This is a genomic window from Streptomyces sp. NPDC000878 (assembly GCF_053599695.1).
In genome coordinates, this window is the sequence record NZ_JBSFMT010000060.1 from 1 (window position 1) to 57,671 (window position 57,671).

41 protein-coding genes (1 of these 41 running past the window's edge) are annotated in these 57,671 nt (G+C 70.8%); 23 read left to right on the forward strand and 18 right to left on the reverse strand.

Translation table 11 applies throughout. The features are described 5' to 3' along the window. Positions 1 to 171: 171 nt before the first annotated feature. Positions 172 to 837, reverse strand: coding sequence for a potassium channel family protein (locus ACWDR4_RS36760; RefSeq protein WP_450414925.1), 666 nt, complete (start codon positions 835 to 837; stop codon positions 172 to 174). Then, entirely contained in the window at positions 837 to 1,508 is a 672-nt protein-coding gene (locus ACWDR4_RS36765; protein ID WP_366874654.1) for a potassium channel family protein, read from the reverse strand. The genes ACWDR4_RS36760 and ACWDR4_RS36765 overlap by 1 nt, the downstream gene beginning before the upstream one ends. A 468-nt stretch (positions 1,509 to 1,976) precedes the next feature. On the opposite strand from ACWDR4_RS36765, the gene ACWDR4_RS36770 reads away from it, so the two are divergent. Both ACWDR4_RS36770 and ACWDR4_RS36775 read left to right on the forward strand, forming a co-directional pair. Then, entirely contained in the window at positions 1,977 to 4,025 is a 2,049-nt protein-coding gene (locus ACWDR4_RS36770; protein WP_450414927.1) for an APC family permease, read from the forward strand. A 159-nt stretch (positions 4,026 to 4,184) separates the two neighbouring features. Then, positions 4,185 to 5,513, forward strand: coding sequence for a class I SAM-dependent RNA methyltransferase (locus ACWDR4_RS36775; protein ID WP_450414929.1), 1,329 nt, complete (start codon positions 4,185 to 4,187; stop codon positions 5,511 to 5,513). A gap of 287 nt (positions 5,514 to 5,800) precedes the next feature. On the opposite strand, the gene ACWDR4_RS36780 is transcribed toward ACWDR4_RS36775, so the two are convergent. The 3 genes from ACWDR4_RS36780 to ACWDR4_RS36790 form a co-directional block, all read right to left on the reverse strand. Beyond that, complete coding sequence (locus tag ACWDR4_RS36780) at positions 5,801 to 6,076, reverse strand: helix-turn-helix domain-containing protein (protein ID WP_450414931.1); 276 nt, start codon at positions 6,074 to 6,076, stop codon at positions 5,801 to 5,803. Next, positions 6,073 to 6,816 (reverse strand): hypothetical protein, encoded by a 744-nt coding sequence (locus ACWDR4_RS36785; protein ID WP_450414933.1) that lies wholly within the window; start codon positions 6,814 to 6,816, stop codon positions 6,073 to 6,075. Before ACWDR4_RS36785 ends, ACWDR4_RS36780 begins: the two co-directional genes overlap by 4 nt. Before the next feature lie 266 nt (positions 6,817 to 7,082). Further along, entirely contained in the window at positions 7,083 to 7,241 is a 159-nt protein-coding gene (locus ACWDR4_RS36790) for a hypothetical protein (protein WP_319180141.1), read from the reverse strand. A gap of 245 nt (positions 7,242 to 7,486) precedes the next feature. Between ACWDR4_RS36790 and ACWDR4_RS36795 the strand changes: the two genes are divergently transcribed. Next, positions 7,487 to 10,243, forward strand: coding sequence for a tetratricopeptide repeat protein (locus ACWDR4_RS36795; RefSeq protein ID WP_450414935.1), 2,757 nt, complete (start codon positions 7,487 to 7,489; stop codon positions 10,241 to 10,243). Between the two features lie 30 nt (positions 10,244 to 10,273). On the opposite strand, the gene ACWDR4_RS36800 is transcribed toward ACWDR4_RS36795, so the two are convergent. Next, complete coding sequence (locus tag ACWDR4_RS36800) at positions 10,274 to 11,176, reverse strand: serine/threonine protein kinase (RefSeq protein WP_450414998.1); 903 nt, start codon at positions 11,174 to 11,176, stop codon at positions 10,274 to 10,276. A gap of 49 nt (positions 11,177 to 11,225) precedes the next feature. On the opposite strand from ACWDR4_RS36800, the gene ACWDR4_RS36805 reads away from it, so the two are divergent. Genes ACWDR4_RS36805 through ACWDR4_RS36820 form a run of 4 tightly spaced genes read left to right on the forward strand, consistent with a single transcriptional unit; the run spans position 11,226 to position 20,242 of the window. Continuing rightward, entirely contained in the window at positions 11,226 to 12,791 is a 1,566-nt protein-coding gene (locus ACWDR4_RS36805; protein WP_450414936.1) for a PD-(D/E)XK nuclease family protein, read from the forward strand. Beyond that, on the forward strand, positions 12,788 to 13,933 hold the full coding sequence (locus tag ACWDR4_RS36810; protein ID WP_450414938.1) for a pPIWI_RE_Y domain-containing protein: 1,146 nt from the start codon (positions 12,788 to 12,790) through the stop codon (positions 13,931 to 13,933). Before ACWDR4_RS36805 ends, ACWDR4_RS36810 begins: the two co-directional genes overlap by 4 nt. Continuing rightward, on the forward strand, positions 13,926 to 17,438 hold the full coding sequence (locus ACWDR4_RS36815) for a pPIWI_RE_Z domain-containing protein (RefSeq protein WP_450414939.1): 3,513 nt from the start codon (positions 13,926 to 13,928) through the stop codon (positions 17,436 to 17,438). The genes ACWDR4_RS36810 and ACWDR4_RS36815 overlap by 8 nt, the downstream gene beginning before the upstream one ends. Before the next feature lie 32 nt (positions 17,439 to 17,470). Beyond that, positions 17,471 to 20,242, forward strand: coding sequence for a pPIWI_RE module domain-containing protein (locus tag ACWDR4_RS36820; protein ID WP_450414941.1), 2,772 nt, complete (start codon positions 17,471 to 17,473; stop codon positions 20,240 to 20,242). Positions 20,243 to 20,579: 337 nt separating this feature from the next. Here ACWDR4_RS36820 and ACWDR4_RS36825 read toward each other — a convergent pair whose 3' ends face one another. Together ACWDR4_RS36825 and ACWDR4_RS36830 are read right to left on the reverse strand one after the other, a co-directional pair. Then, positions 20,580 to 21,635 (reverse strand): LacI family DNA-binding transcriptional regulator, encoded by a 1,056-nt coding sequence (locus ACWDR4_RS36825; protein ID WP_450414943.1) that lies wholly within the window; start codon positions 21,633 to 21,635, stop codon positions 20,580 to 20,582. Between the two features lie 117 nt (positions 21,636 to 21,752). Continuing rightward, complete coding sequence (locus tag ACWDR4_RS36830) at positions 21,753 to 24,257, reverse strand: glycoside hydrolase family 2 TIM barrel-domain containing protein (RefSeq protein WP_450414945.1); 2,505 nt, start codon at positions 24,255 to 24,257, stop codon at positions 21,753 to 21,755. A 328-nt stretch (positions 24,258 to 24,585) separates the two neighbouring features. Between ACWDR4_RS36830 and ACWDR4_RS36835 the strand changes: the two genes are divergently transcribed. The 3 genes from ACWDR4_RS36835 to ACWDR4_RS36845 all read left to right on the forward strand — a co-directional run bounded on the left by ACWDR4_RS36835 (position 24,586) and on the right by ACWDR4_RS36845 (position 32,767). Then, positions 24,586 to 30,108: a glutamate synthase-related protein gene (locus tag ACWDR4_RS36835; protein ID WP_450414946.1), complete on the forward strand. Its 5,523-nt coding sequence runs from the start codon at positions 24,586 to 24,588 to the stop codon at positions 30,106 to 30,108. A gap of 5 nt (positions 30,109 to 30,113) precedes the next feature. Further along, the gene (locus ACWDR4_RS36840) at positions 30,114 to 31,853 is read left to right on the forward strand and encodes a diflavin oxidoreductase (protein ID WP_450414999.1); all 1,740 of its coding nucleotides are present in this window, start codon (positions 30,114 to 30,116) and stop codon (positions 31,851 to 31,853) included. Positions 31,854 to 31,921: 68 nt separating this feature from the next. Next, positions 31,922 to 32,767 (forward strand): hypothetical protein, encoded by an 846-nt coding sequence (locus ACWDR4_RS36845; protein WP_450414948.1) that lies wholly within the window; start codon positions 31,922 to 31,924, stop codon positions 32,765 to 32,767. A gap of 126 nt (positions 32,768 to 32,893) precedes the next feature. Here ACWDR4_RS36845 and ACWDR4_RS36850 read toward each other — a convergent pair whose 3' ends face one another. Further along, positions 32,894 to 34,300 (reverse strand): alpha/beta hydrolase, encoded by a 1,407-nt coding sequence (locus ACWDR4_RS36850; protein WP_450414949.1) that lies wholly within the window; start codon positions 34,298 to 34,300, stop codon positions 32,894 to 32,896. Positions 34,301 to 34,396: 96 nt separating this feature from the next. Next, the gene (locus tag ACWDR4_RS36855; protein WP_450414951.1) at positions 34,397 to 35,158 is read right to left on the reverse strand and encodes an SDR family NAD(P)-dependent oxidoreductase; all 762 of its coding nucleotides are present in this window, start codon (positions 35,156 to 35,158) and stop codon (positions 34,397 to 34,399) included. Between the two features lie 163 nt (positions 35,159 to 35,321). Between ACWDR4_RS36855 and ACWDR4_RS36860 the strand changes: the two genes are divergently transcribed. Next, positions 35,322 to 35,972, forward strand: a complete 651-nt coding sequence (locus tag ACWDR4_RS36860) for a TetR/AcrR family transcriptional regulator (protein WP_450414953.1) — start codon at positions 35,322 to 35,324, stop codon at positions 35,970 to 35,972. 187 nt (positions 35,973 to 36,159) lie between these two features. Here ACWDR4_RS36860 and ACWDR4_RS36865 read toward each other — a convergent pair whose 3' ends face one another. Both ACWDR4_RS36865 and ACWDR4_RS36870 read right to left on the reverse strand, forming a co-directional pair. Next, a complete protein-coding gene (locus ACWDR4_RS36865; protein WP_450414955.1) occupies positions 36,160 to 37,107 on the reverse strand; it encodes a TIGR01777 family oxidoreductase in 948 nt (315 codons plus the stop codon). 125 nt (positions 37,108 to 37,232) lie between these two features. Beyond that, positions 37,233 to 38,483 (reverse strand): DUF418 domain-containing protein, encoded by a 1,251-nt coding sequence (locus ACWDR4_RS36870; protein ID WP_450414957.1) that lies wholly within the window; start codon positions 38,481 to 38,483, stop codon positions 37,233 to 37,235. Between the two features lie 155 nt (positions 38,484 to 38,638). Between ACWDR4_RS36870 and ACWDR4_RS36875 the strand changes: the two genes are divergently transcribed. Further along, the gene (locus ACWDR4_RS36875) at positions 38,639 to 39,289 is read left to right on the forward strand and encodes a hypothetical protein (protein ID WP_450414959.1); all 651 of its coding nucleotides are present in this window, start codon (positions 38,639 to 38,641) and stop codon (positions 39,287 to 39,289) included. Positions 39,290 to 39,727: 438 nt separating this feature from the next. Further along, entirely contained in the window at positions 39,728 to 40,459 is a 732-nt protein-coding gene (locus ACWDR4_RS36880) for a sigma-70 family RNA polymerase sigma factor (protein WP_450414961.1), read from the forward strand. Between the two features lie 23 nt (positions 40,460 to 40,482). On the opposite strand, the gene ACWDR4_RS36885 is transcribed toward ACWDR4_RS36880, so the two are convergent. After that, entirely contained in the window at positions 40,483 to 40,980 is a 498-nt protein-coding gene (locus ACWDR4_RS36885; protein ID WP_450414963.1) for a MarR family winged helix-turn-helix transcriptional regulator, read from the reverse strand. Positions 40,981 to 41,133: 153 nt separating this feature from the next. On the opposite strand from ACWDR4_RS36885, the gene ACWDR4_RS36890 reads away from it, so the two are divergent. Beyond that, positions 41,134 to 41,652 carry a YceI family protein gene (locus ACWDR4_RS36890; RefSeq protein WP_450414964.1) on the forward strand — a complete coding sequence of 173 codons (519 nt, stop codon included), beginning with the start codon at positions 41,134 to 41,136 and terminating at the stop codon, positions 41,650 to 41,652. Positions 41,653 to 41,674: 22 nt separating this feature from the next. Here ACWDR4_RS36890 and ACWDR4_RS36895 read toward each other — a convergent pair whose 3' ends face one another. The 3 genes from ACWDR4_RS36895 to ACWDR4_RS36905 form a co-directional block, all read right to left on the reverse strand. Then, positions 41,675 to 41,974, reverse strand: a complete 300-nt coding sequence (locus ACWDR4_RS36895) for a hypothetical protein (RefSeq protein WP_450414966.1) — start codon at positions 41,972 to 41,974, stop codon at positions 41,675 to 41,677. 5 nt (positions 41,975 to 41,979) lie between these two features. Beyond that, positions 41,980 to 43,323, reverse strand: a complete 1,344-nt coding sequence (locus ACWDR4_RS36900; protein ID WP_450415001.1) for a hypothetical protein — start codon at positions 43,321 to 43,323, stop codon at positions 41,980 to 41,982. A gap of 158 nt (positions 43,324 to 43,481) precedes the next feature. After that, a complete protein-coding gene (locus ACWDR4_RS36905; protein ID WP_450414967.1) occupies positions 43,482 to 47,648 on the reverse strand; it encodes a molybdopterin-dependent oxidoreductase in 4,167 nt (1,388 codons plus the stop codon). Positions 47,649 to 47,932: 284 nt separating this feature from the next. Here ACWDR4_RS36905 and ACWDR4_RS36910 point away from each other — a divergent pair, with 284 nt between their 5' ends. The 4 genes from ACWDR4_RS36910 to ACWDR4_RS36925 all read left to right on the forward strand — a co-directional run bounded on the left by ACWDR4_RS36910 (position 47,933) and on the right by ACWDR4_RS36925 (position 50,597). Beyond that, positions 47,933 to 48,322: a cell division protein SepF gene (locus ACWDR4_RS36910; protein WP_235474323.1), complete on the forward strand. Its 390-nt coding sequence runs from the start codon at positions 47,933 to 47,935 to the stop codon at positions 48,320 to 48,322. Between the two features lie 96 nt (positions 48,323 to 48,418). Continuing rightward, positions 48,419 to 49,618 carry an ATP-binding protein gene (locus tag ACWDR4_RS36915; protein WP_450414969.1) on the forward strand — a complete coding sequence of 400 codons (1,200 nt, stop codon included), beginning with the start codon at positions 48,419 to 48,421 and terminating at the stop codon, positions 49,616 to 49,618. After that, positions 49,615 to 49,965 carry a nucleotide pyrophosphohydrolase gene (locus ACWDR4_RS36920; protein ID WP_450414971.1) on the forward strand — a complete coding sequence of 117 codons (351 nt, stop codon included), beginning with the start codon at positions 49,615 to 49,617 and terminating at the stop codon, positions 49,963 to 49,965. The genes ACWDR4_RS36915 and ACWDR4_RS36920 overlap by 4 nt, the downstream gene beginning before the upstream one ends. A 158-nt stretch (positions 49,966 to 50,123) precedes the next feature. Next, a complete protein-coding gene (locus ACWDR4_RS36925; RefSeq protein ID WP_450414972.1) occupies positions 50,124 to 50,597 on the forward strand; it encodes a DUF6099 family protein in 474 nt (157 codons plus the stop codon). Positions 50,598 to 50,717: 120 nt separating this feature from the next. Here ACWDR4_RS36925 and ACWDR4_RS36930 read toward each other — a convergent pair whose 3' ends face one another. Continuing rightward, positions 50,718 to 50,888 carry a hypothetical protein gene (locus ACWDR4_RS36930; protein WP_450414973.1) on the reverse strand — a complete coding sequence of 57 codons (171 nt, stop codon included), beginning with the start codon at positions 50,886 to 50,888 and terminating at the stop codon, positions 50,718 to 50,720. A gap of 269 nt (positions 50,889 to 51,157) precedes the next feature. On the opposite strand from ACWDR4_RS36930, the gene ACWDR4_RS36935 reads away from it, so the two are divergent. After that, entirely contained in the window at positions 51,158 to 52,081 is a 924-nt protein-coding gene (locus ACWDR4_RS36935; protein ID WP_450414974.1) for an LLM class F420-dependent oxidoreductase, read from the forward strand. A 66-nt stretch (positions 52,082 to 52,147) separates the two neighbouring features. Here ACWDR4_RS36935 and ACWDR4_RS36940 read toward each other — a convergent pair whose 3' ends face one another. Beyond that, positions 52,148 to 53,674 (reverse strand): alpha/beta fold hydrolase, encoded by a 1,527-nt coding sequence (locus ACWDR4_RS36940; protein ID WP_450414976.1) that lies wholly within the window; start codon positions 53,672 to 53,674, stop codon positions 52,148 to 52,150. 170 nt (positions 53,675 to 53,844) lie between these two features. Between ACWDR4_RS36940 and ACWDR4_RS36945 the strand changes: the two genes are divergently transcribed. The 4 genes in view from ACWDR4_RS36945 to ACWDR4_RS36960 are tightly spaced (each overlapping or abutting the next) and all read left to right on the forward strand, a layout consistent with a single transcriptional unit that may run on beyond the window. Next, entirely contained in the window at positions 53,845 to 55,113 is a 1,269-nt protein-coding gene (locus ACWDR4_RS36945) for an ATP-grasp domain-containing protein (RefSeq protein WP_450414977.1), read from the forward strand. Further along, positions 55,110 to 56,000 carry a Rossmann-like domain-containing protein gene (locus ACWDR4_RS36950; RefSeq protein ID WP_450414978.1) on the forward strand — a complete coding sequence of 297 codons (891 nt, stop codon included), beginning with the start codon at positions 55,110 to 55,112 and terminating at the stop codon, positions 55,998 to 56,000. The genes ACWDR4_RS36945 and ACWDR4_RS36950 overlap by 4 nt, the downstream gene beginning before the upstream one ends. Next, on the forward strand, positions 55,997 to 57,124 hold the full coding sequence (locus ACWDR4_RS36955; RefSeq protein ID WP_450414980.1) for a PLP-dependent cysteine synthase family protein: 1,128 nt from the start codon (positions 55,997 to 55,999) through the stop codon (positions 57,122 to 57,124). The genes ACWDR4_RS36950 and ACWDR4_RS36955 overlap by 4 nt, the downstream gene beginning before the upstream one ends. After that, on the forward strand, positions 57,121 to 57,671 hold the 5' portion of the coding sequence (locus ACWDR4_RS36960) for a dipeptide epimerase (protein WP_450414981.1). 541 nt of this gene lie beyond the right edge of the window; 551 of the gene's 1,092 nt are visible here — the first part of the coding sequence; its start codon is at positions 57,121 to 57,123; its stop codon lies off the right edge, out of view. Before ACWDR4_RS36955 ends, ACWDR4_RS36960 begins: the two co-directional genes overlap by 4 nt.

Consider the following 57,671-nt stretch of genomic DNA (forward strand, 5'->3'; position numbering starts at 1 on the left):
GTGCCCCTCTCCGGCAGCCTCAGCGAGATCGTGTTCACGCTCGCCCCAGACCCCCCTTCGCGCTGAACGCGCTCGTCCTCAAACGCCGGACGGGCTGGGAGGGGGGTCTGCGGGTGGGTGGGGAACCGGCCTGGACGGCCTTGTTCTCAAACGCCGGACGGGCTGAAAACCTCAGTCCCTCCGTACCGACAGCAGGTCCTCCAACTGCTCCTCCCTTGCCTGGGCGGCTACGAACAGGAGTTCGTCTCCCGCTTCCAGGGAGTCCTCGCGGGACGGGGTCAGGACCCGGGTGCCGCGGATGATCGTCACCAGGGACGTGTCCTCCGGCCACTCGACGTCGCCGACCTGGGTGCCGGCCAGGGCCGACTCCGGGGGGAGGGTCAGTTCTACGAGGTTCGCGTCGCCGTGGCTGAAGCGGAGCAGTCGGACCAGGTCGCCTACGCTCACCGCCTCCTCGACCAGGGCCGACATCAGACGGGGGGTGGAGACCGCCACGTCCACGCCCCAGGCCTCGTTGAACAGCCACTCGTTCTTGGGGTTGTTGACGCGGGCGACGACGCGCGGAACGCCGTACTCCGTCTTCGCGAGCAGGGAGACGACCAGGTTCACCTTGTCGTCGCCCGTCGCGGCGATCACCACGTTGCAGCGCTGCAACGCGGCCTCGTCCAACGACGTGATCTCGCAGGCGTCGGCCAGCAGCCACTCCGCCTGGGGGACTCGTTCGACCGAGATGGCCGTGGGGGCCTTGTCGATCAGCAGGATCTCGTGGCCGTTCTCCAGCAGTTCGCCCGCGATCGAGCGGCCGACGGCACCGGCACCGGCAATGGCGACCCTCATCAGTGACCGGCCTCCTCTTCGGGGCCTTCGGCGAAGGACGCCTCGACCTTCTCGACGTCGTCCGTACGCATCATCACGTGCACCAGATCGCCCTCCTGCAGCACCGTCTGCGAGGAGGGCAGGACCGCCTCGCCCAGGCGGGTGAGGAAGGCGACACGCACCCCGGTCTCGTCCTGCATCTTGCTGATCTTGTGTCCGACCCAGGCCGACGACGCGTGCACCTCGGCGAGCTGGACGCCACCGGTGGGATCGCGCCACAGCGGCTCCGCACCGGACGGCAGCAGCCTGCGCAGCATCTGGTCGGCCGTCCAGCGGACCGTGGCGACGGTCGGGATGCCAAGCCGCTGGTAGACCTCGGCACGGCGGGGGTCGTAGATACGGGCCGCGACGTTCTCGATGCCGAACATCTCGCGGGCCACCCGGGCGGCGATGATGTTCGAGTTGTCACCGCTGGAGACGGCGGCGAAAGCGCCCGCCTCCTCGATGCCGGCCTCGCGCAGGGTGTCCTGGTCGAAGCCGACCCCGGTGACGCGCCGGCCGCCGAACCCGGAGCCCAGTCGTCGGAAGGCGGTGGGGTCCTGATCGATCACGGCGACCGTGTGCCCCTGTTGCTCCAGGGTCTGGGCGAGAGCGGAACCCACTCTGCCGCAGCCCATGATGACGATGTGCACGACCGTCCTTCCGCTCCGAGGTCGAAGCCCGCCGTTGTCGACTTGGCTTGATTGGCTTGAACAGGGTCTCAGACCCTCGCCCAAGCTACACACGCACGGTCGGCGGAGGGCACCCCCCTACCTGCGGCTGATGCTGCGGACACTGGCCAGGGTGAGCAGGGCGAGGACGACGAGTGAGGCGATGGCGCCGATCAGCTCCGCGGCGAGATGTGGCATGTGGTCTCCCGGGCACGAGGGAAGCGGGGAAGCAAAGACGCGGAAAAACTTGCTCAAGGGTTCCGAAGGTCGCTGAAGGCCGGTGACGGCCGTCGAAACGGGCCTCAGGTGTGCTGTGTTTTCGTCATATAGCCATGAGGACGCGGTCCCTGGGGCATTTGCCTGTCTCGGATGCCGGGATTTCACTCGGTGGATCGCCGGGATTTCACCCGGATGTGCCCAGAACAAGGCAGGGAGCTTACGATCCTGTCCGTGTCCAAACTGACCGACGTGCCCAAACGGATCCTGATCGGGCGCGCACTGCGCAGTGATCGGCTCGGCGAAACGCTCCTGCCGAAGCGCATCGCTCTCCCCGTCTTCGCCTCTGACCCGCTCTCCTCCGTGGCCTACGCTCCCGGGGAAGTGCTGCTGGTCCTGTCGATCGCGGGCGTGTCGGCGTACCACTTCAGCCCGTGGATCGCGGTCGCTGTCGTCGTACTGATGTTCACAGTGGTCGCCTCCTACCGGCAGAACGTGCACGCGTACCCGAGCGGCGGCGGCGACTACGAGGTGGCGAACACCAACCTCGGCCCCAAGGCCGGCCTCACGGTCGCCAGCGCGCTGCTCGTCGACTACGTGCTCACCGTCGCCGTGTCGATCTCCTCCGGCATCGAGAACCTCGGCTCCGCGGTCCCCTTCGTCGTCGAGCACAAGGTGCTCTGCGCGGTCGTTGTCATCGTGCTGCTCACGCTGATGAACCTGCGGGGTGTGAAGGAGTCCGGGAAGCTGTTCGCGATTCCGACGTACGTGTTCGTCGCGGGCGTCTTCATCATGATCGCGTGGGGCGCGTTCCGTGGACTGGTGCTGGACGAGAACATGCGCGCGCCGACGGCCGGCTACGAGATCAAGGCCGAGCACCAGGGGCTGGCCGGATTCGCGCTGGTGTTCCTGCTGCTGCGCGCCTTCTCCTCCGGCTGTGCCGCGCTCACCGGCGTCGAGGCCATCTCCAACGGTGTGCCGGCCTTCCGCAAGCCGAAGTCCAAGAACGCGGCGACCACGCTCGCGGCGATGGGCCTCCTCGCCGTCACCATGTTCTGCGGGATCATCGGGCTGGCCATGGCCACCAAGGTGCGGATGGCCGAGAACCCCGCGCACGACCTGCTGGACAAGGGCGTCGAGCTCGGCTCCGGCTACGTCCAGAACCCGGTGATCTCCCAAGTCGCCGAGGCGGTGTTCGGCGACGGCAGCTTCTTCTTCATCCTGCTCGCCGCCGCCACCGCGCTGGTGCTCTTCCTGGCCGCCAACACCGCGTACAACGGCTTCCCGCTGCTCGGCTCGATCCTCGCGCAGGACCGCTATCTCCCGCGCCAGCTGCACACGCGCGGCGACCGGCTCGCCTTCTCCAACGGCATCGTGCTGCTCTCCGGCGCGGCCATCCTGCTGGTGTGGGTCTACGGGGCCGACTCGACCCGTCTCATCCAGCTGTACATCGTCGGCGTGTTCGTGTCGTTCACGCTCAGCCAGACCGGCATGGTCCGGCACTGGAACCGCCACCTGGCCACCGAGAAGGACCAGGCGAAGCGCCGGCAGATGATGCGCTCCCGGGCCATCAACACCTTCGGCGCCTTCTTCACGGGCCTGGTGCTGGTTGTCGTGCTCGGTACGAAGTTCACGCACGGGGCCTGGGTGGCGCTGCTCGGCATGGTGATCTTCTACGCGGTGATGACCGCGATCCGTAAGCACTACGACCGGGTCGCCGAGGAGCTCGTGGCGCCGGAGGGCCCGAGCGACGACAGCGTACGGCCGTCGCGGGTGCACTCCGTCGTCCTGATCTCGAAGATCCACCGGCCCACCCTGCGCGCGCTCGCGTACGCGAAACTGATGCGCTCCGACACGCTGGAGGCGGTCAGCGTCAACGTCGACCCGGTGGAGACGAAGGCGCTGCGGGAGGAGTGGGAGCGGCGGGGGATCACCGTCCCGCTGAAGGTGCTCGACTCGCCGTACCGGGAGATCACCCGGCCGGTGATCGAGTACGTGAAGGGGCTGCGCCGGGATTCGCCGCGCGACGTCGTGTCCGTGATCATCCCGGAGTACGTGGTCGGCCACTGGTACGAGCATCTGCTGCACAACCAGAGCGCGCTGCGACTCAAGGGGCGCCTGCTGTTCACCCCGGGCGTCATGGTGACGTCGGTGCCCTACCAGCTGCAGTCGTCCGAGGCGGCGAAGAACCGCGCCCGCAAGCGGCAGGACTGGAACGCGCCCGGATCGGTCCGGCGGGGCCCTGCGGAGGAACGGTCGAAGGAGCCGAGTACGAAGAACTGAGCACGAGGAGCTGAGCCGACGGGTCCGGGGCCGGGTGCGGGTTCGGGCTTGTGGTGAGCGGTCGGGCGGGGTCCACGTAGACTGGTGGGCTGTTGTCCGGCCGTTTCCGTTTCCTCTCGGCCATCCCTCCCCCCTTCTCTCCCTTGGAGTCACCCCACCATGCAGGCAGAACCGAAGAAATCGCTGGTGGGGCTGGAGTACGAGGTCGAGGTCGGTCCCGTCGCCCATGGCGGCCACTGCATCGCCCGTACGGAGGAGGGGCAGGTCCTCTTCGTACGGCACACGCTGCCTGGTGAGCGGGTCGTGGCCCGGGTGACGGAGGGTGAGGAAGGGGCGCGGTTCCTGCGCGCGGACGCGGTGGAGATCCTGACGGCGTCCAAGGACCGCGTCGAGGCCCCCTGCCCCTACGCCGGTCCCGGCCGCTGCGGCGGCTGCGACTGGCAGCACGCCAAGCCGGGGGCGCAGCGCCGACTCAAGGGCGAGGTCGTCGCCGAGCAGCTCAAGCGGCTCGCCGGGCTGACCCCGGAGGAGGCCGGCTGGGACGGCACGGTGATGCCGGCCGAGGGCGACAAGCTGCCGCCGGGTGAGGTGCCTCAGTGGCGTACGAGGGTGCAGTACGCGGTGGACGTGGACGGCAACGCCGGTCTGCGGCGCCACCGTTCGCACGAGGTCGAGCCGATCGAGCACTGCATGATCGCGGCGCCGGGCGTCAGCGAGCTGGGCGTCGAGGAGCGCGACTGGTCAGGGATGGAGTCCGTCGACGCGATCGCCGCGACGGGGTCCCAGGACCGCATGGTCATCCTGGAGCCTCGGCCGGGCGCCCGCCTCCCCCTCGTCGAGCTGGACAAGCCCGTCTCCGTCATGCGCGTCGAGGAGCACGACGGCGGCATCCACCGAGTCCACGGCCGCGCGTTCGTGCGCGAGCGCGCCGACGGCCGTACGTACCGGGTCGGCAGCGGCGGGTTCTGGCAGGTCCACCCGATGGCGGCGGACACCCTGATGAAGGCGGTCATGCAGGGCCTGCTCCCGCGCAAGGGCGACATGGCCCTCGACCTGTACTGCGGTGTCGGCCTGTTCGCGGGCGCCCTCGCCGACCGCATCGGCGAGAAGGGCGCGGTCCTCGGCATCGAGTCGGGCAAGCGCGCGGTCGAGGACGCCCGTCACAACCTCGCCGCCTTCGACCGCGTCCGCATCGAACAGGGCAAGGTCGAGGCGGTCCTGCCGCGCACGGGCATCACCGAGGTGGACTTGATCGTCCTGGATCCGCCACGGGCGGGGGCGGGGCGGAAGACGGTCGAGCAGCTGGTGAAGCTGGGGGCGCGGAAGATCGCGTATGTGGCTTGCGATCCGGCGGCGTTGGCTCGGGATTTGGGGTATTTCCGGGAGGGGGGGTATCGGGTGCGGACGCTGCGGGCTTTTGATTTGTTCCCGATGACTCATCATGTGGAGTGTGTGGCGGTGCTGGAGCCGATCGCGAAGGGTGTCTGACCTGCGGTTTTATGTAGGTCAGGCTGGATGAAGGGTTCGCTGGCCCGATCGTCGCGGGGACGGTGAGGAGTCTTTTCGGCGCTGCTTCTGGCGATGTGTCGTGCCTGTCGGCCTGTTGCTCGTGCTCTGTGGAGTCCTCGTTCTTGACTCGTTGCGCGTCTTCGGGACCGGGGCCACGACCGCCTCGCCTTCGATCCTCGGTGGACATTCGGCAGGGCCGTGCGGCCCCGTGGCTGATACCACGGGGCCGCACGGTGTTGGGGGCATGAGGCCCCTCTTCTTCCTTGTCAGAAGTCGGCGCTCGGGCCGTCCGTGTCCAGGTTCAGGTCCACGCTGTACAGCGGACGGTCCTCGATCCCCAGGGCGCGCATCAGCTCGTTGGTCGGAATCCTGTACCTGCGTCCGACACGGCGGATGGAGCAGGGGAACTCGCCCTCGCGGATCAGCCGGTACGCGGTCGTCGAACCGATCCCGAACGCTCGGCACGCCGTTCGTAGGTCCACGGTGACGGGCAGGTTGAACATCTCGGAGAAACTGAGTCGGCCCTCTGCTGGGTCCTTCATGCTCGCCTCCCCGCAGGACGGATCGGCCGGGTGCCCGCGCGGTGCTTGGACCGTCGGTTCTTCCGGTGGTCGTGGTGCGTCGAACGGTCCCTCTTCTCGTCGTCGGTGTCGGCGAGGGCACCCTTGCGTAGATGCTCCGGGCGTACCCGGAAGCGCAACGGGGCTTGCAGCCCGTCCGGGCCGTCCGGACGGTCGACCCGCACGTCCAGGCACTCCTCGGCCAGAGCGTCCGCCTCCCCGTCGGACGCACTGAGCGCGCGATCCTGGGCGATGCGCTCGACATGGGTGGAGGGGAGCTCCCGCAGGCCGTCGCGGGCGAAGCACCACGCCCTGGTGCGCGCTGCGTGGATCAGGGAGGAGTCGGAGAGGCGGCTCGCGGCGTCCGGGGCCGCCAGTTCCTCCAAGAGGGTCAGGGCCATCTCGGCCTCCACGTCCGACCGGTCGGCGCGCAGGCGTGTGCAGACGCGGTTGACCGTCCCGGTCAACCGGGGCAGGGCCAGCCAGATCGCCAGGAGCTTCCCGGTGCCGTGTGGAGCGAGGTCACTCAGCGCGGTGCCGAGTACCTCCTTCCAGACCGCGGCGGCGAACTGCGGGTCGGAGCCCGGCCCGTACAAGGCTTCGTACGTCTCGACAGCAGTCAGCCGGACCGGCTCCGCCCCCTCGATGTCTGAGGGAACGGTCACGAGGATCGAGTCGCCGACCCGGGGGTCGTCGAAGTGCCGCCTCACCGAGGCGAACATACTGCTGGATGGTGGATACATCAGTAAATGTCCTTTCTCTGGGCTGAAGGTGCCGAAGATGCTGAAGGCGCTGGAGATGTCGATGTGCTGGACGGGCTGAAGAGCCGCCGGTGTCGGTCTTGTCGACCGGGATTCGCCGCCTTCGACCACGAGCGTGTGACAGTGCGGAAAGGCCGCGAGCTCGCGGGTCGGAGTAGTTCAGAGGGGTGGGGCCGCAGTGGGTGGGTGCCCGCCCGGGACGGGCACCCACCCATGAGCTGTGAAGCTCAGGCGGTCTCGGAGGGAGAGGCGTCCGGCGCTTCGGCGTGCGGGGTCGCTGGCGTGGTGCCCTCGGTCCGGTCGGCCGCCCGCCGGCGCCGGGTCGGCGGCCAGTCGGGGGACTGGCGCAGACGGCTCGCCCGGCGGTTTCGCTGACGGTTGTTCATAGGGCCTGCGGTTCCTTCCTGATGGGTCGATGGATGACTACGCTGCCGTCTCGCGTTTCTGCGAGCGGTTGGTGCCATCGTGCCCGGGGACGGGAGGAGGCCGCGGAGCGGAAACTGAGGGAAAACTGAGGCCTGGGGGCGTGAAGGAGCACGTGCGTGTGAAGCGGCACATCGCAACGTACAGATGAAGGGGGCGCCGTCGAGGGGCCCGGACCACTGCTTCCGGTGCGGAGAGGGGAAGGGCGATGGAGGGGCACGTGCTGGGCCCGGTAAGAGTCGAAGGGGACGGCGATGGAAGGGTCTGCGCAGGTTCGAAGGCGGCGGGGCTGTTCGCGCTGCTGGTGACGTCAGCGGGCTGCCGATGCACCAGGAAGGAGATCGCCGAAGTCCTCTGGGAGGGCGAGGAGAACACCCGCAGCCTGGTGGACCGTGCTGTCTCCGACCTGCGGAAACGACTGGGCCCTGGGGCCGTGCCCCATGGCGGCAAGTCGGGTTACTGCACCCTCCGCGCGCCGGAGGGCGGCGTCGACCTGCTCCGCTTCCGCAACCGTGTGGCGAGGGCCGCTGGGCTGAACCCTCCGGAGCGGTTCGAGTTGCTTGGCGCGGCCCTGGAGGAGTGGGACGGCGGCGAACCGCTGCGCGGGCTGACCGAGAGCGGCTTTCAACTGCGCCGGGAGGCGCTGCGGGCCGAGTTGATGGCCGCCGTGCACGCTCGGATGGACGCCGCCTACAAATCCAGGGAGGAGAAGTGGCTCCGTGAGGAGACGGAGAAGTGGTTCGAGCGCGCACCGGAACTGCCCCAGGTCTTCCGGTTCTACCTGCTCGCCCACGACGACCTGCCGGAGCGCCGACGCGAACGGCTCATCAATGAGTGGACGAAGCGCAACGCAAAGCCGGACGCCGAGTTGCGGAGCGCCATCGACCAGGTCCGGGGAGTTGCCCACCGTCCCGGCGGGACGCTCCTGCCGCCCGTCCCCGACCAGTTGCCCGGCAGCAGTCGCAGGCCGGTCGGGCAGGACGAACTGATCGGCAGCCTCGTGGAGGCCGTGCGCGAGGAACAGGACGCCGGCAACCTGGCCTTGGTCCTAATCAGCGGCATGGCGGGTGTCGGGAAGAGCACGGTGGCCTACCACCTCGCCCGTCGGCTTCGGGAGCGGTTCCCCGACGGGGTGCTCCACGCCGGACTGAACGGGTTCGCCGACGGAGACGTGCGGCTCGCCGAACCGGACGAGGTCCTGGACAGGTTCCTGGCCGTGCTGCCGCCGTACACCACGGTGACCGGACCGGAGAGCAAGAGCAACGCGCTGCGGTCGGCACTGGCCCACCGCTCGGTACTCATTGTCCTGGACGACGCGCTCAACGCACAGCAGGTGCTGCCGCTGCTCCCCGGAGACGGCACCTGCGCCGTGATCATCACCAGCCGCAACGACCTGTTGCGCCTGCAGTCCGAGAGAAAGGTGCTGTTCCGCAAGATGGAGCCGCTGCAAGAGGCGGATGCCCTGGAGGTGCTCCAGGAGAAGGTGTCGGTCGAGGACCGGGCGAAGCACGCCCAGGCTTTCAGTGAGCTGGTCAGCCTCTGCGGACGGCTGCCGTTGGCGCTCACCGTGGTGGCTCGACTCCTGGAAGGCGGTGCGCGTCCGCTGCGTACCCTCCCCGCCCTGGTGCGGGACATGAAGGAGGAGCGGGAGCGGGCGAGGCTGGACACCCTGCACCTGCCGGAGCACGAACTGTCGGTCCGCGCAGCACTGAACTGCTCCGTACGCGTGCTCGGTGCGGAGGCCCGGCTGCTGCTGTGGCAGCTCGCCGTCCACCCCGGGCCCACCGCCTCCTGGGAGGCGGTGATGGACTTGGGAAGGGTGGCGGGCGAAGGAGCGCGCACCGACCGGGCCTTGATGGAGCTCGTGGCGGCGAACCTGGTAGAGCTCCAGGGTGACCGGTACGGGCTGCACGACCTCGTGCGGGCCTTCGCCCGTCGGCACGCGCGGCCGGCGGCGGACGGAGAGACGACGGACATCGAGCGGGCGACCGTACGGCAGGTGCTGGAACACCAGCTGCACAACGTCCGCGCCTGCGACCGGGTGCTCGACCGCGAGCGCACCCTGCCCATCGGCGAGCCCGACGGGGTCACGGTCACCGACCCCGCGGAACCGGGGCAGGCGATGGCGTACCTGGACGAGGAGTACGCCGCTGTTCAGCGAGGCATCCGATTAGCCATCGGCCAGGGCATCGAACGGTACACATGGCTGCTTTCGATGACCCTGGTCACCTATCAGTGGCGCCGGCACCTCCTCGGCGACGCGCGGAGGAACCTCCTGCACGCCGTCGACGCCGCCGAATCCGCCGCCGCCCCGGTCGATTGCGCCATGGTCCACCGGATGCTGGCAGGGACACAGTGGCGGTTCGGCGAGTACGACACGGCCGTGGGCCACCTGCACCGTGCCGTCCGGCTCAGCAAGGAGGACCACAGTGAGGCAGGCCGGCTGAGCCTTGCCCGTTCGCTGCACCGGCTCGGGATCACCCTGCGCAAGCAGGGCGACCGGACGGGGGCGGAGGAAGCGCTGTGCCAGGCACTGGAGTTGTGCCGGGAGGTGTCCGACCCGGTCGGGGAGGCCGCCGCCCTGAACGCTCTCGGCGCGCTTCACCACGACCGGGGCGAGCACGCGCAGGCGCTCCGTCGGTGCGCCGACGCCCTGAGCGTGGTCGAGCGCACGGTGGAGCGCAGCGGCCTGGCCGACGTGTTGTTCACCCTGGCCAAGGTGCACCTGGCCCGCGTCGAGCGGGACGAGGCCATCTCCCTGTACCGGCGGGCCTGCGACATCTACCGCGAACAGGAGAACTGGCCCAACGAGGACAAGACGCGGATGCTCTTCGCGGACGTCCTGGTGTCCGCCGGTGAAACCGACACAGCGGTACGGGAGTTGGAGAGAGTCATCGTGCTGCGCGAACTGATGGGCGGCGAAGGCGTACGCGAGGTCCGGGAGTTGCTGGAAGGGTTGAGGTGACCCGCCCGGCCGGCGACCTCCGGATCACCGTCACAGCCGAGGCGGATGCGTGCGGTAGTACTCGGTCGGGTCGGGACGCAGCCGCCTCGACGGACGCCGCGAGCCCAGCCGGGGCAGGTACGGGCGGAGTCGGTCGAACACCTCACGGACATCCGCCGGGCGCTCCTCCGCCTTCCACCGGACCATCCACAGCGCGAGGGAGGCGAACTCCGGGGGGAGCTCGGCGAGTTTGTCGGGTGGCAGCACCGGGCCGCCCGGTTCCGCCCGCTCCTCCAGTCCGCCGTAGGGCAGCCGCATGACGACCATCTCCAGCAGGATGCAGCCGAGTCCGAAGATGTCCGCCCGCCGCGTCAGACCCGAGGGGCACGCGTCGGACTGCTCGGGGGAGGCCCAGCCGCGCGTGCCGCGCTCGAAGGATGTCTCCTCGCCCGCCGTGATCGCGTGGCCCATGTCGATGAGACGGAGTCGGCCGTCCGGTTGCACGATGACGTTCTCGGGTTTGAGGTCGCAGTGCACCAGATTCCGGTCGTGCACTTCCCGCAGAATTTCGCACAGCTGGCCGATGACGGACGCGACGATCTCGGGATGCCTGACGGGTCGCTTCTCCAAGAGAACGTTCTGCAGTTGGCGTCCTTCGACGAATTCCATGACCAGGCATCGGCGCCCTCGGTGCGTCCCGGAGGCGATGATTTCGGGAATCGCCTGAATTCCCGTCAGCATCATCATGCGGGAGCCCTCTTCGAGAAGCCTCCTGCCTGCCCAGGAGAAGTCGCTCTCGGGGCCGAGGTCCCGGGCCTTCTGGAGCTTCAGCGCCACCCTCTCCCCGCTCCTGCGGTCACGGCCGAGGAAAAGGTCGCCCTGACCGCCGTCACCGACCATGTCCAGCACTTCGTAGCGCTTCCCCACATTGCCGATCTCCTCGATCTCCCGCATGGTCACCCTTCTTTTTCCTTCTTTCGTCCGTACAGAAATGGAGCAGAGAATGTCACAGCCGTGGCTGCCCCCCGACGGGCTGACCCGCACCTCCGAAGTCATCACGGTATCCGCCGGAATGTTCAAGGGAGGAGAATTCCGGTGCCCCGCCGCCGATGCCCTCAAGACCCGCGGCTACCACACCGCCGACCCCGTACCGCGCCGCCGCGAGCGGTTGGAGCACTTCGCTCTCGGCCCCTTCATGGCCGCCTGCGACGCCCGCTTCCGGCCTTCCGACAGCGCACCCCGGACACGTACCGCGCTCCCGCACGACGGCCTGAGGAATTGGTCGGACCATGGCGTGAAGATGTACGAGGCGGCCTTCCCCGTCGACCCGGAACGCCCCCTGGACGAGGTCCCCGAGCCGTGGACGTACCGCTACCGGCCGTCCGGCCCCGACTCGCGGAACGCCCAGGAGTACCGCTTCACCGTGTGGGGCCGCTGCCTGGCCTCCGCCGACGGTGCCTACCGTGAACTCCGTCTGCCCGTGCACCGCCTGAACCGGGAGCTGCCGCCCGACGGGTTCGTCGCCGCCGTCGCCCTGGTGCTGGCCGAGGGCACCCCCGGGCCGCGGCCGGAGCATGTACGGATCGTGGAGTTCGCGCTGTTCGACGGCCGTACGCGGGAGCTCTTCGCCGGCAGCCGGGAGCAGGCGCTCGCCCGGTACCGCGAGCACGGCCCCGACGCCCTGGCCGGCGTACTGGACGGACGGGAATACCGCCCCGGCTCCGCCTGCGGCGGATGTCCCTACCTGTCGGTCTGCCCGGCGCTGCGCGCGGCGCCGGGACTGCTGGGCATCGAGTCGCCGAACCGGCCCCGCCGCACATGGTCGGTGACCAACGGGCGCAACTACCGGGCCTGCCCGGCCCGCGACCACATGCGTCGGCTGCACCTGCCCACGGCGGACTCCGTCGAGCGCGAGGTGACGGCCGAGCGTGGTCGGGCCCTGCACGCCTACCTCGCCGACCGGCACGGCCACGGATCGCCTCGACCGTGCACGGTCGAGGTTCCCGAGGAGTGGGTGCCGGACGGATTCGACCTGCCCGATCACGAACGTACGCTCGGGGCACTCCTGTTGCGGCGCCACGCCGTGGTCTGCCCGCTGCGGTGCGTCGGGGACGGGACGGATGTGCGGACCGAGCCCCGGGTGGTGCGGCACGACACCGTCGCCGACGTGGTGGTGATCGCCGCACCCGACCTGCTCTACCGGGACGCCGGCTCATGGGTATGGCGCGAGACCAAGACCTCCGCCATCGACCGGCGGTCCAACCGCCCCCTGCTGGAGCTCTACCCCCAACTGGCCCTGGCGGTCGTGCTGATCGGCCGCGGTGACCTGGGCGGCGCTCCGTCCCGTGCCCGGGTCGAGCTTGAGGTGCTGCGCCCCGGCGGTGCCGACCTCGAGATCATCGACCCCTTCGCCTCCGCCAACCGGACCGCGGCTGAGGGAATCCTGCGGACGATGGTGGCCGACTGGCACCGGGACGACCGCTACACGGCCGTGCCCGGACGCTCCTGCCAGCGGTGCGAAGTGGCCCGCTGGTGCTCGGTGTCTGCCGCCACCGAGGCCGCGGCATGAGGGCGGGCGCGGCCCGCCGGGCCGACCGGCCGGACACCAGGGGGGAGTCTGAGGGCGCGGGCAGCGAACTCTTCCGCGAGCTTGCCCGCATGGTGGTTGCCCTCGCCGAGGTTCAGGGTCTGCGCTCGTTCGCCCTGCCCTATCCCGGCCTCGCCCAGCGTGCGCTGGACCGCACGGTGATGCACTGCCTCGACGCCGGGGAGGAACCGCCGAAAAGCCTTCCGGAGCTGTGGGAGTGGTGCCGGACCAAGCCGGCGGACGATCCGCTCTTCGCGGTTCCCGCCTCCCTGGTCACCCCGGGCGCGACGCTGGTACACCCGGTCGGCCGGATGCCGACGCGGTCGTGCCTCGAAGTCGCCTCGTACGGGCCGGACGGGGGCGTGGCGGCGCAGGCCCGCGCGCTTCTGGGTGACCTGGAAGCGCGGTGCGGAACGGGCGAGCGCTACCGGCAGTGTCGGAGCTTCCTGGCCCGCCACGCGGTGGTCCACCAGCAGGACCGCTTCGGGCCCGGCTGGAGCAAGGCCGTCTGGAGCCGCATCAAGGACCTCTACGGGCCGCTGCCCGAATCCCTGCTTGTCGACGGCGACTTCCTGCGCTGTCCCTCGTGCGGGCTCCCCGCGCTGCCCAGGGACCGGGCCGTGCCCGTACCCGGGCCGTCCGCCACCGACGCGGACATCTGGTGCGAGGGGGAGGAATGCCCGCGCGACGACCCTCCGGAACTGATCCGCGATCCGGAACAGACGTGGATCCTGCGGCGTCCACTGCGGACGTTCCTCGCACTGCCGCATCGGACCGAAGAGGCCGCCCTGGACGTGCTGGATCGCGCCGGGATCAGCCATGAGCCCCTGTCGGGGCCTCTGTCCGCCTACCGGTTGAGGGACGCCGGTCCCGCGATCGTCGACATCCAGGTGTACGACCGCCTTCAGCCGGCCCTCCTCGCCGCGCATCTCACCGACAGCGCGCCCCTCGCGGACCGCACCCTCGTCGTGGTCCCGGACGCGCTCGCCGGACGGGACGGCTATCGGGAGGCCTTCACCGACGCCCTTCCCGCGCTTCTGCGGGACCGGCTGGTGCTCACCACACCCGTGGACCTCGGGCCCGACCTGGGTCGGGCCCGGAAAGAGGAGAAGGACGATGCGTAGCATCACCCCGCCGCTGACCGACGTACTCCGCGCCCTCAAGGCATTCCTTGGGCCAGCCGTCCGCAAGGCCGCCCTGGAAGACCTCTGCCAGGTGGAACTCGGCCTGTACCTCCAGCAGAAGCTGATGCCGGGCAGCCCCGCGGGCAGTGCCTGGGTATTGTTCAGCGGATACGGGTTCGCCGAGGCACACGGCGCGCAGCTGCCGCCGGACACCGCGCGGACGCTGCGTGTCGCCCGGTACTCGCTGTGGACACTGCGCAGGGGCCGTACCTGGCGCGAGGCGCTGGAGAGCTACCAGCTGTTCGACCCCAGAGTGCGCGGCTACGACGTACCGGACACCGAGTCGCCCGCCACCCGCCGCGAACTCTCCGTCGCCGGAGACCGCTTCCCCGTCTACGAGCAACTGCTGCGTGTCGCACCGCCGCTGGCGGGCAAACGCATGCCGGTCGCGGGCCAGGGCCCGCACGCCTTCCCCGTCAGCCGCACCCTGGCCGTCGTTGACCTGCCGTCCGTCCCCCACACCCCCCTCGTCGCCCACGACATGGACCTGGAACCGGCCGGCGGCGGAGAGCCTCTGGTCTTCACCAGGAAGGGCCTGGAGCGCACCGCAGCGGACATGGACGCCATGCACGCCCGCGCCGGCGAGGGAAGGCCGCCGCGCTGGCTGGAGCGGCTGCGGGCCTTCGACCTGTCCGCCAAGGAGAACGGCACGTTCCACAAGGCCGGCAAGGACGAGGACTTCTCGTTCACGGTCGACGGGATCCAGCACCTGCTCGGCATCGTCGGCGCGGGCAAGAGCACGCTGCGCGACATCATCGCCGTCCATCTCGCCAAGCTCGGCAAGCGCACCACCATCGTGGTCACCGACGTCGCGGAGGTGCTGAAGCTCGTCCGGCTCTACGGTCTGTACACCGACGGCGCCGCCGCACCCGTGCTCGGGTCCTCCGGCCGGGAGCGGCACGCCCAGCGGCTGCACCGCCGGCTGGCGGGCCGGGGCGAACACCGGCTGCTCGCCCATGACGACCCCGCCTTCGCCTACCTTGGGACCTCCTGCGTGCTCAACGTGAGGCGGCAGGGCGCCACTTCGTCCACCGAGCCGCTCGCCTTCGGCGAGGCACCCTGCTCCCGGCTCCGGCCACCGTCGGACCCGAGGCGCGACAAGGGTGGCGGTCGGGCCTCCGAATGGCAGAGGAGCGCGACGAGCTGCCCGTACTGGCCCGCCTGCCCCCGGTACCACGGAGCCCGCACCCTGGTCGGCGCCCTGATCTGGGTGGCCACACCGGCCGGACTGATCGACGCCTCACCGCCCCGCCCCCAGAACGGCGAGCGCATCCGCTACCTCGAACTCGCCTGCCGCCGCAGCGACCTCGTGATCATCGACGAGGCCGACCGTGTGCAGATGCAGTTCGACCAGACCTTCGCACCCGCCGTCGTCCTCGCCAGCGACGAGGACAAGGGCCTCATCGACCAGCTGAGCCGGCACAAGATCCGGGAACTCGCGGCCAGCGGGCGCACCCAGCTCTCCGAACGGGACGTGGAGACCTTCGCCGCCGCCCTCAACACCGCCGGATCGGCCACCGACCGGCTGTACGCGATGCTCGTCGCCAGGTATGACCTGCGCAGGTGGGTGCGGACGGGCTACTTCAGCGCCTGGACGCTGCAGCTCGGACTGCTCGACGAGCGCTACGAACTCCCCGACGGCAGCGGGCCGGAACACCGGAACCACACCCCGAGACAGGCTCTCGGCAAGCTTCTGGACGCCTTTCGGGACAACCCCTTCGGCGACCGCCGCCGCAGGACGGAGGAGGACTTCAGCGAGCTGACCGCCCTCCTCAACGAACTCCTCCACACCGGGAACCCGGAGAACACCCGGCGCCACCTGGCCGAGGTCATGGACGAGGTCTTCCACATCGACCCGCGGTACATGGCCGCCCGGCAGCAGACGTACAAGGAGGAGTACGACGAGTGGCAGCGCGCGGAGGAGGAACGGCAGAAGGGGCGAGGCCGCCGCCGGAAGCCCAAGCCAGCGCCCCAGACACCTGAGCAGTGGCACAGGGAGCTCGCCGAACGCTTCGAGTTCACGCTGCTGCTCAGCGCCCTGGAACCCCGGCTCGCCATGATCAACGCCATGTGGCCCCGCGTCGAGGCCGCCCTCAGCCTGGGCTACAACACGATGTACCGTCGGCCGCTCGACTACGGCCCGATGGTGCCCGAGGCCCCGATGGGCAACGTACTCGGCTTCCAGTTCCGGGTCCCGGGCGAGGACAAGGGCGGAGTCCGCAGCGGCGAGCTGACCTTCTTCCGCTGCAGCGGCGTCGGACGTGAACTGCTGCGCGCCATGCCCCACCTCGCCTCCGTCGACGGCAGGCCCGGCGCCCATCTGCTGCTCATGTCCGGCAGCAGTTGGGCGGGCGCGTCCAGCCGCTACCACGTCTGCGTCCCGGTCGGCGTGATCATCGAGCCGCCGGCCGAGGTGACCGAACGCATCGCGAACGAGAGCCTGATGCGCTTCGAGTTTATCGACGACGGCGACGAGAAGCTGCGCCTGTCGGGAACCCACCCGGACGACCGCCCCGAGAAGCTGCGCCGCATCGCCACCCACCTCGGCGCCGGGGAGTACGACGCCCCCGAAGGAGGCCCGCTGGAGCGCGAGCTGCTCTCCCTTCGCCCGGGGAAGCGCGACCAGATCCTCCTGCTGGTCGGCAGCTACGCCGAGGCGCGCATCGTGGCCGACACCCTCCACAACCTCAACTCCCGTTGGCGCGACAGCGTGCTGTGCCTGGTCTCGGACGACGAGGAGATCGCCCCGGAGGACGAGGCGCCGTCCGCCTACCGTGCCCGGTCACTGCGCCGGGGCGACGTCGAACACCTGAAGGACCTCGACGCGAACATCCTCGTGGCGCCCCTGCTGGCCGTGGAGCGAGGCCACAACATTCTCAACGACGACGACGAGGCGGCCATCGGCACGGTCTACTTCCTGGCACGGCCCAATCCGCACCCCGAGGACCTGTCCCTGGCCGTCCACGCCGTCAACGACTGGATCGTCCGCGCCGTCACCGGCGGTGACTTCGACACCTGGGTACGGGGACAGGCCACCGTCGAGGAAGGTGCCGACGAGGTCCGCCGCCTCGCCCGTTCACGCTGGTACCAGGTCCTCGCCCGCTCGATGGCGTGGAGCCGCCTCGACGACGAGGTGAGGGAGCAGGTCACCTGGGACATGCTGGTCCTGATGTGGCAGGTGATCGGGCGGCTGGTGCGCGGCGGTGTACCGGCCCGGGTGGTCTTCGTCGACGCCGCCTTCGCCCCGAACCGCGGGGCCGTACCACCGCAGGCCGACACCCCCAAGTCCAGCCTGCTGCACAGCGTCCTCGACGTGCTGGACCCGTACTTCGAGGGCGACACGAAGAGCGCGGAGGAGCAGTTCATCGCCCACGCCCTGTACGAACCTCTCCGGCGCATGCTCACCCGTCTGCTCGCCCCTGCTCCCGACCCGGCCCACCCGTAAGCGCCGAACTCCGGCTTCCAGGAGGCAATTTCGTGTATCACACCATTCGCAACGCGGCCTACGAACCCGACCCGATCCATGGACCGTGGCGGGAGGAGATGAGTGTGCTGCGGCTCGGCGAGGAGTTGCACACCGAGCTCACCAGGATGCACGCCGAGGCCGACCAGGCCTCCGTCCGCCCCGATCGGCTCCCCGTACGCAGGCTCAACTCGCTGCTCCAGGCGATGGCCCCCGGCGTCATCGCGACCGGCCGCAATGCCGGAACGGACGGTCGCCTGCCGTGGCTCTACGCACGGGAAGCCGTCCCGCCGGAGGTGCTGGCCCCGGTGATTGGCACCTGGGCGGCGGGCATGTACCGGGAGGAGGACGACACCGAGGGCGCCGATCTGGAGGAGAGGCTCCGCTCCGACGACCCGGCCGAGGCCGTCCAACTGCCACATTGGGAGACCGAATCGGTCGACCTCACCGAGACCGTGACCTCGGCGGGCGGAACAGCCGAACCCACCGCACGGCTCTACGGCCTGCTGCCCGAGTGGGTCGCCTTCCGGCTGGCCGCCCGGACGTTCCGCACCGGAGGCACCACACTCCACTTCCGCGTCGAGAGCTCGGGCAACGGCGCGCGACTCGTCTCCTGGCCGCCACAGCGGTACGAGCGCCGCGGGCAGACCTGGTACTACTCGGCCTGCCTCAACATCACCGTCCACACCGTGCCGTTCGCCCCACGGTTCCGCGTCCATGTGTCCGCCCAGGTACGCCGGTGGGCCACCCAGCTGGACGTGCGCCCCCACCAGCTCGGCGGCACGACCGTTCTGCTCGACGCTCCCCTGCCATGGCCGGGAGGGCCGGACCGGGGCCACCGGTTGATGGTGAACACCCTCGGCTACGACCGGCGGCTGAAGGAACTGGCCTGGCGCCACCACAGCCCCGCACCGCTCCTGCCCGAGCTGGACATCGTACGCAACTACCCGCAGCCCGAGGCGCTCTTCTCCCATCCGGAACGCTGGATCAACGGGTCCGGGGACGTGGCCGCCGGCATCGTCTACCACCCGTCGATCGGCCCGCATGAGGTTGGACCGGGGCTGATGGCACGGGAGCGGGCGGATCTGGACGCCTGGGTCGAGGAAGGGCTGCGCCCCATGCTGACCAGGGTCCCCGACCTCACACGAGTTACCCGGAGTAACACCCCCTCATTGCTGCCTCGTTCGGGAGCCGGACATGGTCCGGGCGTCCGGGACACGCAGCTGGCCCTGCAGCGGCGGGCGGCGTTGGCACGCGCACTCAACGGCCGTCCCCTGGAGATCGACGTCTTCTGGCAGTCCCCGGAAACCCGTGCCGCCCTGCTCGCGGAACTGCCGAAGCTCATCGGCTTCCCTCCCGGGGAGAGCGTGGGGCCGGCCGACGACGACACCTGGCGGTGGCGGGGCGAGGGGATCGAGATCCGCGTACGAGCCTGGCCCGCGGGGCCCCTGGCTGACGCCCTGCCGGTCTCCCGGGAGCGCAGGCGCTCCAGGGCCGTCCGGCTGGCCGAAGCCGTCGAAGGGCGCTGCCGGCTTGTGGCGGACCGCGTGGTTCCGCGACCCGACGCGGCCGGAATTGTGATCACGGAGATCGCCGGCAAGGAGCGCTTCGCCGCCGTCCCCGACTCCGACCCCAAGCATGCGCTGCGCATCGCCTGGGCGCGGCAGGGCCAGCTGAGCCAGTTCGTCAACCTGCCCGACGACACCGACAGCGGCCTGGAGCACCGGGCCAAGTGGACCTGGCTGGACGCCTTTCGGCAGCTCGGCGCGATCAGTCCGCCCGCCCATCGAGTGGGGGCCGGAGTTCCCGGCGAGCTCCAGTACGTGGCGCTCTGGCTCGTACGCCACACCAGGAAGGGGCCCACGCGGCGCCCCGTCCATCGGCTTGTCGCGGTGCGGGTCCGCCCCGGGGACGATGGACCGGGCGTCATCGAGGGGTGGGACGCCGAGCGCGCCGAATGGGTGCCGTACCCGAAGCTGTTGCTGCTGCTCTCCCAGGCAGTGGAACCAGTGGCGGAGACGGGGAAGGAGACTGATACGGGTGGCCCTGGCGACGGCGTGACCGCCAGGGGCGGGCACCGGCCCGGTGCCCGCCCGGGTGTGGAGCAGCACAGGCAGCGGGAGGCCGAGCGGCAGATCCGCGCGCTGCTCTTCCAGCTCCGCGGTCGCCCGACCCTCGTGCTGGCGGACGCAGGCAATCTGCGCCAGTGCTGGTCTCGCCTGCGCAACGGCGAGCTGGACCGCGACATGCTCGGCTTCGGCACCGAACCAGCCCAGCGCCACACGCTCTACGGTGACGACCTGCGGGTGGTGCTCGTACGGGACGCCAACGCGCGGGAGGAAGTGGCGGAGTGGTACGCCCACGACGCCAAGGGCAGCGTCGGCTTCGCCGAGGGCGTGTGGGGGACGGCGGAGACGGAGAGCCGTGTCTTCGCGAGTACGGCCCCGAAGCCGCACACAGTGGCGAAACTACCGAAGGGCCTCATGAAGCTGGCGCCCACGGCACAGGGCCGGACAGCACCCGGGAAGACTGCCTGGAACCCCGGGCAGCTGGAGATCACCGTGCTCGGCTGCCTGTCGGAGAAGGCGCTGGCGGACTCGGGGCGTGAAGGGGACCTGCCTGACCGGCCGGCGGAGTGGGCGACGCTCACGCACCAGCTGCGCTACCAAGACGACTACCCGCCGCTCGCCCGGCCCCTCCCGCTGCACTTGGCGCGCCTCGCCGGCGAGTACGTGCTTCCGGTGGCCGGAATGAAGGAGGAGGGGAGCATGTCATCCGCTCCATGAGCGAGGCGCCGCCTGCATGGGGGTCCCAACGATCGACGCTGATAGGAATCCGTGTTCCCTCGTGTGAGTGCCAGAGGCTGAATCTGACCACGGTTGACGGCGTCTGGTGCACTCCTTGCTGGGATCACCGCGCGCCATTGTCTTCTCCGCCGTGACGCTCTGCGCGCCCGGTGGCCACGGACGGAGACGAGAGATTACACCTGACCTGCGGTTTTCTCTGAGCTCACGGGGTGACATGATTCCGATGACGCATCGTGTGGAGTGCGTGGCGGTGCTGGACCCGGTGGCCAAGGGTTCCTGACCCGCTGTAGTGCCGTCAGGAACAGTGAAGGCCCGCTCAGCGCGGCGTGTCGGCACCGCCCCCCGTCGACTCCCGCGCGATCACCACCATGTCGGTAGTGGTGTCCCGTGGCGGAAGTGGGCGGCCGTCCGCCTCGTGGAGGGCGAGGGCGGCGAAGTGGCGGCTGAGGCTGACGATGTCGATTCGTACGCTGGAGATGGACGGGACGAACAGGGCGGCCAGGGGGGTGTCGTCGTGGCCGATCACCGCCAGGTCTGCGGGGACGGACATGCCCGCCCGGATCGCCGCGCTCACCACGGCCGCCGCGCTGTCGTCGTTGTACGCGGCGACAGCGGTGATGCCCTGGGCGCGCCAATGGCGGACCGCCTCGTGGGCGGAGCCGTCGCGGTGGTCCGCCGGGCGGACGTCGAGCGGGGCGAGGCCGAGTCGGGCGGCGGCCTGCTGGGCCGTGTGTACGCGGTGGTCGAGCAGGGACGTGTGGGGGTCGGCGGGGGCCGCGAAGGCGATCCGGCGATGGCCCTGTTCGTGCAGGTGATCGATCTGCAGGGCGGTTCCCGCGGCGAGCGCGGGCCAGTCGTCCAGTGTCGTCGGGTGCTCGGGGGCGGGGACGATCCTGGTGATGCCGGCGGCGCGCATCGAGGCCAACTCGTCGGCGTCGAAGGGGCTGAATCCGAGGACGACGTCCGGGGTGAGCAGTTCCCACAGGGGGCGTGCCCGGCCTGCGGCGTACCGCGTGCAGGTGACCAGGGAATACCCGGCCTCGTCCAGCGCGAGCGCGGCCTCGTCCAGGTGCTGTTGCATGGGGAGACCGGCCGCCCAGTCCGGCAGGACGAACAGGATCACCTTGCTGCTGCCGCGCCGCAGCGTCTGCGCCGCCCGATGCGGGCGGTAGCCCATGCGCGCCGCCTCGGAGAGCACTCGTCGGCGGGTGGTCTCCGGGATCGTCTGTCCCGGGGTGTCGTTCAGGACGAATCCCACGGTTGCCCGCGAGAGGCCCAGCGACCGGGCCACGTCCGCCGCCGTGACCCGCTTCCGCCCCGTCGCACTCACAGTGCCTCTCCGCTCTTCCTTCTCTTCATTCTTCTCGCTCACGAGTCGTTTTTGTCGCGCGCCGTGTTTCCTCACGCATGCTACTTGCACGTGCTATCCGGAGTGTTACCAGGTGACGGGCACCTCGTAGACGTGGGGGAGGAGAATCCCGAGGCGGGTCTACTCCACGGTGACGACCACGTCGACCGGGGCGCACTCCGGTGCCGTGGCCGTCAGGTGGATCTTGCCGGGGCCGGTCGGGCGGAGGACGGCGAGTGCGCGGCCCTCGTAGGTGCGGCGTTCGTGCGCGTCGAAGCGTTCCTCGGAGGCCGGGTCGGCGCTGCCGAAGCCCAACAGGACGCCCGTGCCGGTGACTTCGAGGCGTACGGGGCGGTCGGTCGCGGTGTGGAGGGTGCTGTTCGGGTCGGTCAGGGTGAGGGTGACGTACGTGAGGTCGCCGCCCTTCGTGGTGATGGCCGGGCGGTCGGCTGTTGCGCGCAGTTCTATCGGGCCGGTCGCGGAGCGGAGGGTGTGGCGGCCGGTCTCGGTGCCGTCGCGGTAGGTGATCGCGAGGAGTTCGCCGGGTTCGTACGTCGTGTCGAACTCGGTGCGGAAGCGGTGGTCCTCGCCCACCGGACGGCGTCCCAACGAGCTTCCGTTGACGAGGAGTTCGACCTCGTCGGCGTCGCCGTAGACCTCGATCGTGATCGGGTTGCCTTCGGAGCCGGGCCAGGTCCAGGAGGCGAGGCTGTCGCTCCAGGCCCAGGGTGTGCCCGCCCAGGTCTTACCGTGGTGTTCGGGGCGTCGGACCGCGATGTAGGGCTGGGTGCGCAGGCCGAAGACGATCTCGCGGTAGTAGGAGGCGGGTCGGCGGTGTCCGGTGATGTCGAGGTCGCCGCAGTCCGCGACCAGGTAGGGGTAGGGCGCGGTGTGGGCGGGGCGGGGTGCGTCGGGGGTGAGGTACTGGGGGCGGCCGATGCCGACCTCGCCGAGGTAGTCCCAGCCGGTCCAGGTGAAGTCGCCTATGACGTGGCCGTGTTGCCTGACCAGGCGCCAGTTGCCGTCGATGCGGGTGGGGAAGGTTTCGGTGCCGAGGATGATCCGGTTCGGGAAGAGGTCCTTGTCGAGGGTGTAGCGGGCCTCGGCGTAGTTCATGCCGGCGACGTCGAGCACGGCGAAGGACTCGGCCGTCTTCTCGGTGACGAGGCCGGAGGCGCTGATCGCGTTCATCATGTCGCCCGCGTCGGCCATCAGGGTGTTGATGCCCTTCTCCTCGCTCTCGCCTGCGCCGACCTCCTGTTCTCCCTCCTGTTCTGCTCTCTGTTCTGCCTTCTGCTGTGACTGGCCGCGCAGCTTGCCCAGTTCGGACATGACGGCCAACATGCCGTTCACCGCGTTGGTGACATAGCGCGTGTCGTCCAACGCACGGACCTTCTCGGCGAGTTTGCGTCCCCAGGCGGCGCCGAGGGGCGAGCCGGTCTCGGGGATCTCGTTGCCGATCGAGTACATGATGACGCTGGGGTGGTTGACGTCCTTGGCGACCATCGCCTCGATGTCGCGTTCCCACCACTCCGGGAAGTTCAGGCTGTAGTCGAACTCGCTCTTGCCGGAGGTCCAGACGTCGAACGCCTCGTCCACCACCAGCATGCCGAGGCGGTCGCAGGCGTCCAGCATCGCCTTGCTCATGGGGTTGTGGGACATACGGATCGCGTTGAACCCGGCGTCCTTGAGGAGTTGGACGCGGCGTTCCTCGGCGCGGGCGAAGGTGGCCGCGCCCAGGACGCCGTTGTCGTGGTGGACGCAGGCGCCGCGCAGTTTGACCGTCCCGCCGTTGATCCGCAGTCCGTGCTCGGGGTCGAGTCGCAGGGAGCGGATGCCGAAGGTGACCGTCTCGGCGTCGACCTCGGCGTCGGAGTCCTTGAGGGTCACGGTGGTGGTGTAGAGGGCGGGCGTGTCCGGGCTCCACAGCAACGGGCCGTGGACGTACAGGCGTTGGCGTGCCGTGGCGGGCTCGCCCGGCAGCACCGTGATCTTCGAGGTGTCGCGCGCGACGGTGCTTCCGTCGGCGTCGCGGATCTCCGTGACGACATCGACCGTACGGATCGCGATCGAGTCGTTCTCGACCAGCGTCGCGACCTCCACCACCGCCCGCCGCGCGTCGATGTCCGGGGTGGTGACCCGGAGTCCGTCGGGCGCGATCCGGACCACTTCGCCGACCAGCAGCCAGGTGTCGCGGTAGATGCCCGCGCCGGTGTACCAGCGCGAGTCACGGTGGGCGCGGGCCTCGACGCGGATCTCGTTGGCGCTGTCGTCGCCGTAGCGCAGGAAACGGTCGGCGTCGATGCGGAAGCGCGAGTATCCGAACGGGCGTTGCCCGGCGTAGTCCCCGTTGACGAACACCACGGCATCGCGGTAGACGCCCTCGAACTCGACAAGGATCCGCTTGCCCCGGTGTTCCTCGGGGACGGCGAAGGTCTTGCGGTACTCGTACACACCGCCCGGGAAGTAGGCGCCCGCGCCGCCCTCCATCGTGACCTCACCGCCCGGGGCCGCGCGCTCCCGCTCGATCATCGCGTCGTGCGGCAGCGTCACCGGCCGGAAGGGGACCTTCGTTCCGGACAGTTCGGCGAAGGGGTTCACCTTGGGGCGGGTCTGCCAGCCGTCGTTGAAGGGCGTACGGATCATGTGGGCTCCATGGGGTGCGTGCGGGGAGTTCGGTGCAGGCCGGTGATCACCGTAACTTGCACGTGCTAGTAACGGTAGCGGGTGTGAGCTGCGAGATAGGGCTGGGGCGGAGTGTGGGATACGGTGCCGCAGGGCATATGTGCAGAACACGCCCTTGCGATGGAAGTTAGGTAACCCTTACCGTACCTACTTGCATCATCCAGGGACTCGGCCGTCACCCCGGTCGGCCCGCGGCGAGCGCTTCACCGACGCAGCCTGGCCGTCCTCCCCCAGCGCCTTAAGGGCCTGGAAGGTACCCGCAGCCGGAACCCGCTCATAGGACCCGCACTTGAACCAGCCCGCCTTCGGTCTGTACGACCCTGCCCGCGACCACAGTGACTGCGGCGTCGGCTTCATCACCCGCCTCGACGGGACGCCCAGCCACGACGTCATCCGCAAGGGCGACGAAGCGCTCCGCGCCATCCCGCACCGTGGCGGCGCGTCCGCCGAGGGCGTCGGCGACGGCGCGGGCGTGAGCATCGACCTGTCGGCGGAGTTCTTCGGCGCGATCACCGGCGAGACCCTGCGCGCCGGACACTTCGGCGTCGCCAACTGCTTCGTGCCGACCGACACGGCACGGCGCGACGCCGCGGTCGACCTCGTCGGACGGTGCATCGCCGAGCAGGGCTTCGAGGTCGTGCTGGTCCGGGACGTTCCCGTCGACCACTCCGTCGCCCGGCCCGCCGCCGAGCAGTACCAACTCCCCGTCGTGCAGTGGGTGTTCCGGGCCCCGGACGAGTGGCGGCGCGCCGACGTCGACACCGCCGCCAACCGCGCCCTGCTCGCCGTAGAAGCCGTCGCCTACGCCGACGACACGGACCGGTACGCCGGGCTGTACGTGCTGTCGCTGAGCGCGCGGACGCAGGTGCTCAAGGGGCGGCTGAACTCCGGCGAGGTCATCCCCTACTTCTGCGACCTCCTCGACCCCCGGCACTCCGTGCGGTCGCTGTACTTCCACACCCGGTTCTCCACGAACACCGAACCGCACCCGACCATGGCGCAGCCGTTCCGGCTCATGGCGCACAACGGCGAGCTGAACACCGACCGCAAGAACCGGCTGTCCGACGAAGCCCTCGCGCGGGCCCGGACCCGCAGCATCGTGCGCCCGCCCGGGCAGTCCGACTCCAGCCGGCTCGACCAGACCCTCCAGAGCCGGGTCTTCGACGACGGCCTGGACCTCGTCGAGGCCGTCGTGACGCTCATGCCGCCCGCCTGGGAGAACGACCGCACCCTGCCCGACGGTGTGCGGGACATGCTGGAGTACTTCTCCCTGTACGAGGAGAAGAACGACGGCCCCGCCGCCCTCATCTTCAGCGACGGGGACGTCGTCGGTGCGCGCCTTGACCGGCTCGGGCTCCGTCCTCTGCGTACCGTCGAGACCGCCGAGTACCTGATGGTGGCTTCGGAGGCCGGGCAGGTCGCGTTCCCCGACGACGAGGTCGTGCACCGGGGCCGTATCGAGGCCGGCGGCATGCTCGTCGTCGACCACCGGACCGGCCGCCGGATGCGTACCCGCGAGGTGCTGGACGCGCTCGCCGCGCGCCGCCCGTACAGCGAACTGCTCGACGCGGCCCGGGTGAACCTCGACGACCTGCCCGCCCCCGACTACTACCGGGGCACGACCACGCTCGGCTACGACGGCGACCTGTCCCTCGCGGGCCGGTACGTGGCGTACGCGCTGAACCAGGAGAGCTTCCGGTTCATGCTCGACCCGATGCTCAACACCGGGTCCGAGCGGATCTCCGCCATGGGCTACGGCAACGCCATCAACGCGCTCAGCGACACCGAGGGCGGCATGGCGAAGTACTTCTCGCAGCGCTTCGCCCAGGTCACGAACCCGCCGCTGGACAGCATCCGTGAGGCCGACGGCATGAGCATGCGGGTCGCCCTCGGCCCCAAGCCCGACGGCACGGGCAGCGTCGGCGACCGTCAGCTCGTCGTCTCCTCGCCCGTGCTCGGGCATCTCGACATGGTCCGGCTGCGCGACCAGCGGATCGTGCCGCTGGAGCGGTTCCCCATGCTCTACGAGCCGGTGGTCGCGGACGAGACGGCGAACGCCGACGCCCTCCGGGCCGCGCTCGCGCGACTCTGCGACGACGTCGAGCGGTTCGCCTCGGAAGGGGGCGGCATCGCCGTCCTCACCGACCGGGCCGTCTCCTCCACGCGCGCCCCGCTGCCGGTGATCCTCGCCGTCGCGGCCGTCAACCAGCGGCTCATCGAGACCGGGCTGCGGCTGCGCGTCTCGATGGTGGCGGAGAGCGGCCAGCTGGCCTCCTCCCATCACGTCGCGACCGCGCTCGGCTTCGGCGCCTCCGCCGTCTACAGCCTCAGCGCACGGCTGCGCGCCGAGGAGAAGTTCCCGAGCGCGCCCGCCCCCGCCGGTGAGATCACCGAGACCGACCGGGCGCTCGCCAAGTTCCGCAAGGCGGCCGAGAAGTCCCTCGCCAAGACCATGGGCCGCGTCGGGCTGTGCACCGCCGAGAGCTACATCGGCGGCGAGTTCTTCGAGCCGAACTACCTCGACACCCGCGACGACGTCTTCGCGCGGACCTTCCCGCACATGGACGCCCCGGTCGGCGGCGTCGGCTTCGCCCGGATCGCCCAGGCCGCGACGGACTGGCACGAGCGGGCCCGGACCGTGGAGACCGAGGGCCAGGTCCCGCTGCTCGGCCTGTTCAAGGAGCGGTCGGACGGCGCCGGGCACTCCTTCGGCGTCACGGCCGTACGCGGCTTCGGCGACATGGTCGAGGAACGCCCCGAGTTCGGCCGCGAGAGCGACCCGGAGGCACTGCGTCTCCTCACGCTCGGCCAGCTCGACGACGCGTTCGGCATCACCGACGCCGCGTACCGCAACACCGGGTACGACGCCCTCAGCGACGCCGAGATCGACGCGTTCCGGATCACACCCGGGTACCGCGCCTTCCTGCGCACGACGCACGAGGAGCGCTCCCGCCGCCCGGCCGCCCTGCGTGACGTGCTCGCGCTGCCCGCCGACCTCACCGGACTCCGTACCCCGGAGGACTTCGCGCGCGAGCTGGGCCGCTTCTCGGCGACCGGCAACGCGAGCGTCACGGTCCGGGGCGTGGTCGCCTCCGTCACCGAACAGGGCACCGTCCATCTGCGCCTCACCTCCCCGGGCCCCGACGCCGCCGAGCGCCACGCCGCCCTCGCCGCAGGGCTCGGACACCTGGGCGAGGTCACCACCCTCGCCGTGGGCGCCGACGGCATCGAGGTCGCCGCCACCGGCACCGCCGCCCACCTCCTCACCCTTCTCGACGGCGCCCCCGACAGCGTCCCGCTCGACGAGGTCCAGCCCGCGCACGAGATCACCCGCTCCCTCGCCTCCGGCGCGATGAGCCACGGCGCGCTCGTGGCGACCGCGCACGAGGCCGTCGCGCACGGCACGAACATGGTCGGCGCGATGTCGAACAGCGGCGAGGGCGGCGAGCACCACACCCGGTACGGCACCATCAGGGGCTCCCGGATCAAGCAGTTCGCGTCCGGCCGGTTCGGCATCTGGGCGGGCTATCTCGCCGACCCGATGCTCCAGGAACTGGAGATCAAGATCGGGCAGGGCGCGAAGCCGGGCGAGGGCGGTCAGCTGCCCGCGCCGAAGGTGACCGTCGACATCGCGGCAGCGCGCGGTGGCACCCCGGGCATCGAACTGATCTCCCCGCCCCCGCACCACGACACGTACTCCATCGAGGACCTCGCGCAGCTCATCCACGACTGCAAGGCCGCCCGCGTCCGGGTCATCGTCAAGCTGGTCTCCTCGGAGGGCATCGGCACCATCGCGGTCGGTGTCGCCAAGGCCGGCGCGGACGTCATCAACGTCGCCGGGAACACCGGCGGCACGGGCGCCGCCGCCGTCACCAGCCTCAAGTACGCCGGACGCTCGGCGGAGATCGGCGTCGCCGAGGTCCACCAGGCGCTCGTCGCCAACGGGCTCCGCCAGAAGGTCGTCCTGCGCTGCTCCGGCGCACACCAGACCGGCGGCGACGTCGTCACCTCGGCACTCCTCGGCGGCGACAGCTTCGAGTTCGGTACGACCGCGCTGATGATGCTCGGCTGCGTCATGGCGAAGAACTGCAACGTGAAGTGCCCGGCCGGCCTCACCACCAACTCCGAGGCCTTCGAGGGCGACCCGCGCGCACTCGCCCAGTACCTCCTCAACATCGCGCACGACGTCCGCCAGATCCTCGCCCGGCTGGGACTGCGGTCGCTGCGCGAGGCGCGAGGCCGTACGGATCTGCTCCAACTCCTCGACCACCCGGCGAGCGTCGGGCGCCTGGACGTCCGTCGCCTGCTCGCGCACGTGCCCGAGAAGGTCGTGGCCGACCCGGAGTACCTGGAGAAGGACTTCACCACCGACGACGCCCTCATCGAGCGGGTGCGTGCCGCGCTCCTCGACCGGCGCGAGCCGTCCCTGCTCGTCGAGGGCATCCACCTCGGCAACAGCGACAAGTCGGTCGGCGGCCAGCTCTCCATCGACGTCGAGCGGCTCCTCAACCACGAGAGCCACGGGTTCGACGACGCCGTACCCGCCGTCACGACCGACGACCGCGGCCGTCGCCGCCTCGTCGACGGCGCCGTCCGCATCCGCACCACCGGCTCCGCCGGACAGTCGTACGGCGTGTTCTGCAACGACGGCATCACCCTCGAACACACCGGCACCGCCAACGACGGCGTCGGCAAGAGCCAGAGCGGCGGCCGGATCGTCGTCCGCGCCCCGGGCGGCGGCAGCGCCGAACCCGGCGGCAACGTGCTCATCGGGAACTTCGCGCTGTTCGGCGCGACCGGCGGCCGTACGTTCGTGCAGGGGGAGGCCGGTGACCGTTTCGCCGTGCGCAACTCCGGTGCGACGGCGGTCGTCGAGGGCGTCGGCGACTTCGGCTGCGAGTACATGACCGGCGGTACGGTCCTCAACCTCGGCGGCTTCGGCAAGGGCCTCGGCAACGGCATGAGCGGCGGGTTCCTCTACCAGTACGATCCCTCCGGCGGCCTCCGCGACCGGGTGAGCGCCGACTCGCTGCTGGTGTTCCCGGTGACCGACACCGCGCGTGGCGCCTTCCACGAGGAGGCCGTACGGCTGCTGCTGGCCTGGCACGTGGAGGCCACCGGCTCCGAGCTGGCCGCCCGGCTGCTGCACGACTGGGACACCGAACGGCAGCACATGTACTGCGGGATGCCCCGCGCGCTGCTCCTCTACCAGGACTCCACCGAGATCCTCGCCGCGGCGACCCGGGGCGAACTCCTCGACGAGCTGGCGACCTCCATCGCGACGGACAAGCTCCGCGCGTTCAAGGTCGACTACCGCGACCGCCGTACCGTCCTCGGCGGCCGGGCCCCGGCCTTCGGCGACCAGGGCAGCGACGACATGTTCTCGCTGCTGTCGTCGTACACCGTGCTCGGTGTCGCGCAGGACCTCGCGCTCCAGCGGGTGCCCGGCGCGACCGGCCCGGACGACCCGAAGGTCGCGGCGGCCGTCCGGAATCTCATTCTCACCGAGGACTTCTTCGTGAAGCAGCGGGTCGTGAAGTACCTGCGCGGCACGCTGGACCGCTTCGACGACGGCGAACTCGCCACCCTCATCGCGATCAAGCGCCTCGACGACTACAAGCGCGCCCTGAAGCAGCGCAACAACCTCAGCGTGGACGCGCCCGGCACCTACGGCTGGATCGTCCACCAGACCACCAAGAACGCAGGCCGCGTCCGCGCCGCCCGGTTCGACGAGCTGCTGGCCACGGCCGCGCTCGACGACATCGCCGGCCGCCGTGTCCCGCAGGCCCCGACCGAGACGGTGACCGCGTGACCCTCATGCCCCCGACCGGGTCTCTCATCCCGGTGGACGCACCGTTCTCCGCCGCCCAGGAGTCCTGGCTCGCCGGGTTCATCGCCGGGATAGCGGCGGCCGGACGCCGGGCCGACGCGGCGGGTGACGCGCCCGCCGCGACGATCGACGTCCTGTTCGGCACCCAGACCGGCAACGCCGAGTTCGTGGCCGACGAACTCGCCGCCGGAACCCGGGCCCGTGGCCTGGGCGCGCGGACCGCCGCGCTCGACGCCGTCACGCCTGAGCAACTCGCCACGATGTCCCACGTACTTGTCGTCGTCTCGACGTACGGCGAGGGCGAACTCCCCGACAACGCCGGGCTGTTCTGGGAGGCCCTCCAGTCCGACACGGCACCGAGGCTCGAAGGTACGCGGTACGCGGTCCTCGGCCTCGGCGACCGTGGCTACGACGACTTCTGCCAGGCCGCGAAGCTCATCGACACCCGCCTGGAGCAGCTCGGGGCCGGCCGGGTGCACGAACGCGTGGACTGCGACGTCGACTTCGAGGAGCCGGCGGCTGCCTGGACGGGCGCGGTCCTGGACCGCCTGGTCGCGGAGACCGGCGCGAGCGGCACGAGCGGTACGACCGGCGCGAGTACGCCCGCGGCGACACCGGCCCGCGTCCGCTCCCCCTGGAACAAGCGCACCCCCTACCCCTCCCGGCTCACGGTGAACCGGCTCCTCTCCTCGCCCCGCAGCGCGAAGGAGATCCGGCACTACGAGTTCGACCTCGGCGACAGCGGCATCACGTACGAGGCGGGCGACGCGCTGGCCGTCGTACCGCTGAACGACGACGTCCTCGTGGGCACGCTGCTCGATCACCTCGGCGCGAGCGGAGACGCGGAGGTCGCCCAACTCCTGCGCGCCGAACGGGAGATCCGTACCCCGTCGAAGGAGCTGATCGCCGACCTCGTCGAGCGGGCGCCGTCGAGCGAGCTGGCCGCGGTCGTCGCGCACGGCGACCGGTCCGACCTCGACTCCTGGCTCTGGGGCCGGGATGTGCTCGACCTGCTCCAGGACGCCGGTTCCGCCGCCCCGGACCTCGCCGAACTCCTGCCGCTGCTACGGCCGTTGCAGGCCCGCCAGTACTCGATCGCGTCGAGCCCGCTCGCCCACGCGGACCGGGTCCACCTCACGATCGCGTCCGTCCGGTACGGCACCGGGCAGCGGACGTACGGGGGAGTGGCATCGACGTACCTCGCGGACCGCATCGCCGAGGACACGTCCGTCGGCATCTACGTCCAGCCGAACGCCTCCTTCGGCGTCCCGGCCGACGACGACGCCCCGATGGTCATGATCGGCCCCGGCACGGGCATCGCGCCGTTCCGCGGCTTCCTGCACGAGCGGGCCGCGCGGGGTGCCGCCGGGCGCAACTGGCTGTTCTTCGGCGACCAGCACCGCGACACCGACTTCGTGTACGAGGACGAGCTGACCGACCTGCGACAGCGCGGCGTGCTCAGCGAACTGGACCTCGCGTTCTCGCGCGACCAGGCCGAGAAGATCTACGTCCAGACACGCATGCGGGAGCGGTCGCGCGAGCTGTACGGCTGGCTGGAGGACGGCGCGCACGTCTACGTCTGCGGCGACGCCTCCCGCATGGCGAAGGACGTCGAGACGGCCCTGCTGGGCGTCATCGCCGAGCAGCGCGGACGCGGTGACGACGACGCGGCGGAGTACCTGGCCGACCTGCGCCGGGCGAAGCGCTACGTACGGGACGTGTACTGACCATGACGGATCAGCACGGCGACCGGCGTTGCGCGTTGGAAGGGTGCTGTTCCCGGCGGAACAGCAGTGTGCGGCTGATCGACGCGCGGATGCGGGAGCTGGCCCGGTGCCTGACGCTCTTCCAGTACGTCCAGGCGGTCACCGGAGGGCCGGTCGCGCGGATCGACCAGGCCGGGAGTTACGCCGAACCGAGCCTGCGCGGTGACGCGTTCGCCGTCCGGCCGGGCTCGATCGCGCTGCGCCTCGACGCGGACGGTGTCGCCTCGGCGGTGGTCGAACGGGACGAGAGCACCGGGTCGGTGGCCGTCCACCTGATCGACGGGGAGGGCCGGACCGCGCACCAGGGGCGGCTGCTGTCGGAGGGGGACCGGCTGCTGGTCGGGCTCGCCCGCACGGTCGAGGCGGGGGTGGTGGCTGTGGCCGGGGCGTCCGCCGTACCCGAGGTGCCCTCGTGGGAGCACGGCGATCAGCTCGCGCAGCTCGACGCGGTGCTTGCGGACGGTGGGGTTGCCCGGCGTTCCGCGTTCGACCGGTATCGCGGTGAGCACCGGGCGATCGACGTCGATGTGATCCCCTCCGTGCTCGACCATGTGTGCTCGGTCGGGCTGCCGATCGGGGTCGCCGTGTTCGCCCCGGCGGTCATGCAGGCGTGCGGGGGGCGGGTTCATGTGACTGACCGGACCGTGGGTGGGCGGGTGTTCGCGGCGGTTGCGGAGAGTTCGGTGGAGATCGACCTCGCGGGTGTGCGGGAGTGTCACCTTGTTCGGTCTTCGGGGGCGTACGGCCCGACCTCGGCGTTGGAGTTGGACGACGAGGGCGGGCGGTGCGTTGCCGTTGTCACGCAGTTCGGGATGGTCGGGGTGGATGTGTACGAGGCGTGGGAGCAGCTTGCTGTGTCGTTGCCTGACGCGTAGCGCTCCGCTGGTTGGGCGGTTGTTGGCTGCGGGTCCGGTGGGGGCTGGTCGCGCAGTTCCCCGCGCCCCTGTCGGGGGCGCTGTCGCGCCACCCGACTTCCCTCTTTCAGCCGCCCGTTCCCTCCTTCAGTGGCCCGCCAGTCTCCCCAGGAACTTCGCCAGTGTGCCCGTCAGGGTGTTGTGCGCCGGGGGCGCGAAGAGCGGGTCCAGGTGGTTCATGCCCTCGTCGGTCTCGTAAACGCCGTACGGGATGCGGGAGTTGGACACCACCCTGCGGGCCGCCTCCTCCACCGTGCCCTTGGCGTAGCTCGTGCCGAAGGCGTACAGGGGTACGTCGAGGTGGGCGGCGTGGTGGAGGCGTAGGTCCAGGGAACGGGTGAGGGGGGAGTCGGTGTACGCGTCCGTGACGTCGAGGTCGATGGAGAGGCGGGCCGGCCAGTACCACTCCCACACGGCCGGCACCGGACCGGCGTACGACTCCGCGACCCGGGCGATCGGGGTGATCCCGGTGTCGACCCAGCCGCGTACGTCCCCGCTGTCGGCGAGGTGTCCGGAGTGCACGGTGATGGCGTTCGGCCAGCCGAAGCCCGCGTCGACCAGGAAGCCCAGCAGGCCCGCGTTGGTGACCGGGTACGGCAGGCGCAGGGCGTCGGGCAGGCGGGGCTGGAGGACCGAGGGGCCGGCGGGGTCGTGGAGGGCGTAGTGGCCGGCGAGCTGGTACCAGATCTGGGTGCTCTCGGCGCGGCTGCCCAGGCCCACCCCGCTCAGGGTCAGGTCGAACACCGCCCCGGCGTCGACGGCCGCAAGCCGCTCCCGTACCTGCTCCGGTGAGTCGGCGACCGGGTCGCCCGTGCCGTCGAACGCCCCGAGCACACCGCCGTCGACGACCACCAGAGCGGCCAGGTCCCGGTATCCGGGGCAGCCGTCGAAGTCCCAGGCCGCGTACGCCAGCGCGGTCGTCGCTCCCCAGGAGTGCCCGCCGAGCACCACGCGCCTGCCGCCCCGGCCCGCCGCCCGGACGACGGTCCGCAGGTCCGCGAGGGTCAGGGACAGGCCCCAGTGCGCGGCGAAGGGGGAGGCGGCCGGGTCTTGGGTGCGGTAGTGGTCGTCCAGGTAGTAGGCGAGGGGGTCCGGGCCCGTGAAGCCTGTGTGGTCGGCGAGGTTCTCCTCCCGCCGGTCCAGGGCCCACACCTGTGTTCCGGGCACGGCCGCGACCAGGTCACGGGCCAGCAGCCGGAAGTCGTTCGCGGCGCCGAACATGCCGGGCACCAGTACGAGGACGGTGCCCGCCGTGTCGGGGCCGACCTTGAGGACATGGACCCGGTCGGTCCCGGCGGGGCCGCCCCCGGCGCCCACGGCGATGGGTATGTAGGGCTCCGGGCCGACGGTCCCGACGGTTCCTTGTCCGGTGGCGCCCGGTGCACGTCCTGCGGCGAGTGCGGATCCGGCCCCCGTGCCGGCCGCGGCCGAGGCCAGTGCCAGACCGCCGATCATTCCGCCCAGCACCGTACGGCGCGGCAGACGGCTCGTCATCTCACGTACCTCCAGGGAGAGTTGGTCGCGACCAGCTTCCCCCACTCCCTTGAGGTCTCAAGCACCAGGGTGTGCCTGCCTGGTGAACGTCTGCCGTCAGACGGCGGACCAGCCGTTGTCGACGGCCAGGATCACGCCGTTGATGTTGCTGGCCGCGTCCGAGGCGAGGAACACGATCGCGGCGGCCTGCTCCTCGGGCTCGGCCACCCGGCCGACGTTGCCCATGTACGGGCCGAGCGTCTGCGGCCCGTGGGCCTCCCGGTCGATCTGCGGGACCATGCCGGTCCGCGTGCCGCCCGGGGCGATGGCGTTGGCGCGGATGCCCTGGTTCCGGTACATCACGGCGAGGGACTTCGTGAGGCCCACGATGCCGTGCTTGGACACCGTGTACGCGGTCCCCGAGGCGCTGCCGCGCAGGCCCGCCTCGGAGGCGGTGCTCACGACGGCGCCTCTGCCCGCCTTGATCATGTGCGGCAGGACAGCCCGGGTGAGCAGGAACGGGGCGGTCAGGTTGATCCGGATGACCCGCTCCCACTCCGCGTCGCTCACGTCCGCCGCCGCCGACATGCTGTCCATGATCGCCGCGTTGTTCACCAGCGCGTCCACCCCGCCGAACCGCTCCACCGTCGTGGCGACCACCTGGTCGACGACGGCCGGCTCGCTCAGGTCGCCGATCACGGCCACCGCCGTGCCGCCGGCCTCCTCGACCTCCTTGACGGTCGTGGCGGCGCCGTCGGCGTTGAGGTCGGCCACCACGACGCGGGCGCCCTCCGTCGCGAAGGCCAGCGCGGTGGCCCGGCCGATGCCCGAACCGGCGCCGGTGACGATGACGCTGCGGCCGTTGAGTCCAGTGACCATGACGTGCTCCAGGGGTGGTGCGTGATGCGTGAAGGGTGCAACGGAGGTGCTGCGGTGCCACCGTACGACTTAATGTCGCTGAAAGACATAAAGTCGGGGTGTCTGCTCAGGATCACTAGACTGGCCGGGTCCTCAATGACGGGGTGGAAGCGAGGAGTCCCTGGTGCCGGACGGCAGGCAGACCGAGGTCCAGGCCCCCGGCCGTGGACGTGGTCGGACGGGCCGGCCTCGGCTGACCGAGCAGCGCAAGGCCGAGATCCGGCTGGAGATCGCGCGCGCCGCGGTGGAACTGTTCGTCGCCCAGGGCGTGGCCGCCACGACGGGCGAGCAGATCGGGCAGGCGGTGGGGGTCTCCTCGCGGACCGTGTGGCGTTATTTCCCGAGCAAGGAGAGCTGTGTCAGCCCGCTCTTCGCGGCCGGTATCGACAAGATCGCCGCCTGTCTGCGGGAGTGGGGCCACGGTCGTCCCCTGGAGGAGGCGCTGGCGCCCGCGCTGGACATCGGGGGCCGGGTGGGCGGGCCCGGGATTCCGGAGCTGCGCGAGCTGGTACGGCTGACCCGTACCGAGCCGGGTCTGCGTGCCGCCTGGCTCCAGGCGCACGACGAGGCCGAGCCGGCCTTCGCCCGCGCGCTCGCCGCGCGTGCGGGGTTGCCCGCCGATGATGTGCGGCCGGTGATTCAGGCGGCGATGCTCAATGCGGTGTTGCGTGCCGCGGCTGAGCGGGATGCGTGGGGCGGCCCGGCCGAGGTGGGGGCTGGGTTGGCGGAGAGTTTTCGGTCGGCGCTTGCTGTTGCGGAGGCGGGGTTGTCCTAGCTGCGCTCGACGGGCATGCGAGGGGTGGCGGTTGTTCGTTTGCTGCGGGTCGGTGGGGGCTGGTCGCGCAGTTCCTCGCGCCCCTAGGGGGTGCTGTGGTGCACCCGGCGTAGGAGGGTGGCCGTCGTGAGTGCTTGGTTGTCTGGTGCGGGTCCGGTGGGGGCTTGTCGCGCAGTTCCTCGCGCCCCTAAGGGGTGCTGTGGCGTACCCGGTGTACGAGGTTGGTGGCCGCCTCTGGCCACTCCGGGTGGTTGAAGGTGAAGCCTGCGTCCAGTAGGCGGCCGGGGGTGACGCGGCGGCTCTTCAGGAGGAGTTCGGTGTCTGAGCGGAGGGCGAAGGCGCCCAGTTCCGCCATCCATTTTGTGGCGGGTAGGCCCATCGGGACGCCCCACGCCGTGCGTAGCGCCTGCATGAACTCGCGCTGGGGGACGGGGTGGGGAGCGGCCAGGTTCAGCGGGCCGGTCAGGTTCTCGTGGGTGGTCAGGAAGTCGATGGCGCGGACGAAGTCCTGGTCGTGGATCCAGGACACGTACTGTGCGCCGCCCGCGACCGGGCCGCCGAGGCCGAGTCGGGCCAGTCGGAGGAGGACGTCGAGGACTCCGCCGCGGTCCGGGCTCATCACCATGGCGGTTCGCAGGGCGACCTTGCGCGTGGCGGGCGTCGGCGCCTGTTCCTGGGCGCGCTCCCAGGCCCTGGCGATCTCGACGCTGTAGGCCCAGTAGTCCGGTACGCCGGGTTCGGTGCCGCCGATGACACCGGTCGCCTCGTCGTTGGGGGCGTCGAAACGGTGGGCGTAGACGGTGGCGGTGCTCATCTGGAGCCACAGGCGGGGCGGTCGTGCGGCTCCCGCGATCGCCTCGCCGACGACCCTGGTGGAGTGCACCCGTGAGTCCATCATGGCGCGCAGGTTGGCGGGGGTGTAGCGGCAGCTGACGCTGCGGCCCGCCAGGTTGATCACGACGTCGCTGCCGTCGACCGCCTTGACCCAGTCGCCCAGGGTCTCGCCGTCCCAGCCGATCTCGCCCTCGCGCGTCGGCCGTCTCGTCAGGACGGTGACGTCGTGACCGGCGGCGGTGAGCGCACGGTTCAGGACCGCGCCCACCTGACCGGTTCCTCCGGGAATGACAACCTTCATGGCTCCCCCTGGGGCTTGAAACGTGTGCGCTGAACTCCTGTGCTGTGAGCCTAGCGCAATTATTTGAACACGTTCAAAACTTGCCCACGACACGCGGCACGCGACCCGCAAAAGTGCCGAGCCGCCTACTTCACATACCGCGCGATCCTCGTCGCGTCCCCCATGAGCCGCTCCAGCGGCCCGCGTCGGAAGAAGCGCGACCAGGCGACGGCGAAGACGGTCACGGTCACGAGGAAGGCGAACAGCACGGGCAGCGGGGAGCCGGGGAGTTCCTCGATGCCGAGGGCCCAGATGCCGGCCACGTGGAGGACGTACGCCGTCAGGGACATCGTGCCGACCGCGACGACCGGACGCGCGAGGCGCCGGAAGCGGGGGAGGGCGTCGACGGCGGCCATGCAGCCGGCGAGTACGGCGATCGCGACCCCGGTGTTGCCCACGACGGACAGCGTCGTCTCGCTGTGCGGGGAGGCCACCCACAGCCAGGCCGCCGAGTCCCCGGTCGGATAGCCGGCCGTGTCCGACCACCAGGCCGACATGACCGAACCCGAGCCGTCCTCTGCGCCGCCCGCCGCGAGGGCGGCCGAGACCCCGGGGACGAAGTGCAGGGCCAGCCACGAGCCGCCGTAACCGAGCACGGCGAGCGCGCCGCCGGTGACGGCGAGTCGGACACGTACGGCCGTGGCGGCGAGGTCGAGACGGGCCACCGCCATGCCCGCGAAGAGGAACGGGACCCAGGCCAGGGCCGGATAGCTCCCGGTGAACATCAGCTCGACGAAACCGTCGGTGCCGCTGACCCGCGCGAGCGGATCGTTGCTCGTGACCGTCTCCGCCCAGGTGCCGTCGTCGATGGACCGCCGGACGACGTACAGGAGTTGGGGCAGGACGAGTGCCGTACCGGCGGCGATGGCGGCCAGCGAGCCGGCGCGCAGCCGGTGGAAGGGCAGGACCAGGACGAAGCAGAGGCCGTAGTAGGCGAGGATGACCTCGACGGGGGTGCCGGTGGAGGTCAGCCAGGTACCGAGGGCGAGCAGCAGCACCGCCCGGATCAGCACCTTGGCCACGGCCTGGCGTCCCTCGCGGCCGGTCTTCGGTACCCGGCGGCCCGTCATCAGGATGATCGAGAAGCCCGCCAGGAAGGCGAAGAGCGCGGAGGCGCGGCCGTGGAACAGCTCCATGGCCTGGCCGGTCACCCCGCCCGAGGACGGGTCGGGGCCGACATGGGCGGCGTACATCCCGAAGACGGCGAGGCCACGCGCGAGGTCCACGCCGACCAGTCGGCCGACCTGTGCGGTACGGGTGCCGGCGGGGCTGACAGGAACTGTGGGTTCGATCTGAGTACCGGCGGCGAAATTCGGCAAAGAGGCGTTTTGCGTCATGCCTACAGACTGAAAACCCGCAGGTCGGCGAGGTATCCGCCGAACGTCCGGCGGACCCCCGCCGACCGGCCGGGGCTACCCCGCCGAACGGTTGATCAGTAATTTACGTACCCACCACTGACGAACGAGTGCCGGATGGGAGGATGAGCGCCGTCATGACTGCCGAATGGGGTGCGCGCACGCTGCGGGCCGCCGTGTTCGCGGCCGTCTGTGTGCTGCTCGCCGCCCTCGGCCATGTGCTGATGTCCGGCTCCACCGTCGCCTGGTGGACGCTCGTCGCCGGAACCGTGGTCATGGGCGGCGCGGGCTGGTGCCTGGCCGGCCGTGAGCGCGGACTCCCGCTGGTCGTGGGCGTGGTGGTCGTCGCTCAGGGCGCGCTCCACTCGGCGTTCTCGTTCACGCGGGGCACCGCCGGTTCCGCCGGCATGTCGATGGACTCCATGGACATGACCCACACCGGCACCAACACGAGCGCCGACATGGGCATGGACATGGGGCACATGGCCCACGGCGGCCATGGCACGGACATGCTGTCGTCCTCGTACGGCATGCTCGCCGCCCACACTCTCGCCGCGCTGCTGTGCGGTCTGTGGCTGGCGTACGGCGAGCGGGCCGCGTTCCGCATCCTGCGGGCGGTGGCCGGCCGGCTGGTCGCTCCGCTGCGGCTGGTGCTCGCGCTGCCCGCGACGCCCGACCGCCCCCGTCTCCGCCCGCGGCGCGGCAGCTCCGACCGGGCGCCGCGACTGCTCCCGCTCGTCCACGCGATCACCTCCCGGGGCCCGCCGACGGGGATCGCTGTCGTCTGAGACAGCAAGGGCCTGTCGTTCGGATTCGGATCACGGCTGGGCCGCGGGGTTGTGGTACGTCCTCCCCTGGAGGGGGACCCCGGTGGCGTAGTCGTCGGTTGTCAATGCTCCGCGTTGACGCCGTCCTCCTCCGCCGCCTTGCGGCCGCACGCACCACACCCCGCTCACCGGCGGACACGTGGCGCCGCGGCCTGAAGCCGGCGTGATCCGAACGACAGGACCTGGTTCCCCGGGGCCGCCCCAGGCAGCGCCGACGCACTCGACGTCGGCCTCCGCGGGCGCCCGGGCCCCGGCCGTACCCGCCCGACGCGTACGGCCGTCCTCCCTCACCCGGCAGCGGCGTGCCCGCATGCCTCGCGCCTCGCATCGCCTTCGCGCGCGTCGCGTTTCGTGGGCTGTCGCCCTGCCGGATTCCGGATGATCCGAGAAGGACCCCAGGTGATCACTCCTGTACTGCCCGCCTCGACCCGCCCGACTTCCTCGACCCGCCCGACTTCTGCGGCCCGCCCGACCTCCTCGGCCCGCCCGATGGACGAGTCGATAACCGCCTGGGCGCTCGCCGCCCGTGGTGGCGACCCGGCCGCCGTCGAACGCTTCGTCGGCGCCCTGCACCGCGATGTGGTGCGGTACGTCGCCCATCTCTCCGCCGATCCGCAGGCCGCCGACGACCTCGCCCAGGACACGTTCCTGCGGGCGCTCGGCAGTCTGCACCGGTTCGAGGGGCGGTCCTCGGCCCGCTCCTGGCTGATGTCCATCGCGCGCCGCGCGGTGATCGACAGCTTCCGGCACGCCGCCGCCCGGCCCCGGCTGTACGACACCGAGGACTGGCGGCTGACCGCCGAACTGGCCCAGCCGCGCGGGCTGCCCGGCTTCGACGACGGGATCGCGCTCCTCGACCTGCTGGCCGCGCTGCCCGACGAGCGGCGCGAGGCGTTCGTCCTCACGCAGCTGATGGGGCTGCCCTACGCGGAGGCGGCCGAGGTCAGCGACTGCCCTGTGGGGACGGTGCGTTCACGCGTGGCCCGGGCCCGCGCGACCCTCGTCGACCTGCTCACCGAGGCCGAGACGGAGGCTGCGACGGAGTCAGGATCGGAGTTGCAGTCGCAGTCGCAGTCGCAGTCGCAGTCGCAGTCGGAGTCGCAGCCGGAGCGGGCGGTTCTGGCGGCCTGACGACCGGGCGGGCGCGAGGAGAGTCACGCTGTCTCCCCGCCCGCCACCTCCGGCAGCAGCCCGTACATCGCCTCGCGCTCCTCGGCGCCGATACGCGCCAGCCCCGAGTTGACCGTGTCGGCCAGGGTCGGCGAGGCTTCCGTGAACAGGCGGCGGCCCTTCTCGGTGAGGGCCACCTCGACGCCCCGCTTGTCGCCGCACACCGAGCGCCGGGTGACGAGTCCGGCGTGCTGGAGACAGGCGATCTGGTAGGTGAGCCGGGTCTTGGGGCGGCCGAGCAGCTCCGCGATCCGGGTCATCCGCAGCCCGCCGTCGGCCCGGCCCGCCAGCAGGCACAGCACCAGGAACTCGTCGTGGGAGACCCCGAGCGTGTCCTTGAGGACGGGGCCGAGCCGCTGCTCGATCGATCCGGTCGTGGCCAGCAGGATCATCCAGGCCCGTAGCTCGGCCGGGAGCAGGGCGGCCTCGCTCGCGGAGGGGCACGGGGGCAGGTCGGGGACGCTCTCGGCAGGGTCGGCCATGGTTTCGATTCTACCGGTTGTCCAATTTTGCACGAAAGGTTGTTCAGATTTGGATTAAGGGCTAGCGTAAGCATCATCCAAATTTGGATGACTGGCTCTTCGCCATCCCTTTCGTCATCCTTTTCGTCCCCCCTTGCACATGTGGAGACACTCATGACCGTTGCCGTGGAAACCGGCCTGTGGCAGCTCGACAAGACCGCGACCACCGTCGCCGTCGGTCACAAGACGATGTGGGGACTGGTCACGGTGAAGGGCACCTTCGCCGTCACCGGCGGCGGTGGCGAGGTCCTGCCCGACGGTTCCGCCACCGGCACCGTGACCCTGGACGCGGCCTCCCTGGACACCAAGCACGCCAAGCGCGACAAGCACCTGCACGGGCCTGACTTCTTCGACGCCGAGAACCACCCCGAGATCACCTTCGCGGTGCGCGGCGCCGAACTCCGCGACGGCGACACCGTTCAGGTGACCGGCCAGCTGACCGTGCGCGGCATCAGCCGGCCGGTGACCTTCACGGCACGCCTCACCAAGGCGAACGCCGACGCGGTCGCCCTGGAGACGGAGTTCACCGTGGACCGGACCCAGTTCGGTCTGGGCTGGAACCAGATGGGCATGATCAAGGGCCTCGCGACGGTCACGGCCACGCTCGCCTTCGTCCGTACGAAGACGGCCTGAACGCCGGCTCGACCGCCGCTGACTACCGCTCGCCCGGCAGCCGGACGTCCATGCTCGACAAGGTGTCCGGCGACGCCGTGAAGACACGCAACCGGATCCGCGTCCCCGGCCGTCGGGGCACGTGGAACACCGGTCCGGGCGGCCGGAGCCGGTAGACGGCGCTCGCGTGCGCGGGCAGTGTGGCGGGCCCCCGGGTCACCTTCCACCAGTGGCTCATGCCCTGACCGGTGGTCAGCGTGAAGTGGGGCGTGAGGGCGCTGCCGTCCGCGTTCGTGACCCGGACGTCCAGCTCCGACACGGCGGCAGGTCCGGCCGTACGCATCCCTGTCACCCGCATCCGCAGTGGCGGCGACCCCGTCGCCGCCACGGCCGCACTCGCCAGCGCCGGTACGAGGAGCAGCGCCGCCGCCGCGACCAGTGCCGGACGCCGGCGCGGGCCCGACAGGAAGCGCGGCCGGGGCTGCCACGCGCCCGCGAAGAACGCGGGGGCGTGGTCGCCGAGGCTGCCAGATACAACGGGGTCATCAGCAGGTATTGACGCCCTCGTCTGCCCGAGGGCAGACGATTCCGGTCCGTACCGCTGGGCGGTACCACCGCGGGTTCCTGTTTCACGGGCCTTTGCCGACCGGTGAAGGTCGGTCTTACGGGGCCTCCGCAGGCCTGACTTCCCGCCCGTCCGGCGGTAGGTCGGACAACTGCGTTGTCCGACGAGGCGATTCTAGGCTTGCCGCTGCGGTCCGTCGGGCCGCTATGGGCGGGATGCCCTGCACCTCCACCTTGAAGAGTGAGGTGCTGGGCGAGTGTTCGACGGCCGTTCTGGGAGCGGGGCGCCAGGAATAAGCCGAACCGGTGCAACACCATCACCGCCACACCGAGCCGTCGTACGAAGAGGACGAGCACGGCCGGCAAGACCGGCGCCCGCAGCGTGATCGCGTAGCGAGTGTCGGGCCAGCCGCCCGCGCCGATCCGCGGCCAGTGCACCACCACCGGGATCAGCAGCGCGAGCCCGAGGATCGCCGGGTAGCCGAGCCGCGCGTAACTCGGCAGGAAGCCGAAGCCCAGGCACGCCATGGTCGCCGCAGACCGCCACGGCACGGGCAGCAGCCGCCACAGGGTCACCGCGCCGACGAGCAGCGCCCCGGTCGTCACTGCGGTCGCGGCGAGCGCGCCGTGCCCGAGCCACAGGAGGGGCGCGGTCAGCAGCAGGGCGAGGGGCGGGTAGCCGTACGTGAGGTCGTAGCCGCCGTTCATCGTCGGGGTCAGGGCGACATCCGGGTTGTGCTGGAAGAGCCACGGCCAGGGCTGCCCGTACACGGGATGCCCGGCGACCAGCTCCCGGGCGGCCTGCGTGGTGAGGACGCCCTCGTCGCCGCCGGCGTGGTTCAGGGCGAACGTGCACAGGGTCAGCGTCGTTGCGGTGAGCAGGACGCACAGGTCGAGCCGGGCGAGCGAGCGCGTCCGGCGCACGGTCAGCGCCAGCACACCGCTGACCAGGATCGACAGATAACAGAGCGAGATGACGGCGGCGACGGCCGGCCGGTGACTGGCGGCCTGCGTCCACACCGCACGCGTACCGATGAACAGGCTGACGGTCGCGAGCAGGGTCAGGACGCGATGCCACTGCGCCGGGGCATCGGCCTCCGGCACGGCCACCCAGGTCGGGCGGAGGATGTTCTTCGCCGTGGTGTCAGGCGCTGTTTCTGCCAAGTGGACGACAGTGAAACGTAATCGTGCCTGGTGTGCCGCGTGCGGGTGGAGGTGAAGGGTCCGGTGTGAGGCCGGTAAGAATGTCAGTCAATGGCCAGTTATGGGTAGCTGTTTATGGGCATTCAGTAGACATCCCGTACGTAGCGCTTCGCCGCCGCGAGCTGCTTCACGTACACGCCCGCCTCGTCCTCGCCCAGCCCGCCGTGCGCCACCGCGATGTCCCGCAGTGCTCGGTCGACGTCCTTGGCCATGCGAGAGGCGTCGCCGCAGACGTAGAAGTGGGCGCCCTCCTGGAGCCAGTGCCACACCTCGGGCCCGTGTTCGCGTATCTGGTCCTGGACGTACACCTTGTTGCGCTGGTCGCGGGAGAACGCGGTGTCCAGGCGGCTGAGCGTGCCCTCGGCCACCAGTTCGGCCAGCTCGTCCTCGTAGTAGAAGTCGGTGGCGCGGTGCTGCTCGCCGAAGAACAGCCAGTTCGGCGCCGGATGCCCGAGCGCCCGCCGCTCCTCCAGGAACCCCACGAACGGCGCCACCCCGGTCCCCGGCCCGACCATCACCATCGGCGTCGAGGCGTCCGCCGGGGGCCGGAAGTGCGGTGAGCGCTGGACGAAGACGGGCACCGCAGTGTCCGGCCCGGCGTCGGCCAGGAAGGGCGAGCAGACTCCGCCGCGCGGCCGGCCCCGCAGGTTCTCGTACCGCACCACGGACACCGTCAGCGACACCCGCGCCGGGTCGACGAGCGGGCTCGACGAGATGGAGTACAGCCGGGGCTGAAGCCGCCGCAGCACGTTCACCCACTCCTGCGCGGACGCCCGCACCCCGTACTCGGCGACCACGTCGACGGCCTGCCGTCCCCAGGACCAGCGGGCCAGCCCGTCCTTGTTGTCGGACCGCATCAGCTTCTTCAACTCACGGTTGTCCCGGGCCCGTTCGGAGACGAAGCGCAGCAGGTCAGGCGTGATCCGGGTGATGTCGAGCTGCCCGTGCAGCGCCGCGGAGAGCGAGAAGTCGCCAACTCCGGTCACGGTCACGCCGGTTGACGCGTCCAGCCCGGTCACGGCCAGCCATTCCGCCACCAGGGAGGCGGAGTTGACGGGCCGCACGCCCAGCGCGTCACCCGCCTCGTACGCCAGTCCCGTACCGCTCGTGTCGAAGGTGAACCGCCGCACCTCCTTGGTCGCGCCGGGCAGACTGAGCAGCCGATTGCCGACGAGCCGGGCGGGGGAGGGGGCGGGCTTGGCGGACCGGACGACGGGAGCGGGAGCGGGGATGGGAGCGCGCGCGGGAGCGGAAACCGTTTTTGTGTCGTCCGTCTTCGTGCCGTCCGTGTCCAACCCGTCGAGCACCTGGTCGAGCCACGCGTCCGCCGACGGCTCGAAGTCGGGCTCGCAGTCGGTGCGCGGCGCGATCCGTACCGCCCCCAACTCGTCGAGCCGCGCGTCCAGTCGGCGCCCGTGACCGCAGAAGTCGTCGTACGAGGAGTCGCCCAGCGCGAGGACGGCGTACCGCACACCGTCCAGCCGGGGCGCCTGCTCCCCGGAGAGCGTGTCCCAGAGGCCGGAGCCGTTGTCGGGTGCGTCGCCGTCGCCGAACGTACTGGTGATGAAGAGGAGATCGGCATCGCGCGCGAGGGCGGCCACATCCGCCTCGTCCATGCCGACGAGCCTCGCCCGGTGCCCGCCGGCGTTCAGCCGCTCGGCCGCCGCGCCCGCCAGTTCCTCGGCGTTGCCGGTCTGCGAGGCCCACAGCACGACGACCTCGCGCCCGGCCAACTCGACCCCGACACCGACCCGTTCCTGCGGCGGGGCCTCCACGGCCCGGGAGTACATGCCGGCGAGCATCCCGTTCACCCAGTCGGCGTGCTCGGCGCTGAAGGGAGCGGAGGCGGGCAGCACCGGAATCCCCACGGCACCGGTGGGCAGCCCGGCGAGGAAGCCGGAGAGGTACTGGCGTTCCTGGGCGCTGAGAACGGGCGGGGGAGCGGGGGTGAACGCCAACTGCGGTACGGCGACCGGCACTTGAGGAAGGTCCGAGGCCGGGGTGTCAGGACACGCCATCTGCCCCTCGGACCCGTCCAATTGCCCATCGGACCTGTCCAACTGCCCCTCGGACTTGTCCACTTGGTCCTCGGGCCGGTGCACCTTGACCAGGGACACCGCGCACACCTTGAACTCCGGCTGCAGGGACAGCGGATCGACCGCGTCGCTCGTCACCGCGTTGATGCTGAGGTATTCACCGAAAAGGTCGTTCCAGTGGAAGGGCGCGAAGACGCAGCCCGGCCGCACACGGTCCGTGACGACCGCCGGCAGCACGGCCCGCCCGCGCCGCGAGGCGACCTCGACCGAGTCGCCGTCCACGACCCCCAACTCCCGCGCGTCCTCGGGATGCACCTCCACGAACGGCCCGGAGTTCAGCCTGTTGAGCTTGGCGACCTTCCCCGTCTTCGTCAGGGTGTGCCACTGGTGCTGCACCCGCCCGGTGTTGAGGACGAACGGGAAGTCGTCGTCGGGCAGTTCGGCGGCGGGCAGATGCGGCCGGGCGAAGAAGACGCCACGCCCACTGGCGGTGGGGAACCGCAGTCCCTCATCTCCATCGGCTCCCCTGTAGCGAATGGGATTGCGCGCAGGCCCGTCCACGGAGGCGGCCGGCCACTGCACGGGAGTCTCCCGCAGCCGCTCGTACGTCACGCCCCGGAGATCCCACCCGGTCTTCGGGTTCCAGGCCCGCTTCAGTTCCTCGAAGACGTCCTCCGCACTCTCGTACGCGAACCCGTCGAACCCCATCGCGCGGGCGACGGCCGCGATGATCCGCCAGTCGGCCATGGCGTCGCCGGGCGGGTCCACGGCGGCCTGGGCGAGGGTGAGACTGCGCTCGCTGTTGACGAGGACGCCCTCCGCCTCGGTCCACATCGCGCCGGGCAGGACGATGTCGGCGTACGCGTTGGTCTCGGTCTCGGCGAAGACGTCCTGGGTGACGACGAACTCGGCGGCCTCCAGGCCCTCGATGACGGTACGGCGGTTGGCGACCGAGGCGACCGGGTTGGTGCAGATGATCCAGCAGGCCTTGATGTGCCCCTCGGCCATCCGCCGGAACATCTCGACCGTGCCGTGCCCGGCGCCGTCCTTGCGGAGCGTGCCGGCCGGCAGCTCCCACAGGTCCTCGACGAACGCCCGCTCCTCGTCCACCAGCACCGACCGTTGCCCGGGCAGCCCCGGCCCCATGTACCCCATCTCCCGGCCGCCCATGGCGTTGGGCTGCCCGGTCAGGGAGAAGGGCCCGCTGCCCGGACGGCAGATCGCGCCGGTGGCGAGATGCAGGTTGACCAGGGCGTTCGTGTTCCAGGTGCCGTGCGTGGACTGGTTGAGCCCCATGGTCCAGCAGCTCATCCAGTCGTCGGCTGCCCCGATGATGCGTGCCGCTTCCCGGATGTCGTCCTCGGGGATGCCGGTGATCGCGGAGACGGCGTCCGGCGGATAGTCGGCGAGGAAGCCGGGCATCTCCTCCCAGCCCTCGGTGTGGGCGGCGATGAACTCCTGGTCCGTGTGCCCGTCGGCGCGCAGAAGATGAAGCAGACCGTTGAGGAGAGCCAGATCCGTCCCCGGCCTGATCTGCAGGAACAGATCGGCCTTGGCGGCGGTGGCGGTGCGCCGGGGATCGACCACGATCAGCTTGGCCCCCGCCTTCACCCGCTCCATCATCCGCAGATACAGGATCGGATGGCAGTCGGCCATGTTCGACCCGATGACGAGGAAGGCGTCGGCGTGGTCGAAGTCGTCGTACGAGCCGGGCGGCCCGTCCGCGCCCAGCGACAGCTTGTATCCGGTGCCCGCGCTCGCCATGCACAGCCGCGAGTTGGACTCGATCTGATTGGTCCCCACGAAGCCCTTGGCCAGCTTGTTCGCCAGATACTGGGCCTCAAGGCCCATCTGCCCGGAGACATAGAAGGCGACGGCGTCCGGCCCGTGCTCGTCGACGATCGCGCGCAGCCGCCGCGCGGTCTCCGCGATGGCGTCCGCGACGGGCGCGGGCACCAGCTCCTCGCCCCGGTCGTCGGAGCCGTCCCGGACCAGCGCGGTGGTCAGCCGGCCGGGTGCGCTCAGCATGTCGGCGGTGGTCGCGCCCTTGGTGCACAGCCGCCCGGCGTTCGCGGGGTGCGCCTTGTCCCCGGACGCCTTGAAGACCGTACGCAGTCCGTCGGGTCCGAGCCCGACGTCCAGCACGATTCCGCAGCCCACCCCGCAGTACGAGCACACGGTCCGTACCTGCGTCGTCGTGGGGGTAGTGGTCACGTGCTGCCTTCCTCTGTACAGCGCTGTCCCGCTCTGTCCTTCTCCGTATCGGGCCTGCTGTCGACGAGCGTACGAATTGCCCGTTACGTCGATGTCACATGACCTGATCATGGGCGGTTACACCCGCTGCACAGCCCGAGTGTCAGTGCTGTGAGGTACGTATAGGTGTTCGGATTTATCTCACATAGGGGGTCGCTGAGCGTGTCGTATTGGGCCGATCGGGTGACCATGCGTAAGAATTGGCCGATGCAGACAGCCAGTGCGAGCCAGGGCGGAGTGGGTCGATGAACAGCCACGATGTCACCGACGAACAGTGGGAGGGGCTCGCCCAGGTCGTACCGCTGAGAGGCCGGGACGCCTGGCCGTCCGCGGTGGGCCACCGGTCGATACCCGAGGCGGAGACCGAGGCCAGGCGGCGTTTCGTCGTCCTGCGCGTCAATGTCTTCGCGGACGCGCGGGACGTGGCGGAAACGCTGATGGCGGGCATTCCGGTGCTCCTCGACCTGACCGGCGCCGAGACGGACACCGCCAAGCGGGTCCTCGACTTCAGTACGGGCGTCGTCTTCGGTCTGGCGAGCGGGATGCACCGGGTCGACCGGAACGTGTTCCTTCTCACTCCGCCCGGCACGGAGGTCGGGGGACTCATGGGCGGAGCGGGGGTCCCCGGACACTGAGACCGGCCCCACCACAAGATCCGCCGATCCCCCGTTCGTAGGAAGGTGCGGCGGGCGGAACGGTTCGCCGCGCAGGCGGAGCCCTACGGTCCGGTTATGACCCTGTCACTGGACTTACCGCCCGCCGCAGTACAGGCACAGAAACAGGCACAGACACAGACACAGACACAGACAGTGCCGCGTCCCGAGCGGCCGAGCGTCACCGAGCTGCGGCTGTCCGCGTACGCCGGACACCGCCGGGTCGGCCTGCCGCTCGGGCGGCTCACCCTTCTCGCCGGGCCGAGCGGCAGCGGCAAGACGACAGCGCTCAGGGCGTACGAGTCACTGGCCCGCCTCGGCTCCGGCGCCGCCGTCGGGGAGGCCTTCCCGGACTCGGCCGCCTGCGTACCGGAACGCGCCCGCCCCGACGCCCAGCGCCGCCGCGGCTTCCGTATCGGCTGTACGGCGGACGGCCCCGAGGGTCCCGTACGGCTCGACGTCGCCGTCCAGGCCGAGCCCGAACTGCGCATCGTGGGCGAGCGGTTGAGTGCGGGCGGGGTGGTCCTGCTGGAGACGGCACTGCGGGATCCCGGCCGCCGTTTCGTCCAGGCCGCCTGGCACACCGCCGGTTCGGAATCGGTCACCCGCGCCCCGATGCCGGACGACCGGCTCGGTACGGCCCTGTTGCCGCTGCGGGTCGCCGGGAAGACGGACGGAGAGCGTCAAGTCATCGCCGCCGCCGAGCAGATGGTGGTCGCACTGCGATCCGTCTTCGCCTGCGACCCACGCCCGGACCGGATGCGCGCCGCCGTCCCGGTGAGCAGCGGACGCCTCCTCCCCGGCTGCGACAACCTGGCCGAGGTCCTCTGGCGCACAGGTGTCGAATGCGCCATCCGCCATGGGCTGTTGACCGCCGCCGTCCGCGAAGGCTGCGCGGGCCCGGTCACGGACGTACGCGCCGACCGGGTCGCCGACGGCCGCGTCAGGGCCGTACTCGATCGGGGTGACGGCGTGCTCACCCACTTCGGCAGGCTGGGCGACGGCGAGTTGAGATACACGGGCCTGGCGCTGGTACTGCTGACCGGCCCCGGCGTCCTGACGGTCGACCGCCCCGGCGAGGTGCCCGACGCCCTCCAGACACTCACGGTCCTGGCCGACGGTTTCGACCGCGCCCTGGACGCACGACAGCGCGCGCAACTCCTGGACCTGGCGGTACGGATGTGCGACCGCGGGCACATCCGCCTCCTCGGGGCGGTGAGCGACGCGTCTTGGGCGGAGGGAGTGACCGGGGCGACGGTGGTACACATGAAGCCGTGACAGATCAGGAACACCCCGGACAGCGGCAGGATCTGGACGTCGCGAAACTCCAGCGCAGGCTGGCCGAGTTCGCCGCGGCGCGGAACTGGCAGCCGTTCCACACCCCGAAGAATCTCGCCGCCGCGCTGAGTGTGGAGGCGTCCGAACTGGTCGAGATCTTCCAGTGGTTGACGCCCGAGCAGTCGGCGCGGGTGATGGACGACCCGGACACCGCCCACCGGGTGACGGACGAGGTCGCGGACGTGCTCGCCTATCTGCTGCAGCTGTGCGAGGTGCTCGGGATCGACGCGCTCGCGGCCCTCGACGCCAAGATCGACCGCAACGAACAGAGGTTCCCGGCGAAATAATTACTCTCAGTAGTCAAAATGTGGTTCGTTCCCTATTTGTTGTCCGCAGATTTCCGTCTTCCTCTGGCTTTTCGTCCCACAGCACTTCACTCTGGGTAGTGGACGGTGGAGTTTCGGGCGGACGTGCGAAAGCGCGTCGGGACAGACGGGGGCAGCGCATGGACGCGGTGCGGCTCATCCTGACGAGCAGACGTGCCCTCGCGAGCAGCGACGGTGTGCCGGAGACCCTGACGGAGGTGTGGCAGGCACAGGCCCTCGCGCAGGCGATAGGCAGCCGCCTCGCAGTCACCGGACCACCCGAACTGCGGGGCGAGGCACTGGGGTTGACCGAACTGGCGGGCCGGGGCTGCGGCGTGCTCGACGAACCGCGCCTCGCCGTCGGAGCGTTACGCGCGGCCCAGCTCACGGAGTTGGGCGACGCCCGCCAGGCCCTCCTCTGGCTGGGCAACCTCCTCGGCGAGGCGGGCATGGCCCTGGTCGGCATCGCGAGCGCGGCACGCGACGAGACGACGTACTGGCAGTGCATGGAGTCGATCGACGCGGCGGACGAATCCCGCGACCGGGTCCTGGAGATGCTCCGGAAGCTGGCGGCGCGGGAGGCGGCGGGGGGAGCGGAGCGCGTCGCTGGATAGGCGGGTTGTTTGTCTGCGGGTCGGTGGGGGCTGGTCGCGCAGTTCCCCGCGCCCCTGTTCGGGGCGCGTTGCGCACCCGAATCCCGGTTGGGCCGAGCTTTTCAGCTCGGCCCGGGCATCTCAACCCGCTTCACCCTCCTCAGCAGGCGCCGCCGAAGCCCCAGCCGATTGAAGGTCCGCGTCCAACGCGGACAAGTCCGCGTTCAGCGCCGCCATCAGCTCCTCCATCTGCTGCAGCAGCCCCTTCGGCTGTGCGGGCCCCGCCTGCTGCGGCACGACTTCTTCGGACAATGACGGCCTCCTCGGCCCCTGGCCCCCGAAGGAGCCGACGCGGGTGCGCCCCGGAACGAGCGAGCCGACAATCGAACTGGCTGCCCTGTAGGTACCGGTGCGGGCGCCGGTCGGGCCGGCTCCGCCCGAGCCAACGATCATCACCGGGGCGGGTCACTGGCACGGAGCCGCACCTCACGCGCGGTTGACGGTTTTTCACCCGACCGGGGCGGCGTGGGGCAGGGGGGACCGGTGGGGTTGACCGGTGTTCGACCGTGCAGGATGGAAGCATGGATCTTCGCATCTTCACCGAACCCCAGCAAGGCGCGACCTACGACACCCTGCTCGCCGTGGCGAAGGCCACGGAGGACCTCGGTTTCGACGCCTTTTTCCGCTCCGACCACTATCTCCACATGGGCGACGTGGACGGCCTCCCCGGCCCCACCGACGCCTGGATCACCCTCGCCGGACTCGCCCGTGAGACCAAGCGCATCCGCCTCGGCACCCTGATGACGGCCGCCACCTTCCGCCTCCCCGGCGTCCTCGCGATCCAGGTCGCACAGGTCGACCAGATGTCCGGCGGCCGGGTCGAACTCGGCCTGGGCGCGGGCTGGTTCGAGCAGGAGCACAAGGCGTACGGCATCCCGTTCCCGCAGGAGAAGTTCGCCCGCCTCGAAGAGCAGCTGGCGATCGTCACCGGCCTGTGGGGCACCAAGGCGGGCGAGACCTTCAGCCACCACGGCACGCACTACGACCTCACCGACTCGCCGGCCCTCCCCAAGCCCGCGCAGGACAGGATCCCCGTACTCATCGGCGGCCACGGCGCGACCCGTACCCCGCGGCTGACCGCGCAGTACGCCGACGAGTTCAACATGCCGTTCGCCTCGATCGAGGACAGCGAGCGCCAGTTCGGCCGGGTGCGCGCGGCGGCAGAGCAGGCGGGCCGCAAGGCCGACGAGCTGACGTACTCGAACGCGCTGGTGGTCTGCGTCGGCAAGGACGACCAGGAGCTGGCCCGGCGCGCCGCCGCGATCGGCCGCGAGGTCGACGAGCTGAAGGCCAACGGGCTGGCGGGCTCCCCGGCCGAGGTCGTGGACCGGATCGGCCAGTACGCGGCGATCGGCTCGCAGCGGCTCTACCTCCAGATCCTCGACCTCGACGACCTGGACCACCTGGAGCTGATCTCCTCCCAGGTGCAGTCGCAGCTGTCGTAACGCTTCGGCGCACGGCCGGTGCGTACGGGGTACCGCGTACTCCGTACCCCGTACGCACCGGCCACGCTACGAACCGGTCACCACCGGCAGCCCCGGCCCCGCGCACCGCACATCCGCCGGCGGCACCCGACCGTCGACCAGACAGGCGGCGGCCGTCGAGTCCACGCACGCGTTGCCCCGGCTCGCGAACACGCCGTGGGAGTAGTCGTCGTCGAGGGTGACCAGGCGGGAGCCGGGCAGCAGCCGGCGCAGTTCGCGGGCGCCCTCGATCGGGGTGACCGGGTCGTGGGCGGAGGCGATCAGCAGGACGGGCGGGGCGGCAGGGCTGCCCAGGGCCGTACGACGGGCGGGCCGGTGGTGCCAGAAGGCGCAGGCCGACGCCTCCATGCCGGTCAGCACCGGCTGCGGGTCGAGGCGGCGGGTGCGGTGGAGATCGGCCAGGATCCGGCCGGGCGTCGGACCGGGCCCGTCGGCGCACTTCACCGTCCGGTTCGCGGCCTCGAAGGTGCGTGAGTCCGGCGAGTCGAGGGCGGTCGCGGGCCGCAGCGTGCCCGGCGTACCGTCCCGCAGATACGTACGCAGTCCGTCGGCCAGGCCCGCCCAGCGTTCGGTGCGGCCGAGGGCGCGGTAGACGGCCCGGTCGAAGGCCGTCGCGCCGAACCCGTCCACGGGCCGTTCGCGGAGCCCGTCCCGCACGCGTAGATAGGTCTCGCGCACGGCCTCGGTGTTGTCGCCGAGCGCGAAGCGGTCCGGGTGCTGTGCGGTCCAGTCGAAGAAGGTGTCGCGCTGGCGCAGCAGTGCCCGGCTCTGGACGACGTCGAAGTCGTACCAGTCCCATGGCCCGACGACACTGTCCAGCACCATCCGCCCTACCCGGTAAGGGAATTGGGCCGCGTAGGCGGCGCCCAGATAACTCCCGTACGAGACACCGAGGAAGCTCGTCCGGCGCTCGCCGAGGGCGGCACGGATCGCGTCCATGTCCCGCGCCGTCTGTTCCGTGGACAGGTACGGCAGCGCCTCGTCGCCGACGCCCGCCGCGCAGTCGTCCGCGAGGGCGCGCAGCGAGCGGAGGTACGCCGACTCGGCCCGGGGGCCCACGGGTACGGGGTCCGCGCCCGGCCGGTCACTGTCGAACAGGCCGCCCATCGCACCGCAGTCGACGGGTGAACTCAGGCCGGTGCCACGGGGATCGAAGCCGATCACGTCGTACGCCCGCCGCACACTCTCGGGCAGCTTGGCCCGCTTGGTGACGGCGTACGGCAGCCCGGAACTGCCCGGCCCGCCCGGGTTCACCAGCAGAATGCCACGCCGCTCGGCGGCCGTACCGGAGGCGCGGACCCGCGAGACGGCGATGCTCAGGCGTGGTCCGTCCGCCGCCGGGTCGTCCCAGTTCAGGGGTACGTCGAGTCGGCCGCACTCGACGGTCTCGGGTGCCGCCGGTCTCGGTACGGAGTCGGGGCAGGCGCCGAAGTGGATTCGGGTGGGGGTGGGGGTGGGGGCGGCCTTGGCCGGGAGGGGGAGAAGAACGGCGGTGCCCGCCGCGAAGGCGCACAGCAGGGCCGTACGGCGTGGGTGTCGTGGGGGATGGGTCACAGGTCTCGCAATCTCGGAAACGGCATCTCGGAAACGGCAATGATCGGGTCATCAGATGACAATGAAAACGATTATCGATAACGTGTCCACGGTCAAGTCCGGAGCCCTACCTGACGGGGGCGCCTTCGCGCTGCCCCGACGGCGTAACCGCCGGGGTGGAAAGGGGAGTTGTGGCTCATTTGCTGGTGGTCGAGAGCTGGGTCGGATCGATGAGCAGACTGCTGCCGCGGGCGATCCGGGAGAGCGGGCACGAGTTCACCTTCCTCACCCGTGACCTGCACCACTACCTGCGCGGAGCGCCCGAGGGAGCCGCGCATCCACTGCTCGGCGCCCGCAACGTGCTCACCGCCGACACCAACGACCTTGACCAACTCCTGCCGTACGTCGAGAAGTTGCACCGGGCGCTCGGCTTCGACGGGGTGATCACCTCGTGCGACTACTACCTGCCCACGGTCGCCCGGATCGCCGGGCACCTCGGACTGCCGGGCTCCGGTCCCGAGGCCGTGGAGAACGCCTGCCGCAAGGACGCCACCCGGCGCGTACTGGCGGACGCCGGGGTGCCCGGGCCGAGCTTCGCCGTGTGCGAGGAGTGGGCCGACATCGTGCGCGAGGCGTCCGGCATCGGCTATCCGCTGGTCGTCAAGCCGGTCGACCTGTGCGCCGGGATGTATGTCCGTCGGGTTGACGACGAGTCTCAACTCGCCGACGCCTGCCGGGCGTTGAGCGCGTTCCCGGTCAATGCGCGGGGGCAGCGGCGGCCACCCGTCGTACTCCTCGAAGAACTGCTCGACGGGCCCGAGGTGAGCGTCGAGACCGTGTCGTACGCGGGCGCGGTCCAGGTGGTCGGGGTGACCGACAAGAGCATCGGCGGAGCGCCCGCCTTCATAGAGACCGGCCATATGTTCCCGGCCGCGCTCACGGCCGCCGACACCGAGGCCGCCGAGCAGACCGCACTGGGCGCCCTGAAAGCCCTCGGCCTGGTGGACGGCGTGGTGGCGCACACGGAGATCAAGCTGACCTCCGCGGGGCCGCGAGTCGTCGAGGTGAACCCCCGCCCGGCCGGCAACCGCATCACCGAACTCGTCCGCCATGTCACCGGCATCGACCTCGCCGCAGCCTTCGTGGACGTCTCCCTCGGTCACGCACCCGACCTCCGCCGCACGGACACCGGTCTGTGCAGCGCGGCCATCGGCTTCCTCGTCCCGGAGACTGAGGGCACCTTGGAGACCCTGGAGTCGCTGCCCGACACCGACCAACTCCGTTCCCAGGAAGGTGTGTTGGAGGTGCAGCTCGCCGAGCCGGGGACCACCGTCAAGGTGGCGGGCAGCAACAACGAATACCTGGGCCATGTCATGGCGGCCGACCCGGACGGCCTCGGCGCCCGCGCCCGCGTGGACGCCCTGCTGGACGCGCTGCGGGCCGGGCTGGTGATCCGGTGAGCACCGGACTGCGTACGCCCGCACCGACCTATGAGGAACTCGCGGCCAGTGCCCTGACCGGTCAACTCGGCCCCGATCCACGTACGGAACGCATCGCCGTCGCCTTCGCCACCCGGCAGGCCGTACGGCACGACGGACGGGGGAGCGGCTACCGCAACGAGGTGCTCAGCCTGCGGCTGGGCGCGGCCGTCGGGTCGTGCGCGGTGGAACCTGGGCAACTGCCGGACGGCGCGATCGACGACTGCGTCGGCGCGGACGTCGCCCGGCTCCTCCAACACCCCCTGCTGCCTGTGCGCGTGGCCGCCCTCGACGCCTACCTCATGCACCTCACCCCGCACACTCCGGAGCACGGCGCCCGGACGGTACGGCTCCCGGCGGGGTCCTCGCTGACGAAGTCGCGGGCGCGGGCGAAGACCGTCGTGGAACTGCTCGACCTCCCGGCCGGGGCCACCGTCCTCGTCGTCGGGGTCGTCAACTCCCTGCTGGAGGCGCTCCGTTCACGCGGGCTGGGATATGTGCCGTGCGATCTCAAGGGCGGTACGACGGAGTGGGGCGAGCCGGTGGTCACGGACGCCCTCGCCGAAGTCTCCGCCGGGCGCTGTGACGCCGTACTCGCCTCCGGGATGACCCTCGGCAACGGGACGTTCGAGCCGCTGCGGCGCCACGCGCTCGCGCACGGACGCCAGTTGGTGATGTTCGCCCAGACCGGCAGCGCCATCCTGCCCCGCTTCCTCAGGCACGGCGTGAGCGCGGTGTGCGCGGAGCCGTACCCCTTCTTCTGGCTCGACGGCGGCCCCGGCACGATCCATTGCTACGGCGGCGGGGTCGGGGTCGGGGTCGGGGACGAGTACGGGGACGGCGACGAGTACGGGAGCAGTGTCCGATGACCACGACAACGACCGCCGCAGCGACCGCTGCAACTAACTCCGTAACGACCGCCGTACGGTCCGCCCCCGCCGCCCGCCACGAGTTGCTGGCCCTCCTCGGCCGCACCCCGCTGGCCAAGATCACCGCCGAACTCCCGGGCCCGCACCCGGGGTTCTGGGCCAAGCTCGAAGGGCTCGGAGCGGGCGGTATGAAGGCACGCGCCGCTGTCTCCATGCTGCTCGGGGCCCGTGAGCGGGGCGAACTGCGCCCCGGCGCACCGGTGGTGGAGTCCACCTCCGGCACTCTCGGCGTCGGGCTCGCCTTCGCCGGACAGGCCCTCGGGCACTCAGTCGTACTGGTCGGCGACAGCGAACTGGAGCCGTCCATGCGCCAGTTGCTGCGATCGCATGGAGTACGGCTGGAGATCGTCGACCGGCCGGCGGCGCAGGGCGGCTGGCAGGCGGCGCGCCTCACCCGGCTCCGCGAACTCCTCGCCGCGCTCCCCGGCGCCTACTGGCCCGACCAGTACAACAACCCCGACAACATCGCCGGATACGCCTCCCTGGCCGCCGAACTCACCGCCCAGCTTGACCACTTGGACATCCTGGTGTGCAGCGTCGGCACCGGCGGTCACAGCGCCGGCATCACCGGACCCCTGCGCCGACGCTGGCCCGCACTGCGGCTCATCGGTGTCGACGCGACCGGCTCCACCATCTTCGGCCAGCCCGCCCGACCCCGCCTGATGCGCGGCCTCGGCAGCAGCATCCACCCGCGCAACGTCGCCTACTCCGCCTTCGACGAGGTCCACTGGGTCGGCCCCGCCGAAGCCGTGGACAGCTGTCGCAGGCTCGCCCGCGAGAGCTTCGTGAGCGGTGGCTGGAGCACCGGCGCCGTCGCCCGCGTCGCCGCCTGGGCGGCCCGCGTCCACGCCGGCGCCGTCGTCGCCACCGTCTTCCCCGACGGCCCGCACCGCTACCTCGGCACCGTCTACGACGACGACTTCGCCCTCGCCCACGGCCTCGATCCCGGCGCGGCGGCGACCCGCCCCGTCGAGATACCGCACCCCCGGGCAGCCGAGGCCACCGGCTGGGTGCGCTGCACCCGCGTCACCGATCCGCTCTCCCCGCAGGAGAGGAACCAGTGAAGGCCAGCCTGCGCACCGTCCGCCTCGAACTCACCGAGCCCCTGCGCATCTCCCGCTCAACCATGGCCGCCCGCGACGCCGTATGGCTCGGCATCGAACACGAGGGGCTGCGTGGCCACGGCGAGGCCGTCACCAGCGTGTACTACGGACTCGACGCCGACACACTCCAACGGCACTTCGGCGGAGTGGAGTTGAGCCGCTTCACCGCCCCCGAGGACGCCTTGGAGGCCCTACGGGAAGGGGAGTTGGCGGGCGGCCCCGGCGTCCCGGCCGCTGTCACCGCCGCCGTCGAGGCCGCGCTCCTCGACCTCGTCGGCAAGCGTGCCGGGGTGCCCGTGCACCGGCTGCTGGGCACGTCGGCCGCGCCCGTCGCCGCAACCGCCCGGACGATCGGCATCACTTCCGCGCGCAGCGCGGCAGGCGAGGCCCGACGGCTCGCCGCGCGCGGTTTCCGGATCGTCAAGGTCAAGGCGGGGACACCGGACCCCGAGGACGACGTGGAACGCGTACGCGTCATCCGCGATGCCGCGCCCCACGTACGGCTGCT

Bases quoted from the DNA above. Each gene is read 5' to 3' on its own strand.
- ACWDR4_RS36760 (WP_450414925.1), bottom strand. From the start codon at position 837: ATGAGGGTCGCCATTGCCGGTGCCGGTGCCGTCGGCCGCTCGATCGCG.
- ACWDR4_RS36775 (WP_450414929.1), top strand. From the start codon at position 4,185: ATGCAGGCAGAACCGAAGAAATCGCTGGTGGGGCTGGAGTACGAGGTC.
- ACWDR4_RS36780 (WP_450414931.1), bottom strand. From the start codon at position 6,076: ATGAAGGACCCAGCAGAGGGCCGACTCAGTTTCTCCGAGATGTTCAAC.
- ACWDR4_RS36785 (WP_450414933.1), bottom strand. From the start codon at position 6,816: ATGTTCGCCTCGGTGAGGCGGCACTTCGACGACCCCCGGGTCGGCGAC.
- ACWDR4_RS36790 (WP_319180141.1), bottom strand. From the start codon at position 7,241: ATGAACAACCGTCAGCGAAACCGCCGGGCGAGCCGTCTGCGCCAGTCC.
- ACWDR4_RS36795 (WP_450414935.1), top strand. From the start codon at position 7,487: ATGGAGGGGCACGTGCTGGGCCCGGTAAGAGTCGAAGGGGACGGCGAT.
- ACWDR4_RS36800 (WP_450414998.1), bottom strand. From the start codon at position 11,176: ATGCGGGAGATCGAGGAGATCGGCAATGTGGGGAAGCGCTACGAAGTG.
- ACWDR4_RS36805 (WP_450414936.1), top strand. From the start codon at position 11,226: ATGTCACAGCCGTGGCTGCCCCCCGACGGGCTGACCCGCACCTCCGAA.
- ACWDR4_RS36810 (WP_450414938.1), top strand. From the start codon at position 12,788: ATGAGGGCGGGCGCGGCCCGCCGGGCCGACCGGCCGGACACCAGGGGG.
- ACWDR4_RS36815 (WP_450414939.1), top strand. From the start codon at position 13,926: ATGCGTAGCATCACCCCGCCGCTGACCGACGTACTCCGCGCCCTCAAG.
- ACWDR4_RS36830 (WP_450414945.1), bottom strand. From the start codon at position 24,257: ATGATCCGTACGCCCTTCAACGACGGCTGGCAGACCCGCCCCAAGGTG.
- ACWDR4_RS36840 (WP_450414999.1), top strand. From the start codon at position 30,114: ATGCCCCCGACCGGGTCTCTCATCCCGGTGGACGCACCGTTCTCCGCC.
- ACWDR4_RS36850 (WP_450414949.1), bottom strand. From the start codon at position 34,300: ATGACGAGCCGTCTGCCGCGCCGTACGGTGCTGGGCGGAATGATCGGC.
- ACWDR4_RS36855 (WP_450414951.1), bottom strand. From the start codon at position 35,158: ATGGTCACTGGACTCAACGGCCGCAGCGTCATCGTCACCGGCGCCGGT.
- ACWDR4_RS36865 (WP_450414955.1), bottom strand. From the start codon at position 37,107: ATGAAGGTTGTCATTCCCGGAGGAACCGGTCAGGTGGGCGCGGTCCTG.
- ACWDR4_RS36870 (WP_450414957.1), bottom strand. From the start codon at position 38,483: ATGACGCAAAACGCCTCTTTGCCGAATTTCGCCGCCGGTACTCAGATC.
- ACWDR4_RS36875 (WP_450414959.1), top strand. From the start codon at position 38,639: ATGACTGCCGAATGGGGTGCGCGCACGCTGCGGGCCGCCGTGTTCGCG.
- ACWDR4_RS36885 (WP_450414963.1), bottom strand. From the start codon at position 40,980: ATGGCCGACCCTGCCGAGAGCGTCCCCGACCTGCCCCCGTGCCCCTCC.
- ACWDR4_RS36890 (WP_450414964.1), top strand. From the start codon at position 41,134: ATGACCGTTGCCGTGGAAACCGGCCTGTGGCAGCTCGACAAGACCGCG.
- ACWDR4_RS36895 (WP_450414966.1), bottom strand. From the start codon at position 41,974: ATGCGTACGGCCGGACCTGCCGCCGTGTCGGAGCTGGACGTCCGGGTC.
- ACWDR4_RS36910 (WP_235474323.1), top strand. From the start codon at position 47,933: ATGAACAGCCACGATGTCACCGACGAACAGTGGGAGGGGCTCGCCCAG.
- ACWDR4_RS36915 (WP_450414969.1), top strand. From the start codon at position 48,419: ATGACCCTGTCACTGGACTTACCGCCCGCCGCAGTACAGGCACAGAAA.
- ACWDR4_RS36925 (WP_450414972.1), top strand. From the start codon at position 50,124: ATGGACGCGGTGCGGCTCATCCTGACGAGCAGACGTGCCCTCGCGAGC.
- ACWDR4_RS36935 (WP_450414974.1), top strand. From the start codon at position 51,158: ATGGATCTTCGCATCTTCACCGAACCCCAGCAAGGCGCGACCTACGAC.
- ACWDR4_RS36955 (WP_450414980.1), top strand. From the start codon at position 55,997: ATGACCACGACAACGACCGCCGCAGCGACCGCTGCAACTAACTCCGTA.